This window comes from Pseudoxanthomonas sp. LH2527 (assembly GCF_022539275.1).
Classification (GTDB): domain Bacteria; phylum Pseudomonadota; class Gammaproteobacteria; order Xanthomonadales; family Xanthomonadaceae; genus Pseudoxanthomonas_A.
Genome location: NZ_JAKZBW010000018.1, coordinates 1 through 55783 on the forward strand (window position 1 = coordinate 1; position 55783 = coordinate 55783).

Annotated in this window: 52 protein-coding genes and 1 pseudogene (1 of these 53 cut by a window edge); 35 read left to right on the forward strand and 18 right to left on the reverse strand. The window is 68.6% G+C overall.

Annotated elements, in window-relative coordinates:
* A pseudogene (locus tag MMG85_RS10885) lies at positions 1-105 on the forward strand (IS110 family transposase); the annotation flags it as partial.
* A gap of 76 nt (positions 106-181) precedes the next feature.
* On the opposite strand, the gene MMG85_RS10890 reads toward MMG85_RS10885, so the two are convergent.
* The 3 genes from MMG85_RS10890 to MMG85_RS10900 are packed head-to-tail and all read right to left on the reverse strand — an operon-like array spanning position 182 to position 1636.
* Positions 182-412 (reverse strand): RNA-binding S4 domain-containing protein, encoded by a 231-nt coding sequence (locus MMG85_RS10890; protein ID WP_241046062.1) that lies wholly within the window; start codon positions 410-412, stop codon positions 182-184.
* A gap of 20 nt (positions 413-432) precedes the next feature.
* Positions 433-1104 carry a serine/threonine protein kinase gene (locus tag MMG85_RS10895; protein ID WP_241046063.1) on the reverse strand — a complete coding sequence of 224 codons (672 nt, stop codon included), beginning with the start codon at positions 1102-1104 and terminating at the stop codon, positions 433-435.
* A gap of 28 nt (positions 1105-1132) precedes the next feature.
* Entirely contained in the window at positions 1133-1636 is a 504-nt protein-coding gene (locus MMG85_RS10900) for a sigma-70 family RNA polymerase sigma factor (protein WP_241046064.1), read from the reverse strand.
* A 189-nt stretch (positions 1637-1825) separates the two neighbouring features.
* On the opposite strand from MMG85_RS10900, the gene MMG85_RS10905 reads away from it, so the two are divergent.
* The 6 genes from MMG85_RS10905 to MMG85_RS10930 all read left to right on the forward strand — a co-directional run bounded on the left by MMG85_RS10905 (position 1826) and on the right by MMG85_RS10930 (position 10509).
* Positions 1826-3733, forward strand: coding sequence for a DEAD/DEAH box helicase (locus MMG85_RS10905; protein WP_241046065.1), 1908 nt, complete (start codon positions 1826-1828; stop codon positions 3731-3733).
* A gap of 134 nt (positions 3734-3867) precedes the next feature.
* Positions 3868-5520 carry a GGDEF domain-containing protein gene (locus tag MMG85_RS10910; RefSeq protein WP_241046066.1) on the forward strand — a complete coding sequence of 551 codons (1653 nt, stop codon included), beginning with the start codon at positions 3868-3870 and terminating at the stop codon, positions 5518-5520.
* Between the two features lie 133 nt (positions 5521-5653).
* Positions 5654-8071 carry an EAL domain-containing protein gene (locus MMG85_RS10915; RefSeq protein ID WP_241046067.1) on the forward strand — a complete coding sequence of 806 codons (2418 nt, stop codon included), beginning with the start codon at positions 5654-5656 and terminating at the stop codon, positions 8069-8071.
* Positions 8072-8111: 40 nt separating this feature from the next.
* Complete coding sequence (locus MMG85_RS10920; RefSeq protein WP_241046068.1) at positions 8112-8831, forward strand: pseudouridine synthase; 720 nt, start codon at positions 8112-8114, stop codon at positions 8829-8831.
* A gap of 90 nt (positions 8832-8921) precedes the next feature.
* Complete coding sequence (locus MMG85_RS10925; RefSeq protein ID WP_241046069.1) at positions 8922-9992, forward strand: sensor domain-containing diguanylate cyclase; 1071 nt, start codon at positions 8922-8924, stop codon at positions 9990-9992.
* 94 nt (positions 9993-10086) lie between these two features.
* Positions 10087-10509, forward strand: a complete 423-nt coding sequence (locus MMG85_RS10930; RefSeq protein WP_241046070.1) for a universal stress protein — start codon at positions 10087-10089, stop codon at positions 10507-10509.
* A gap of 12 nt (positions 10510-10521) precedes the next feature.
* Here the strand turns inward: MMG85_RS10930 and MMG85_RS10935 are convergent, their stop codons facing one another.
* A complete protein-coding gene (locus MMG85_RS10935) occupies positions 10522-11571 on the reverse strand; it encodes a DUF1176 domain-containing protein (protein ID WP_241046071.1) in 1050 nt (349 codons plus the stop codon).
* Positions 11568-12515: a DMT family transporter gene (locus MMG85_RS10940; protein ID WP_241046072.1), complete on the reverse strand. Its 948-nt coding sequence runs from the start codon at positions 12513-12515 to the stop codon at positions 11568-11570. Before MMG85_RS10940 ends, MMG85_RS10935 begins: the two co-directional genes overlap by 4 nt.
* 105 nt (positions 12516-12620) lie before the next feature.
* Between MMG85_RS10940 and MMG85_RS10945 the strand changes: the two genes are divergently transcribed.
* A complete protein-coding gene (locus MMG85_RS10945) occupies positions 12621-13265 on the forward strand; it encodes a Pr6Pr family membrane protein (protein ID WP_241046073.1) in 645 nt (214 codons plus the stop codon).
* A gap of 206 nt (positions 13266-13471) precedes the next feature.
* Complete coding sequence (locus MMG85_RS10950) at positions 13472-14773, forward strand: MFS transporter (protein ID WP_241046074.1); 1302 nt, start codon at positions 13472-13474, stop codon at positions 14771-14773.
* A 133-nt stretch (positions 14774-14906) separates the two neighbouring features.
* Here MMG85_RS10950 and MMG85_RS10955 read toward each other — a convergent pair whose 3' ends face one another.
* Positions 14907-15725: a DUF72 domain-containing protein gene (locus tag MMG85_RS10955; protein ID WP_241046075.1), complete on the reverse strand. Its 819-nt coding sequence runs from the start codon at positions 15723-15725 to the stop codon at positions 14907-14909.
* Positions 15726-15797: 72 nt separating this feature from the next.
* Between MMG85_RS10955 and rraA the strand changes: the two genes are divergently transcribed.
* Complete coding sequence (gene rraA / locus MMG85_RS10960; protein WP_241046076.1) at positions 15798-16274, forward strand: ribonuclease E activity regulator RraA; 477 nt, start codon at positions 15798-15800, stop codon at positions 16272-16274.
* 363 nt (positions 16275-16637) lie between these two features.
* Here rraA and MMG85_RS10965 read toward each other — a convergent pair whose 3' ends face one another.
* Positions 16638-18449 (reverse strand): DUF885 domain-containing protein, encoded by a 1812-nt coding sequence (locus MMG85_RS10965; RefSeq protein ID WP_241046077.1) that lies wholly within the window; start codon positions 18447-18449, stop codon positions 16638-16640.
* A gap of 112 nt (positions 18450-18561) precedes the next feature.
* Here MMG85_RS10965 and MMG85_RS10970 point away from each other — a divergent pair, with 112 nt between their 5' ends.
* A complete protein-coding gene (locus tag MMG85_RS10970; protein WP_241046078.1) occupies positions 18562-18912 on the forward strand; it encodes a GFA family protein in 351 nt (116 codons plus the stop codon).
* A gap of 52 nt (positions 18913-18964) precedes the next feature.
* A complete protein-coding gene (locus tag MMG85_RS10975; protein WP_241046079.1) occupies positions 18965-19855 on the forward strand; it encodes a DUF2785 domain-containing protein in 891 nt (296 codons plus the stop codon).
* 16 nt (positions 19856-19871) lie between these two features.
* Here the strand turns inward: MMG85_RS10975 and MMG85_RS10980 are convergent, their stop codons facing one another.
* Positions 19872-20807, reverse strand: coding sequence for a LysR substrate-binding domain-containing protein (locus tag MMG85_RS10980; RefSeq protein ID WP_241046080.1), 936 nt, complete (start codon positions 20805-20807; stop codon positions 19872-19874).
* A 124-nt stretch (positions 20808-20931) separates the two neighbouring features.
* On the opposite strand from MMG85_RS10980, the gene MMG85_RS10985 reads away from it, so the two are divergent.
* Positions 20932-21807: a DMT family transporter gene (locus tag MMG85_RS10985; protein ID WP_241046130.1), complete on the forward strand. Its 876-nt coding sequence runs from the start codon at positions 20932-20934 to the stop codon at positions 21805-21807.
* 252 nt (positions 21808-22059) lie between these two features.
* On the opposite strand, the gene MMG85_RS10990 is transcribed toward MMG85_RS10985, so the two are convergent.
* Together MMG85_RS10990 and MMG85_RS10995 are read right to left on the reverse strand one after the other, a co-directional pair.
* Positions 22060-22971 (reverse strand): peptidylprolyl isomerase, encoded by a 912-nt coding sequence (locus MMG85_RS10990; protein ID WP_241046081.1) that lies wholly within the window; start codon positions 22969-22971, stop codon positions 22060-22062.
* 67 nt (positions 22972-23038) lie between these two features.
* Positions 23039-24349 (reverse strand): MFS transporter, encoded by a 1311-nt coding sequence (locus MMG85_RS10995; RefSeq protein WP_055941545.1) that lies wholly within the window; start codon positions 24347-24349, stop codon positions 23039-23041.
* Between the two features lie 144 nt (positions 24350-24493).
* Between MMG85_RS10995 and cyoA the strand changes: the two genes are divergently transcribed.
* The 11 genes from cyoA to MMG85_RS11050 all read left to right on the forward strand — a co-directional run bounded on the left by cyoA (position 24494) and on the right by MMG85_RS11050 (position 34225).
* Positions 24494-25570: a ubiquinol oxidase subunit II gene (gene cyoA / locus MMG85_RS11000; protein WP_241046082.1), complete on the forward strand. Its 1077-nt coding sequence runs from the start codon at positions 24494-24496 to the stop codon at positions 25568-25570.
* 42 nt (positions 25571-25612) lie between these two features.
* A complete protein-coding gene (gene cyoB, locus MMG85_RS11005; RefSeq protein WP_241046083.1) occupies positions 25613-27652 on the forward strand; it encodes a cytochrome o ubiquinol oxidase subunit I in 2040 nt (679 codons plus the stop codon).
* The gene (gene cyoC / locus MMG85_RS11010) at positions 27645-28277 is read left to right on the forward strand and encodes a cytochrome o ubiquinol oxidase subunit III (protein ID WP_055941547.1); all 633 of its coding nucleotides are present in this window, start codon (positions 27645-27647) and stop codon (positions 28275-28277) included. Before cyoB ends, cyoC begins: the two co-directional genes overlap by 8 nt.
* On the forward strand, positions 28277-28678 hold the full coding sequence (cyoD, locus tag MMG85_RS11015; RefSeq protein WP_241046084.1) for a cytochrome o ubiquinol oxidase subunit IV: 402 nt from the start codon (positions 28277-28279) through the stop codon (positions 28676-28678). Before cyoC ends, cyoD begins: the two co-directional genes overlap by 1 nt.
* Entirely contained in the window at positions 28675-29472 is a 798-nt protein-coding gene (locus MMG85_RS11020) for an SURF1 family protein (RefSeq protein WP_241046085.1), read from the forward strand. Before cyoD ends, MMG85_RS11020 begins: the two co-directional genes overlap by 4 nt.
* A complete protein-coding gene (locus tag MMG85_RS11025; RefSeq protein ID WP_241046086.1) occupies positions 29420-30799 on the forward strand; it encodes an ATP-binding protein in 1380 nt (459 codons plus the stop codon). Before MMG85_RS11020 ends, MMG85_RS11025 begins: the two co-directional genes overlap by 53 nt.
* Positions 30783-31325, forward strand: coding sequence for a response regulator transcription factor (locus MMG85_RS11030; protein WP_241046087.1), 543 nt, complete (start codon positions 30783-30785; stop codon positions 31323-31325). The genes MMG85_RS11025 and MMG85_RS11030 overlap by 17 nt, the downstream gene beginning before the upstream one ends.
* A 255-nt stretch (positions 31326-31580) precedes the next feature.
* The gene (locus tag MMG85_RS11035) at positions 31581-32174 is read left to right on the forward strand and encodes a hypothetical protein (protein ID WP_241046088.1); all 594 of its coding nucleotides are present in this window, start codon (positions 31581-31583) and stop codon (positions 32172-32174) included.
* Positions 32171-32812 (forward strand): DUF2878 domain-containing protein, encoded by a 642-nt coding sequence (locus MMG85_RS11040; protein ID WP_241046089.1) that lies wholly within the window; start codon positions 32171-32173, stop codon positions 32810-32812. Before MMG85_RS11035 ends, MMG85_RS11040 begins: the two co-directional genes overlap by 4 nt.
* Before the next feature lie 130 nt (positions 32813-32942).
* Entirely contained in the window at positions 32943-33308 is a 366-nt protein-coding gene (locus tag MMG85_RS11045) for a PadR family transcriptional regulator (RefSeq protein ID WP_055941558.1), read from the forward strand.
* Entirely contained in the window at positions 33305-34225 is a 921-nt protein-coding gene (locus MMG85_RS11050) for a sensor domain-containing protein (RefSeq protein ID WP_241046090.1), read from the forward strand. Before MMG85_RS11045 ends, MMG85_RS11050 begins: the two co-directional genes overlap by 4 nt.
* 134 nt (positions 34226-34359) lie before the next feature.
* Here the strand turns inward: MMG85_RS11050 and phaZ are convergent, their stop codons facing one another.
* Positions 34360-35607, reverse strand: coding sequence for a polyhydroxyalkanoate depolymerase (phaZ, locus tag MMG85_RS11055; protein ID WP_241046091.1), 1248 nt, complete (start codon positions 35605-35607; stop codon positions 34360-34362).
* 80 nt (positions 35608-35687) lie between these two features.
* Positions 35688-36296 (reverse strand): class I SAM-dependent methyltransferase, encoded by a 609-nt coding sequence (locus MMG85_RS11060; RefSeq protein ID WP_241046092.1) that lies wholly within the window; start codon positions 36294-36296, stop codon positions 35688-35690.
* Positions 36297-36536: 240 nt separating this feature from the next.
* On the opposite strand from MMG85_RS11060, the gene MMG85_RS11065 reads away from it, so the two are divergent.
* Entirely contained in the window at positions 36537-36968 is a 432-nt protein-coding gene (locus MMG85_RS11065) for a CopD family protein (RefSeq protein WP_345778848.1), read from the forward strand.
* Positions 36969-37137: 169 nt separating this feature from the next.
* Here MMG85_RS11065 and MMG85_RS11070 read toward each other — a convergent pair whose 3' ends face one another.
* A complete protein-coding gene (locus tag MMG85_RS11070; RefSeq protein ID WP_241046093.1) occupies positions 37138-38832 on the reverse strand; it encodes an alkaline phosphatase in 1695 nt (564 codons plus the stop codon).
* Positions 38833-38971: 139 nt separating this feature from the next.
* On the opposite strand from MMG85_RS11070, the gene MMG85_RS11075 reads away from it, so the two are divergent.
* Entirely contained in the window at positions 38972-40249 is a 1278-nt protein-coding gene (locus MMG85_RS11075) for a dicarboxylate/amino acid:cation symporter (protein WP_241046094.1), read from the forward strand.
* A 98-nt stretch (positions 40250-40347) separates the two neighbouring features.
* Here MMG85_RS11075 and MMG85_RS11080 read toward each other — a convergent pair whose 3' ends face one another.
* From MMG85_RS11080 to MMG85_RS11090, 3 genes are all read right to left on the reverse strand, one after another.
* Positions 40348-41199: a bile acid:sodium symporter family protein gene (locus tag MMG85_RS11080; protein WP_241046095.1), complete on the reverse strand. Its 852-nt coding sequence runs from the start codon at positions 41197-41199 to the stop codon at positions 40348-40350.
* Positions 41200-41384: 185 nt separating this feature from the next.
* Positions 41385-41993, reverse strand: a complete 609-nt coding sequence (locus MMG85_RS11085; protein WP_241046132.1) for a C40 family peptidase — start codon at positions 41991-41993, stop codon at positions 41385-41387.
* A gap of 290 nt (positions 41994-42283) precedes the next feature.
* On the reverse strand, positions 42284-42841 hold the full coding sequence (locus tag MMG85_RS11090) for a C40 family peptidase (RefSeq protein ID WP_241046096.1): 558 nt from the start codon (positions 42839-42841) through the stop codon (positions 42284-42286).
* Positions 42842-42924: 83 nt separating this feature from the next.
* Here MMG85_RS11090 and MMG85_RS11095 point away from each other — a divergent pair, with 83 nt between their 5' ends.
* The 6 genes from MMG85_RS11095 (at position 42925) to MMG85_RS11120 (ending at position 49197) form a co-directional block, all read left to right on the forward strand.
* Positions 42925-43404 (forward strand): peptidylprolyl isomerase, encoded by a 480-nt coding sequence (locus MMG85_RS11095; protein ID WP_142124432.1) that lies wholly within the window; start codon positions 42925-42927, stop codon positions 43402-43404.
* A gap of 113 nt (positions 43405-43517) precedes the next feature.
* On the forward strand, positions 43518-44765 hold the full coding sequence (locus tag MMG85_RS11100; RefSeq protein ID WP_241046097.1) for a DUF418 domain-containing protein: 1248 nt from the start codon (positions 43518-43520) through the stop codon (positions 44763-44765).
* Positions 44762-46039 (forward strand): FAD-dependent oxidoreductase, encoded by a 1278-nt coding sequence (locus MMG85_RS11105; protein WP_241046098.1) that lies wholly within the window; start codon positions 44762-44764, stop codon positions 46037-46039. The genes MMG85_RS11100 and MMG85_RS11105 overlap by 4 nt, the downstream gene beginning before the upstream one ends.
* Positions 46036-47391 carry a glutathione-disulfide reductase gene (gene gorA / locus MMG85_RS11110; protein WP_241046099.1) on the forward strand — a complete coding sequence of 452 codons (1356 nt, stop codon included), beginning with the start codon at positions 46036-46038 and terminating at the stop codon, positions 47389-47391. The genes MMG85_RS11105 and gorA overlap by 4 nt, the downstream gene beginning before the upstream one ends.
* Before the next feature lie 35 nt (positions 47392-47426).
* Positions 47427-48203: an N-formylglutamate deformylase gene (gene hutG, locus MMG85_RS11115; protein WP_241046100.1), complete on the forward strand. Its 777-nt coding sequence runs from the start codon at positions 47427-47429 to the stop codon at positions 48201-48203.
* Positions 48204-48276: 73 nt separating this feature from the next.
* Positions 48277-49197: a DMT family transporter gene (locus MMG85_RS11120; RefSeq protein ID WP_241046133.1), complete on the forward strand. Its 921-nt coding sequence runs from the start codon at positions 48277-48279 to the stop codon at positions 49195-49197.
* Between the two features lie 7 nt (positions 49198-49204).
* Here the strand turns inward: MMG85_RS11120 and MMG85_RS11125 are convergent, their stop codons facing one another.
* Entirely contained in the window at positions 49205-50341 is a 1137-nt protein-coding gene (locus MMG85_RS11125) for a carboxylate-amine ligase (RefSeq protein WP_241046101.1), read from the reverse strand.
* A 284-nt stretch (positions 50342-50625) separates the two neighbouring features.
* Positions 50626-52515, reverse strand: coding sequence for a DNA topoisomerase IV subunit B (gene parE, locus MMG85_RS11130; RefSeq protein ID WP_241046102.1), 1890 nt, complete (start codon positions 52513-52515; stop codon positions 50626-50628).
* Positions 52516-52792: 277 nt separating this feature from the next.
* Here parE and MMG85_RS11135 point away from each other — a divergent pair, with 277 nt between their 5' ends.
* From MMG85_RS11135 to kdsA, 3 genes are all read left to right on the forward strand, one after another.
* Complete coding sequence (locus tag MMG85_RS11135) at positions 52793-53047, forward strand: hypothetical protein (RefSeq protein WP_055941589.1); 255 nt, start codon at positions 52793-52795, stop codon at positions 53045-53047.
* 140 nt (positions 53048-53187) lie between these two features.
* The gene (locus MMG85_RS11140; RefSeq protein WP_241046103.1) at positions 53188-54849 is read left to right on the forward strand and encodes a CTP synthase; all 1662 of its coding nucleotides are present in this window, start codon (positions 53188-53190) and stop codon (positions 54847-54849) included.
* Between the two features lie 152 nt (positions 54850-55001).
* Positions 55002-55783 carry the 5' portion of a 3-deoxy-8-phosphooctulonate synthase gene (kdsA, locus tag MMG85_RS11145; RefSeq protein ID WP_241046104.1) on the forward strand. 52 nt of this gene lie beyond the right edge of the window, so only the first 782 of its 834 coding nucleotides appear in the window; its start codon is at positions 55002-55004; its stop codon lies off the right edge, out of view.

The following is a 55783-nucleotide window of genomic DNA, read 5'->3' on the forward strand; positions in this document are numbered from 1 at the left end:
CGAGGTAAACCCGCCAAGGTGGCCCTGGTGGCATCCATGCGCAAACTGCTGGTCATCCTCAACGCCCGCATGCGGGACCATCTCAACGCCTCCCAAACAGCCTGAATCAAGACAGTTGCTCTCCCCGTTGCACGGGGAGAAGGGGGCATGACATAGCGTGCTTTTCCCGATGCGTGGCGGCTCAGCCTCCGACAGCGCGTATCCGGATCTCGGCCTCGTCGATCCGCACCACTTGACCGGCGCGGATCTTGGCGGTCTTGCGCAGTTCCACCGCGCCATCCACCGTCACCGCGCCGCTGGCCACGATGGCCTTGCCCTGGCCGCCGCTGTCGGCGATGCCGACCAGCTTGAGCAGTTGGTTGAGTTCCACGTACTCGTGGCCGGCGTCCAGGTCGAAGTCGATGCGTTGCATGCGCGCAGTGTACTGCCCGCTCACTCGGCCTCGAAGCGCGCGACCTCGTCGATCCGCGCCTGCGCGCGGCGCAGGCTGCCGCCGGTGACGCTGTCCTCCATCGCCTTGGCCAGGCGCGGGCGGGCAGGGTTGCGCGACCAGCGGTGGAACCCGACCGTTGCCGCCAGGCCGACGGCGCCCACTCCCAGCCCGATCCAGGCGATGCCGGGTGCCCTGGCCAGCAGGTCGCCGCCGCCCAGGCCCGCCAGCACCACCAGTACCGGCACCCACATGAACCACCACGGCAGCCCGGTCAGCATGCCGTTGATGATGTAGGTGCGGCGCACGGTGGCGAGGCGCTTCTGGATCTCGACGATCGGTTGCGCGTAGTCGAGCTCGCGGATGCGGCGCAGGGTTTCCCCCGCCATCGCGACCGTCGCGATGCCGTACAGCTGCACCACCACGCCGGACACCAGCACCGTCCAGGGCAGGCCGTCGGCCGACTGGCCGCCGCGGATCCACAGCAGGCCGGCGAGCAGGATGAAGGGAATGCCGAACAGCACCTGCACCACCTGCCCCCACACCAGCGGGCGCAGGCTGGACAGGGCGCGCTGCTTGCGCTGTTCCAGCAGCACATGCGCCTGCAGCGCGTCGTGCCGTTCCAGGCGGCGCGACAGCGTCTGCCACGCGAGTTTCAGGTCATCGGGTTCCATGGTCGTCGTTCCTTGCGGGGTCATCGGGTCAGAGTTCGTTGCGCAGGCGCTGCTTAAGCCGGCTGATCTTGGTGGCGACGTTGGTCTCGCTCAGGCCCAGCACGTCGGCCATCTCGCGGTGACTGCGGTCGTCCAGATAGAGCAGCAGCAGGGCGCGGTCGAGCGGCGGCTGCGCGTGGATGAAGCGATACAGCAGGTCGACCTGCTGGCGGCCTTCGTGATCGTGCGCATGCGGGTCGGCAACGTCGTGGTGCTCTTCGTTCCACGCCTCCGACGACGGTCCGCGCGTGCGGCTGCGGACGTCCGAGATCGCCACGTTCAGCGCGATCCGGTACATCCACGTGGCGAAGGGGCGGGCGGGGTCGTAGTCCGGCCAGGCCTTCCACAGCTGTGTGGCGATGTCCTGCATCAGGTCGTCGCGGTCGTCGGGGTGCCAGGCGTAGGTGCCGGCGACCTTGGCGACGATGCCGCGATGTTGCTGCAGCAGCGTCTGGAAGCCGTCACGGCGGGCCGTGTCCGTCGGGGATGTCATGGCAAGGCTCGATTCCATTCCTGCACCGGGTCGATTGTGCGGTCTGCAAGGTGATTCGCCGGCGCGGGGAAAACATCACAGCGCCCTTGCATGTGAACGCCCGGGCGTGCTGCGACGCGACAGGAGGCCCCCGAAGGGGCACAATACGCGGCTCGGCGTGCGGCTCCGCGACGCCCCCGGAGTCTCCGCATGTCCACCGAATCCCCCTCGCCCGCCCCCCTCCTGTTCGCCGACCTCGGCCTGCCGGACACGGTCATGGCCGCCGTCACCGCGGTGGGCTACGAAACCCCGTCGCCGATCCAGGCGGCCACCATCCCCGCCATGCTGGCCGGCCGCGACGTGCTGGGCACGGCGCAGACCGGCACCGGCAAGACCGCCGCGTTCGCGCTGCCGGTGCTGGCCAACCTCAAGCCGGGTGCCGGCGGCCCGCAGGCGCTGGTGCTGGCGCCCACGCGCGAGCTGGCCATCCAGGTGGCCGAGGCGTTCCAGAAGTACGCCGGCAAGATCCCCGGTTTCCACGTGCTGCCGATCTATGGCGGCCAGAGCTACTACCCGCAGCTGCAGGCGCTGAAGCGCGGCGTGCATGTCGTCGTCGGTACGCCCGGCCGCGTCATCGACCATCTCGAGCGCGGTTCGCTGGACCTGTCCGGCCTGACCACGCTGGTACTGGACGAAGCCGACGAAATGCTGCGCATGGGTTTCATCGACGACGTCGAGACGGTGTTGAAGAAGACCCCGGAGACGCGCCAGGTGGCGCTGTTCTCGGCGACCATGCCGCCGGCCATCCGCCGCATCGCGCAGACCTACCTGAAGGAACCGGTGGAGGTGAACATCGCCTCCAAGACCACCACCTCGGCCAACATCCGCCAGCGCTACTGGTGGGTCAGCGGCATGCACAAGCTGGACGCGCTGACCCGCATTCTGGAAGTGGAACCGTTCGACGGCATGATCGTGTTCGCCCGCACCAAGGCGGCGACCGAGGAACTGGCCGACAAGCTGCAGGCCCGCGGCCTGGCCGCGGCGGCGATCAACGGCGACATGCAGCAGGCGGCGCGCGAGAAGACCATCCAGCAGCTCAAGGACGGCAAGCTCGACATCCTGGTGGCCACCGACGTGGCCGCGCGCGGCCTGGACGTGGAGCGCATCAGCCACGTGCTGAACTACGACATCCCGTACGACACCGAAAGCTACGTGCACCGCATCGGCCGCACCGGCCGCGCCGGCCGCACCGGCGACGCGATCCTGTTCGTCACCCCGCGCGAGAAGGGCATGCTGCGGTCGATCGAGCGGGCCACCCGCCAGCCGATCGAAGAAATGCAGCTGCCCACCGTGGAAGCGGTCAACGACCGCCGCGTGGAGAGGTTCCTGGCGCGCATCACCGACATGCTGGCCTCGGGCAAGGCGGGCGAGTTCCGCGCGCTGATCGAACGCTACGAGCGCGAGCAGAACGTGCCGGCGGTGGACATCGCGGCCGCGCTGGCGCAACTGGTGCAGGGCGACACGCCGCTGCTGCTGTCGCAGGAACGCACGCCGCGCGAGCAGCGCCCGGTGCGCAGCGAGACCTACGGCAACGCACCGCGTCGCGAGCGCGACGAGCGTCCGCGCCGCGAGGACGGCCCGGGCGAGCGCCCGGCGCGCACGTTCGACAAGCCGGAGCGCTCGAAGATCGAGCGCCCCGACACCGACCGCCCGCGCGCCGACAAGCCGCCGCGGACCGACAAGCCGGAGGTGGGCATGGAGACCTACCGCATCGAGGTGGGCCATGCCCATGGCGTGAAGCCGGCCAACATCGTCGGCGCCATCGCCAACGAGGCCGGGCTGGAAAGCCGCTACATCGGCCGGATCGACATCCAGCAGGAATACACCACGCTGGACCTGCCCGAAGGCATGCCGCGCGAGGTGCTGATGCACCTGAAGAAGGTCTGGGTGTCGGGCCAGCAGCTGCGCATCCACAAGCCGGGCGAGGGTGGCGGCGACGCACCGCCGCGCCGCTTCGGCGGGCCGGGTGCGGGCAAGGGCAAGCCGCGCGGCGACAAGCCGTTCGGCGCGGGCAAGCCCGCCGGCAAGCCGCACCGCAAGGGACCGCCGCGCGAGTGAGGCGCTCCGGCGTGCGGGCGCCGGACGTAATGCGGGTTCCGGCGCCAACGCGCCGGCCATGGCACGGAAGTTGCATTTCGTAGACGCAAGCCAGCACACCGGAGGTCGGGAAGCGGCGACGTACCGGAGTGTCTGTGAAGGGGAATGGGGGACGAATCGGCGGGATCGCGGGGTGGCTGCTGCTGCTCGCGGCCCTGTCGTGCCCGGCGCTGGCGACCCCGCAGGCGGGCCGTGACTATCTGGTCACCGGCGCCCCCACGTCGGAACAGGCCCCGCAGCGTCACTGCACGCCCGCCATGCAGGCCGGACTGACCCAGCGGGTCGAGATTCCCGCGCCGCCCGGCGGCTGGTCGGGCGCGCCGCAGGCCATCAACGTGTTCAACATCTTCGCCGGCGAAGTACGCGTGCATCACGGCGACCGTGAGATCTGCGGCCGCATGCACGACGCACGCACGCGCGATTCGCGCTTCCGCGCGGGCGTGGGCATGGTGGTGGTGCCGCCGGCCGGCAACCGCGAACCCATCCAGGTCGGCTGGGAAACGCCGCTGAAGCCGGGCTGGATCCCGACCGTGCGGATCGGCGCGCCGAGTCCCGTGCAGCAGTTCGACACCGCGCGCCTGCTGGTGCGCACGGCCTGCGTGGCCATCGCCATCGCGCTGGCCTTCATGGCGCTGATGGGATTCCTGAGCACGCGCGACCGCGCCTTCTTCGGCTACACCCTGCTGTGCGCGCTGAGCGTACTGGGACAGTCGGTGCTCAGCGGCCTGAGCGGCTATCCGGAGCCGTGGCTGCCGGTCGACGGCCAGGAATCGCGCTGGCTGGTGGCGTTCTCGTGCCTGGGCCTGCCGGTGCTGCTGTACGTGATGTGGCTGCTGGTCGGCGGCGCGCGTTTCTGGCCCACCACGCGGCGCTGGCTGCCGTGGCTGACCGCCGGCCTGTGCGCGCTGGGCCTGGCGACGGTCTGGCTGCCGCCTGCGGGCCTGTCCCGGCTGGCCATCGCGATGGATACCGGCTTCGTGGTCGGCTGCGTCCTGGTGTTCGCGCTGGGGCTGGCGCTGCTGCGCCGCCACCGCGCCGATGCGACCGCGGCGCTCGCCGCGGTGCTGCCGTTCCTGACCATGGCCGCGATGGACCTGGCCGACGCCTGCCTGCTGATCGAATACCGCGTGGAAGCGATCCAGCTGTCCATCACCTGGTTCCTGACCGTCAGCGCCTACGTGCTGAACCTGCGGCTGGGGCAGCTGCGCCGCCAGCGCGACGAGATGCGCGCACTGGCCGACACCGACGAACTGACCGGCCTGCCCAACCGTCGCGCCGGCCTGAAGCGGCTGGAACAGCACATGCGCGATGCGCGTGCCGGCGACGAGACGCTGGCGGTGGGCTTCCTGGACATCGACCTGTTCAAGCGCATCAACGACGTGCACGGGCACGAAGCCGGCGACCGCGTGCTGGTGGCGGTGGCGGCGACGCTGACCGCCGCCGTGCGCGACCCGGCGGACGTGATCCGCATGGGCGGCGAGGAATTCCTGGTGCTGCTGCCGGGCATCGGCGGTTCGACCGCGCGCGCGCGGCTGGAGGCGATGCGCAACCAGGTGAGCGCGGCCGGCAGCGGACTGGGCATCGAGGGCCTGGCGGTGACCGCCAGCATCGGCCTGGCCACGCTGGCGGAAGAAGACGCCGACGCGGCATCGCTGCTGCGCCGTGCCGACGAGGCCATGTACCGGGCCAAGCGCGCCGGCCGCGACCGCGTGGTCGATGCCGAAGCTGCGCCGGACGGCGACAACTGACGCAGCGCGGCCAGCAGACGGCGGATCGCGTCTACACCGGACCAGCGGCCTCAAGCCGCCGGCCGGCGGGCCGATGAAGCAGGGGGAAGTCCGGTGTCGGGCCGTCCTTCCCCGCGGATCGACAGGAGCAAGCGTGCACAACGGGGAAGCCAGCGTCCGGAACGGGTCCGGCCGCGACCAAGACGACCGTAGCCTGCGGCGGCTGCCGGCCCGGGTGCTGGCGCTGATCGTCCTGTTCGCACTGGGCGCCACGCTGACCGCCGCCGTGCTGGAGACGCAGGCGGGCGCCACCGCCTACATCATCGGCGAGAGCCACTGGTCGAAGGCGCACCAGCGCGCCGTGCTGGGCCTCTACCGGTATGCCGGCCATGGGCGCCAGGCCGACCTGGACATCGCGCGGGACGCCTTGCGCGTGCCGCTCGGCGACCGCGCCGGCCGCCTGGCGCTGGAGCAGCGTCCCGTGGATCTCGCCGCCGCCCGGGCGGGCTTCCTGCAGGGCGACAACGCGCCGGAGGACATCGGTCGGCTGATCTGGATGTACCGCGCACTGGCGCGGGCGCCGTACTTCCGCGATTCCGTGCGCCTGTGGCGCGAAGCCGAGATCGAGATCGACCAGCTGGTCGCGCTGGCCGACACGCTGGAGGCGGAGATCGCGCGAGGCCCGCTCGATACCGCCAGCGTGCTGGCCTACCGGCGGCAGTTGCTGGAGATCGATGCGCGCCTGCGGCCGAAGGAGCTGGCCTTCTCGCGTTCGCTGGCCGATGGCGCGCACTTTATGCGGCGCACGCTGCTCGCGCTCAGCGCGCTGGTCTTCCTGGTGCTGTGCGCGTACGCGCTGCACGTGATGCGCAGCACCTTGCACCGCGTGCGCGAGACCGAGAGCGAGTTCCGCATGGCGTTCCACCAGTCGGTGGTCGGCATGCTCAAGCTGGACCGCCATGGCCGCTTCACCCAGGCCAACGAAGCGCTGGCGCAGATCCTGTCGCTGCCGCTGCACGACCTGCGCGCATGCCGCCTTCACGACGTGATGCATGCCGATGACCTGCACCGCACGGAGGCCGGCGGCATCGACTGGCTGCGCATGCTGGAGCCGGGCGAACGTCGGCTGGTGCGCCTGGATGGCGACGTGCGGTGGGTACGCTGGACGGCCTCGATGGTGGCCGGCCGCACGCCGGCGGACGACCAGGTCTTCGTGCTGGCCGAGGATGTCTCCGAAGCGCACGAACTGGCCTGCGAGATCGCCCACCAGGCCAGCCACGACGAGCTGACCGGGCTGATCAACCGGCGCGAGATCGCGCGCCGCCTGGACTGCGCGCTCGGGCAGGCCAAGGGGCGGCACACGCTGTGCTACATCGACCTGGACCAGTTCAAGCTGGTCAACGACACCTGCGGCCACGAGGCTGGCGACCGCTTCCTGCGCCATTTCGCCACCACCGTGTCCGCACAGTTGCGCCGCGGCGACTGGCTGGGGCGCCTGGGCGGCGACGAGTTCGCCATCCTGCTGCACGACACCGTGCTGGAAGAAGCCGAGGTGGCGATGGCACGCATCCATGCCTCGCTCGCGCATGCCGGCTTCGTCTGGGGTGGCCGCACGTTCGGCTTGAATTGCAGCATCGGCGTGGCCGAGATCAACGACGACGCGGTGGACGTGGACTGGCTGCTGCGCGCGGCCGACGCGGCGTGCTACGTGGCCAAGGAAGAAGGGCGCAACCGCATCCGCTGCTATCGCGAATCCGATCCCAGCCTGTCGCGGCGGCGGCGCGAACTGGAGTGGGTGGCGCATACGCAACTGGCCATCGCCGAAGACCGCCTGCTGCTGTACGCGCAGCGGATCGTCGCACTGGATGGCAGCGACCACCTGCAGTACGAGGTGCTGGTGCGCCTGCGCGACCGCGACGGCCAGCTGCACGCGCCGGGTGTGTTCCTGCCGGCGATGGAGCGCTACGGGCAGGGCATGGCGGTAGACGGCTACGTGGTGGATGCGCTGTTCCGCCACTTCGCCGGACATCCCGCGCACCTGGCCACGCTGGAGCTCTGCCACGTCAACGTGTCGGCCCAGTCGATCGCCGAGCCGGCCTTCCTGGACCATGTCACCGCGCTGCTGGACCAGCACCCGGCGGTGGCGCGCAGCCTGTGCTTCGAGATCACGGAAACGGCGGTGATCGCCAACATGGACGATGCCTGTCGTTTCATCGGCGCGGTCCGCGCGCGCGGCTGCCGGATCGCGCTGGACGACTTCGGCAGCGGCCTGTCCTCGTTCGGCTACCTCAAGCGGCTGGCGGTGGACATCCTCAAGATCGACGGCGCCTTCATCCGCGACCTCTCGCAGGGCGATGCCGACCTGGCGCTGGTGCGGTCGATGAGTCAGATGGGCCAGGCGCTGGGCAAGGTGACCATCGCCGAATGGGTGGAGTGCGCATCGGTGATGGCGCCGCTGCGCGAGCTCGGCATCGGCTATGTGCAGGGCTATGCCGTGCACGTGCCGTGTCCGCTGTCGGAACTGACCGCCAGCTGGGGCCATGCCGGCACGGCCCTGGCCGAATCGGCCTGAGGACGGCGACGCCGCCGCGCCGATCCCGGATAATGGCGACATGACCACCCGCCTCAACAAGCACATCGCCGAAACCGGCTTCTGTTCCCGCCGCGAGGCCGACCGCCTGATCGCCGAGCGCCGCGTGACCGTCAACGGCATCGCCGCCGGCGTCGGCGCGGTGGTGGGCGAGGGCGACGAGGTGCGCGTGGACGGCCAGGCGATCAAGGCGCGCACGGTCAAGGCCGGCAAGCGCAGGCACGTCTACATCGTGCTCAACAAGCCGGTCGGCGTGACCTGCACCACCGAGTCGTCGGTGAAGGACAACATCGTCGACTTCATCGGCCACGAGCAACGCATCTTCCCGATCGGCCGCCTCGACAAGGATTCGGAAGGGCTGATCCTGCTGACCAGCAACGGCGACATCGTCAACCAGATCCTGCGCGCGGAAAACCGCCACGAGAAGGAGTACCTGGTGGCGGTGAACAAGCCGGTGACCGACGAGTTCCTGCGCGGCATGGCGCGCGGCGTGCGCGTGCACGGGCAGATGACGCTGCCGTGCAGGACCAGCCGGATCGCCAAGTTCGGCTTCCGCGTGACGCTCACGCAGGGGCTGAACCGGCAGATCCGCCTGATGGCGGCGGCGTTCGAGTACCGCGTCACCCAGCTGCGCCGCGTGCGCATCGACAACATCAAGCTGGGCGACCTGAAGGCCGGGCGCTGGCGCAATCTCACCGACCAGGAACTGCGTGGCCTGCTGCCGCAGCAGGAGAGCTGGTGAAGCGATAGCGTGACCGCGGTCGCGGTCGCGCGGCGTAGCTGCCGGAAGAACGCGGGCATACTGCCGCGGTCCCGACTGCCGAGCCATGGCATGAGCCGCCCGTCCAAGCCGGACAACGAAGAAGCCCGTCTGGCCGCCTTGCGCAGCTTCGACATCCTCGACAGCGAACCCGAGCGCGCATTCGACGACCTGGTCCGCATCGCCGCCGGCATCTGCGGCGTGCCGATGGCGGCGGTCACCCTGATCGACCGCGACCGCCAGTGGTTCAAGGCGCAGGTGGGCATGGAAAGCCCGGATCCGTCGCTCGATACCTCGTTCTGTGCGCACACGGTGCTGGATCCGGCCGCGGCGACCGTCGTGCCCGATGCGACCCGCGACCACCGCTTCGCCGACAACCCGCTGGTGGCGACCGCCAACGGCATCCGCTTCTATGCGGGCGCGCCGCTGGTGACGCAGGACGGCTTCGCGCTGGGAGCGTTGTGCGTGGTGGACGACCAGCCGCACGAACTGGCGCCGTTCCAGTTGCAGGCGCTGGATGCGCTGTCGCGGCAGATCGTGCAGCTGCTGGAACTGCGCCGCGTGAGCAAGCAGCTGCGCCACCAGTTGCACGAGCGCGCGTGGTACGAGCAGCAGATGCAGCGTTACCAGGACCAGCTGGAGCAGCAGAACGCCGATCTGTCCGAACAGACGAAGACCGATCCGCTGACCGGCCTGCCCAATCGCCGCGCCTTCGCCGCCGCGCTCGACGGCGCCATGAAGAAGGCTGCGCAAGGCGGTGATCCGCTCGCGGTCGCGGTGCTGGACGTGGACCACTTCAAGACCGTCAACGATATCCACGGGCACGACGAAGGCGATCGCGTACTGGTTGCGCTGGCCGACATGCTGAAGTCGCAGGCGGCCGGCCGCGGGCTGGCGGCGCGCCATGGCGGCGAGGAGTTCGTCATCCTGATGCCGGGCGCCACGCTGGAAGAGGCGCGCCTGCAGTGCGAGTTCATGCGCCAGGCCGTGGGCCTGCTGCCGATCGGCCTGCCGGTGTCGGTCAGCATCGGGCTGGCGGCGCGCGGACGCGACGATACGGCGGAGACCCTGTTCCGCCGCGCCGACCAGGCGCTGTACGAAGCCAAGCGCGGCGGCCGGGACCGCGTGGTCGCCGCCGCCTGACTTTGATCGCGATCAATGCGCACCGCGACCGGCGGGCGCATGCTGGGTTTGTCGGCGGCGCATCGTGTGTCCGCCCAGCACGCGGAGCACGACGATGAAGATCCTGTTGGCCGTGGATGGAAGCGAGATCGGGCTGGCCGCCGTGCGGCACCTGGTCGAGTTCGGCAAGTCGCTGGCGGAAACGCCCGCCGTCACCCTGCTGTATGTCGATCCGCCGCTGCTGCGCTCGGTCGCGCTCGAACTGGGCAGCGACGGCGTGGAGCGCTACCACGCGGAAAATGGCGCCTATGCCATGAAAAAGGCGCGCACGGCACTGAAGCGCGCGCAGCTGCCGTTCGCGGAGAAGATCGTGGTGGGCGAGCCCGCGGAAAGCATCGTCAAGCAGGCCAAGGCGACGAAGGCCGATCTGATCGTCGTCGGCACGCATGGCCGTGGCGCGCTGAAGCAGTTGTTCGTCGGCTCGGTGGCGCTGAAGGTCATCGCGTTGAGCCCGGTGCCGGTGCTGGTCGCGCGCTGAACCGGGTGCGGCTCAGTCGCCGCGGCTGCGCCACAGCGCCGGCCATTCGCCGGGCGCGCCACCGCGGCAGCGGTCGAGCAGGTGATAGCGCTGCAGTCGGAAGTCGCGGCCGTCGTAGGTCCACGACGCGCTCTCGCCGCAGTCGGCGATGCCGCGCCCCTTCGCCATGTGCGACAGGTGGCCGGCACTGAAGTCGACGTTGGTGAAGGCGTCCACCACCCGGCGCTCGCCTTCCACGTGCGCCGGCAACGGCAGGCGCAGGCGCATCGCCGTGCCGCTGCCGTCGCGGCGCGTGCGGAACAGCAGGCTGGACGACTGGTAGGCGCCGCGCCAGCACTCCAGCATCACCAGCGCCTCGTCCCCGTCGAGGGCGCCTGCGGCATCGAACGCCTCCGCCGGGTCGACGAAGCAGTCTTCGCGTACCACCTCAGGCGCCGCCTGCAGGCGGACGCGCGCGATCAGCGCCTGCGCCTCGTCCTCGCCCAGCGGGGGCGCGGGCACCGGCGGCACCGGTGCCGGCAACACGGGAGCCGCCGGCACGCGGGCGGCCGGCAGCGGACCGCGCCGGCGCAGCGCGGTGACCGTGTCCAGCCGACCCTGGGTTTCGTCGATCAGCAGCAGCGCCGCCGACAGACCGGTCAACGACGCGGTGGGCGCGTCCTCGCCCGTGCCGGCCTGCAGCTGCGCCCCGTTGCGGATGGCCTCGAGGAAGGCGCGAGCCTGCGCGCCATCGCGGCCGATCGTCTGCATGCCCTCACCGGGCTGCACCAGCGCGGCGGCTGCGAACCGCGCACCGTCCAGGCGCAGGCCGCGCGGATCCACCGGCGCGTCGGATTCCAGCGTCAGGGCGGGTTCGGCCGTCGGCCCGCCTTCCAGCACCAATCGGAGCACGAGCTGCGGATAGGCGTAGTGCATGCCGATCGCCTCGCACCGCGCACCGTTGTCGCAGGCCACCACCCAGTCGCCGAACGTGCGGTACACCGGCGTGGCCGCGGCGCACGCCAGTGGCAGCGCGAGCAGGAGGAGTGTGGCGGACGCGAACAGGGAGCGGCGTGGCTTCATTCGACGACGTTCTTGGCCTCGGAGGTGCCCAGGATCTCCGGGTGCTCGATGCGCTTCGGACGTTGCACCAGCGGATGCAGGAACACCGCGGCGAGGATGATGCCCACGCCCAGGTAGAACAGCGGCGTGAGTTCGCGCTGTTCGCCCAGCAGCACGATGGCCAGCACGATGGCGTAGACCGGCTCCAGGTTGGTCACCAGCTGCACGCCGTACGCGCTGAGATGCTTCAGCGCGACCAGCGACAGCGCGAACGGCAGCAGCGTGCAGGCCAGCGACAGCACCACCAGCAGCGCACCGTCTTTCAGGCCGGGCAGCACGAACAGGTCGCCGGCGAACGCCGGGAACAGCATCGGCATCACCGGTGCGAGCAGGGTCAGTAGGAGCGTGCCCGCACCCAGTTCCAGGCCGGTGATGGTCAGCGGCTCACCATGGTCGATCAGGCGCTTGTTGAGCGGGCCGAACACCGCCACCAGCAGCGCCGACAGCGCGCCCACCAGCACGCCCAGCCGCATGCCGTCGGGAATGCCGCCGACCACCAGCGCCACGCCCGGCAACACGGCGACGCCGAACAGCAGCTCGCGCCAGGAGAACGGCCGCCGCGTCAGCCACGGTTCGATCACCGAGGTGAAGGCCGGCGCCAGCGCGATGCAGGTCACCGCGACCGAGGCGTTGGACAGCTTGATGGCGCCGTAGAAGGTCAGCCAATGCAGCGCCACGATCACGCCGATGCCGCAGTAGGCGAGGATCAACGTGGCCGACATCGCGCGCAGGCCGCGCCAGACCCGCGGCAGGAAGGCCAGCGCCACCACCACGATCAGCATGCGCCACCACACCAGCGGCAGCGCCGACAGGCTGATCAGCTTGCCCAGGATCGGGGTGAAGCCCCACAGCAGCACGCACAGGTGGATCTGCAGCTGGGCCTTGGCGGTCGGGGTCATCGGCATGGCGCGCATTGTCGCCGAAGCCTCGCGTCGCCGCGATGGGACCACTCCCGACCGCCCGGCCGCCGTGGCAAGCTAGCGCCATCGCCGCGCGCCCAGGGATGCACGATGCCGTCCACACACCTGCCCAGCGGGCACCGGGCCATTGCCGTGCTGGTCGCCGCGTTGGCGCTGTCGGCCCTGGTGCTGCAATACGTGCTGATCCTGCGGCTGACCCGCGACAACGTCGGCATGGCGCTGGGCACGGTGCGGTTCTTCAGCTACTTCACCATCCTCAGCAACCTCGCGGTGGCGCTGGTCGCCTTCACCGCCGCTGCCGGGCGGACGGGGTTCCTTGCGCAGGCCCGCGTGCGCGGTGCGGTCGCGCTCTACATCGGCGTCACCGGCAGCATCTACTTCTTCATCCTGCGCCACCTGTGGCAGCCGCAGGGCGCGCAATGGTGGGCCGATACCGGCCTGCACTATGCGGTGCCGCTGGCGTACTGGGCGTGGTGGCTGGCGTTCACGCCGCACGGCAGCCTGCGCTGGCGCGAGGTTGCCGGCTGGTTGCTGTTCCCGCTGGCCTACGTGGCCTGGGTGTTCGTGCGGGGGGCGTGGCTGGGCGAATACCCGTATCCCTTCATCGATGTCGGCCAGCTGGGCTGGGCGCAGGTCGGGGTCAATGCGCTGGGCGTCATGGCGGTGTTCGTGGTGCTGGGGTTTGTCATCGTGGGCCTGGACCATCTACTTGGCCGGCGTCGGCGTCCTCTGTAGGAGCGACGTGAGTCGCGACCGGACACGGGCCTCGCCCGTGCACATCGGCGAACCGACGGACTGCGGATGATGCAGCTTCACCTGACCGGAAAACGCGCGGTCGCGACTCACGTCGCTCCTACAGCGGATCATGGTGGCGCTGGACGCATGCCGTGCTGCGTGCGATGTTCGCGCGCCATGACCGTGCCGACGTACAGGATCACCGCATGACATCCGGCAACACCTCGCCTTCGATCCACCGTCCCTTCGACCGTCGCGATGCGAGGACGCTGGGGCTGTCGGCGCTCGGGGGTGCGCTGGAATTCTACGACTTCGTCGTGTTCGTGTTCTTCGCCAAGGCGCTGGGCGCCTTGTTCTTCCCGCCAGGCACGGAGCCGTGGCTGGCGCAGCTGCAGGTGTACGGCATCTTCGCCGCCGGTTACGTGGCACGGCCACTGGGCGGCATCGTGATGGCGCATTTCGGTGACCGGCTGGGGCGCAAGCGGATGTTCACGCTCAGCGTTTTCATGATGTCGGTGCCCACCCTGCTGATCGGCCTGCTGCCCACCCATGCGCAGGTCGGTGCGCTGGCGCCGCTGCTGTTGCTGGCCATGCGGCTGGTGCAGGGCATCGCGGTGGGCGGCGAGGTGCCGGGTGCGTGGGTGTTCGTGGCCGAACACGTGCCGCGGCATCGCGTCGGTATCGCCTGCGCCACGCTGACGGCGGGGCTCACGGCGGGCATCCTGATCGGCTCGCTGCTGGCAGCGTGGATCAACGCGCATTACACGGCGGAGCAAGTACAGGCGGGGATCTGGCGCGTGCCGTTCCTGCTCGGCGGCGTATTCGGTTTCATCGCGGTGTGGCTGCGCCGCTGGCTGGAGGAAACGCCGGTGTTCGTCGAGATGCGCGAGCGCAAGCAGCTGGCGCGACAATTGCCGGTGAAGCAGGTCCTGGCCGCGCACCGCCCCGCGGTGGTGCTGTCTATGCTGGCCTCATGGCAGCTGACCGCGGCCATCGTGGTGATCGTGCTGCTGACGCCGACGCTGGTGCAGACGGGGTTCGGCATCGACGCCGCCACGGCCTTCCGTGGCAACAGCCTGGCAACGCTGGCGTTGGTGTTCGGCTGCCTGGCGGCGGGCTGGGCGGTGGACCGGATCGGCGTGGGTCTTGCGCTGCTGCTGGGCTCGCTGGGCTTGGGGATGGCGGCATACGCCCTGTATGGCGCGCTGGCGTCGGGGCATCACGATCATTTCGTCGCCTGGTACGCGCTGGCCGGCTTCTGCTGTGGCGTGACCGGCGTGACGCCGGCGCTGATGGTCGCGGCATTCCCGCCCGAAGTGCGCTTCTCCGGCCTGTCGTTCTCGTACAACGTCGCGTACGCGGTATTCGGCGGCATGACGCCGCCGCTGATCGCCTGGCTGTCGGCATCGTGGGGCCGGATGGCGCCGGCACACTATGTCGCCTTCACCTGTCTGGTCGGCGTTGGTGTGGCCACGTACGTGCTGGTGAAGCGGCCGCTGCGGTACTGATGGGGATTCCCGCCCTGTAGGAGCGCCCCATGGGCGCGATGCTCTTTGCCGGTCTGGCGTCGAGAGCAGAAGCATCGCGCCCATGGGGCGCTCCTACAAAGTTGGATTGGCCCATCCTGTGCGTGCGGCGCTGCTACAGCCGCCGCATCAGCTCCATCGCGGCGGCGGGATTGCGTTCCTTCGCGCTGCTGATGAAGTAGACGAACACATCCCGCCGCGGCAGCGCCGGTGCGGGCTCGCCCACATGCGGCAGCTCGGCGATGTCCTCCCCGTGCGACCACGCGCATGCGCGTTCGGCCCACAGTGCCAGTTCCTTTGGCGGGTAGCCGGTGTCGATGGGCTGCGAACGCATCAGTCGCGCGTAGACGAAGTCGGCGGTGAGGTCGGCGAAGGACGGATACTCGGTCGAGTCGGTGAACACCGTGGCGACCTGGTGGCGGCGTGCGAGGTCGACCAGGTCGGCATCCACCGCCGCCGGATCGCGTACCTCCAGCGCATGCCGCAACGGCCGTCCGTCGATCTCGCGCGGCAGCAGCGACAGGAAGGCGTCCAGTTCTTCCGCATCGACGCGGCGTCCCGACTCGAACTGCCAGACCAGCGGGCCCAACCGCGTGCCGAGTTCGGCGATGCCGCCGACGAAGTCCTCCACCTGCGCCTGCGTCGAGGCCAGCGAGCGCGACTGCATGATGCGCTTGGGCGCCTTGGCCGAGAACACGAAGCCGTCCGGCGTCTGCTCGCGCCAGCTCGCGTAGGTGGCCGGCTTCTGCGCGCCGTAATAGGTGCCGTTGATCTCGATGGCGGTCAGCTGGCGGCTGGCGAATTCCAGCTCGCGCCGTTGCACCAGGCCGGCCGGGTAGAAGTTGTTGCGCCACGGCGCGTAGGTCCAGCCGCCGATGCCGACGCGGATGCCGTCGGCGGACACGGGAGGCGCGGAAGCGAAAAGGTCGTCCATGCGCGAAGCATAGCCCGGCGTGCGTCGCGCTCGCGTTACCATGCGGTCAGCCCGCGCCCTCGGAGAAGCCGCATGTCCTGGACCACGCCCGATCTGTGCGACCAGTTCCCTGATGTGCAGGTGGCCGAGCCGGTGTTCCGCGGCTACGGCGGCAACATCGCGTTCGCCGGCCAGGCGGTGACGGTGAAGTGCGTGGATGACAACTCGCGCGTGCGCGAACTGGCCGCCACGCCGGGCGAAGGGCGGGTCATCGTGGTCGACGGCGGCGGCTCGCTGCGGCGCGCGCTGCTGGGCGACCAGATCGCGGCCAATGCGGTGAAGCACGGCTGGTCCGGTTTCCTGATCTTCGGCTGCGTGCGCGATGTCGAGGCGCTGGCCACCTTGCCGCTCGGCGTGCAGGCGCTGGCCTCGCATCCGATGAAGACCGAGAAGCGCGGACTTGGCGACGTGGAGGTGCCGGTGGCGTTCGCCGGGCTGTCGATCAGGCCCGGCGACTGGATCTATGCCGATGCCAACGGCGTGATCGTGGCGAAAAGCCGGCTTCTGTAGGAGCGCCCTCGGGCGCGATGCTTTTCAATCGATGAAGCAACAGCATCGCGGGCATGGCCCGCTCCTACAAACGCGGCATGCGGCAGCGGTTATCGGATCGGTTCGCCAACATCGTGGCACAGGCGCCGCTTCTGTAGGAGCGCCCTCGGGCGCGATGCTTTTCGATCGATGAGGCAACAGCATCGCGGGCATGGCCCGCTCCTACAAACGCGGCGTGCGGCAGCGGTTATCGGATCGGTTCGCCAACATCGTGGCACAGGCGCCGCTTCTGTAGGAGCGCCCTCGGGCGCGATGCTTTTCGATCAATGAAGCAACAGCATCGCGGGCATGGCCCGCTCCTACAAACGCGCGGTGCGGCAGGTCTTATCGGATCGGCTCGTCCAGCATCAGCTGACGGACGAAGCGCACCGGCGGTGCGCCGTAGGACAGCACCTGATCGTGGTAGGCCTTCAGGTTGAACTGCGCGCCCTGCTTGGCTTCGGCGGCCTTGCGCAGGTCGAAGTGCTCCTGCACGCCGACGAAGTAGGTGGGCAGCTGCGCCGAGGTCAGTTGCGCGCGCGTCCACTTGCCGGCGGCTTCGCGCTCCTGCTGGAAGGTCTGGCGCACCATCAGGTCCATCGCCTGCTCGCGCGTCCAGCCGTCCACCTGCACGCCCTGGTCGAGGATCGCGTTGGCGATCGTGCGCAGGTAGAACTTCATCTGCACCAGGTGGAACAGCGGATCATTGTCCAGGTAGCCGGCGTCGGACATCATCTTCTCGGTGTAGACCGCCCAGCCTTCGGCGAACATGCCCGAGCGCAGCACGGCGCGCAGCGTGGACGGGAACTTGGCCGAGTGCCAGCCTTCCAGGTAATGGCCCGGCGTGCCTTCGTGGATGCTCAGCAGGTGGATCATCCGGCTGTTGTATTCGCGCAGGAAGGAATCGACCTGCGTCTGGTCCCAGTCTTCCGGGATCGGCGAGACGGCGTAGAACGTCTTCAGGTGCTTGTCGAGCGGACCCGGCGAATCGCAGTAGGCCACCGCCACGCCGCGCTGGAACTCCGGCATCTCGATGATCTCGACCGGGGCGTCTGGCAGGGTCACCAGGTCGTGCTTGCGGACGAACTCGGTGGCCTGCGCCAATGCGGCTTCGGCATCCGGCACCACCTTGTCGCGCGCGGGGCGCTCGGCATAGGCCAGTTCCAGCGCGGCCTCGATGGCCTTCTGCTGTTCGTCGGCGGTGGGGGCTTCCGGCAGCGCCGGCGCGCCGGGCTTGTCCTTCAGCACGGTGCGGGCGATGCCGTACATCGCTTCGCGCACGCGCTTGAGTTCGCCCTCGGCGCGCTGCTTGATGTCGGCGCGCGACAGCGACGACAGCAGGGCGAACTGCAGCTTCTGGTCGTACAGCGTCTGGCCGATGCGGAAGTCGCCCTTCGCGTTGGGCACCAGCGTCTTGTCGAGCCAGGCCTGGTGTTCGGCGACGGCCTTCTTCAGGCCCTCGATGGCGGCCTGCGCCTGCGCGCGGTCGGTCTCGGGCAGGTCCTTGAGGTTGGGGGTGATGAAGGTATCGACGATGCTGAGGAGGCCGGCGTTCTGCCTGGCGACGGTCTCGGCATGCACCTTCGGGACGCGCGCGGGATCGAGGTTTTCGCGCGCCTGCGCCAGCAACGTGGGGATCTTCTGCATGCGCGCGGTCGCGGATTTCAGGCGCTCGGGCAGCGGCGCGAACTCGCGCGCCATCAGGCCATAGAGGGCGCCACCGGCGACGTTGTTGTAGACCTGCGGATCCCACGCCCAGCTCTGCAGTGTCTCGGCGGTCCAGATGTCGTACTGCAGCTGGTTGCGCAGGATGGCGGCGTCGACCTGGTTCTCGCGCGACAACGCGGCGATGTCCATCGCGTCGAGTTCGGCCAGGGTCTTCTTGCTGAAGGCCAGGCTCTTCTGGCGACCATCGGCGCTCAGGTCGTCGAGTTCACCGTCGTACATGTGTTCGCCGATCTGCGTGGCGCTGACCGGCGACAGCTGCAGCCAGCCTTCCAGCGCCCGCTTGGACAGCTCGGCGAACGCGGCATCGGCCTTGGCGGTATCCGCGGCGGTGGCGGTGGCATCCGTACCGGGGGCGACGGTGGGAGCTTCGCTCTTCTGGCAGGCGGTCATCGAAGCCAGCAGGGCGGCGGCGAGCAGGGTCTTGCGCATGGGAATCCTGTTGCGTTGCACGGGGTCGGAGCGGACAGGATAGGCCGGAGGTCATGCCCCTGCCCCTGCCATTCGATATACGCTGGCGCACCGGACGCCGGAGAACCGTGACATGAAGCACGAGGGAAGCTGCCATTGCGGCCGCATCGCATTCGAGGTCGAGGGCGACATCGCCGAGGTCATCGACTGCAACTGTTCGCTGTGCCGGCGCCGCGGTGGCCTGCTGTGGTTCGCGCCGCGCGAAGCGCTGGTGCTGAAGACACCGGAAGCCGACCTGTCCACCTACACGTTCAACAAGCACCACATCCAGCATCGCTTCTGCGCGACCTGCGGCATCGCCCCGTTCGGCGAGGCCGCGCATCCTGCGACCGGCGCGCAGATGGCGGCCATCAACGTGCGCTGCCTGCCCGGCGTGGATCTCGCCGCGGTGAAGATCATCGCCTTCGATGGCGCCGGCGCCTGATCGGGGCGGGCACGCGGCGGGGCGCAAGACGGGTGGCACAGGAGCCGGGGAGATGACGATGCGTTTGCGGGCGTGGCTGGTGTGGGCGGGAATGCTGCTGCCGTGGCCGGCGCAGGCGGTGTGTCCACCCGAGGGCACCGATCGGGGTTCGTTGCAGATGGCGCGGGAACAGAAATTCGCCGTGCCCGACGACGTGCGTGCCGCCCTGGTGGCGGCACTGCCGGCATGCCTGGCCGATCCCGATCCCGCCCTGCGCGATGGCGTGGCCTACGAGGCATTCAGCGCCTGGCTGCGCGCGGGCCAGCTGGACATCGAACAGCGTCGCGCGTTACGCGATCGCCTGTACGCGATGCTGGGCGAGCAGGACGCCGGCGGTTTCGGCCCGCCGTTCGCGGCGCTGGTGTTGTCGGAAGTCGCGCGCACCGATCGCGTTGCGCCGTGGATGTCGGTCGACGAGCGTGCCGACATGGTCGCGCGTGCCGCCGCCTATCTGGCGTCGGTGCGCGACTATCGCGGGTTCGATGCGGACGAGGGCTGGCGGCATGGCGTGGCCCATGGCGCGGACTGGCTGCTGCAACTCGTGCTCAACGCGCAGGTGGATCGCGCGCAGGTGGAGACGTTGTTGCAGGCGGTGGCCGAACAGGCGGTGCCGGAAAGCGCGCATGCCTATGTCTTCGGCGAGCCCGGACGGTTGGCGCGGCCGGTGCTGTACGCCGCCCGGCGCGGGCTGCTGGACGAGGCGGCGTGGACGCGCTGGTTCGGCGCGTTGCCCACCAGGCTTGGCATCCCGAAGCAGACCTACGCCGACCCGGTCTGGCTGGCGCGGCGGCATGACCTGATGGCCTTCCTGATGAGCGTCCATCTGGAAGCCGACCAGTCGGACGATCCCGGGATCCGCGCGCTGAAGCCGGCGGTGCTGCAGACGCTGAAAGCCGTGCCCTGACGATGGGCCATGGGCGTCAGCTGTCGCGACGGCCGAGGACATCGTCCGGCATCGGCGGCAGCGGCGTGCGTTCGTCGCGCGCCTCTTCCTTCAGCCAATCGATGAATGCCTGTGCGGCCGCGCTCGGCGGCTTGTGCGTCGGGTGCACCGCGTAATACGCGAAGCGGGCCTTCAGGGCCGGGCCGGGCAAGCGCACCAGTTCATAGCGTTGCAGATAGGGCTGGGCGACATGCCGGCGCGCCAGCGCCGCGCCCACGCCGTAAACGGCGGCGCGCATCGCATCGGTGCTGTCGTTGAAACTGTGCATCGGCGGCAGCCGCAGGCCGCGCACGCCGGCCGCGCGGAACCAGTCGCGCCAGCCCTGCAGGGCGAGGTCCGTCACCAGCGGCAGCTGCGCGATCTGGCGCGGCTCCCGGATGGCGTCGAGGCCGGGCAGGGCAGGCGAGGCGACCGGGAACAGTTCGTCGTCCATCAGGTGGTGCGATGTCAGCCCGGCCCAGTGGCCCGGCCCGTGGCGGATGCCGAGTTCCGGTCCTTCGTCGTCGAAGCGCGTCAGCGCGATGCCGGTGTCCACGTGCAGGCGGACATGCGGGTGACGCGCGCAGAAGCGTGGCAGGCGCGGCAGCAGCCAGCAGTACGCCAGCGAGTGCAGCGTGGTGATGCGCAGGGGGGCGGTCCTGCCGGCCAGGCGCAGATGCGAGGCGACCGCATCGATGTCGCCGAGCGCCGCATTGGCGGCGTCGGCCAGTTGCCGGCCCTCGGTGGTGAGCTGCACGCCGCGCGCATGGCGATGGAACAGCACCACGCCCAGCAGGCCTTCCAGTTTGCGTACGTGGTGGCTGACCGCGCTGGCGGTGAGGTGCAGTTCCTCGGCTGCATGGGCGAAGTTCTGGTGGCGCGCGGCGGCGGCGAACACGCCCAGGGCGGGCAGCAGGGCAGGGCGCAGGCTCATGGCGTCTCCAGGCACAAGCCAGATTTGTGGCTCGCACGCATCGTACGCGCTTGCGGCGGCGGGGGCTTGTTCCAGAATGGCGGCAGGCACGAACGAGGAGTCCACGATGGCGCAGGGAGACAGCATGGCCGTGACGCCGCCGGTGGTGGCGCGCGACTGGCGCACGCCGCTGGAACTGCTGGTACTGGGCGCGATCTGGGGCAGCTCGTTCCTGTTCATGCGCATCGCCGCCAACCCGTTCGGCCCTTTCGCGCTGGTCGAGGTGCGGCTGGCGCTGGGCGCGCTGGTGCTGCTGCCGTTCCTGTGGCGCGAGCGCGCGCAGTTCAGCGCCGGCATGTGGCCGCGGCTGGCGTTGATCGGCGCGATCAATTCGGCCATCCCGTTCCTGCTGTTCGCGTGGGCGGCGCAGCGTTCGCCTGCCGCCATCGGGGCGATCTGCAACGCGATGACCGTGCTGTTCGCGGCGATGGTCGGCTTCCTGTTCTTCGGCCAGAAGATCGGCCTGCGCCGCTCGCTGGCGCTGCTGGTCGGCTTCGTCGGCGTGGTGGTGCTGGCGACCAGCAAGGCCGGCGGGCTGAGCGTGGGCGGTGCGGTCATCGCCGGCGCGACCGCGGCGCTGCTGTACGGCGTGGGCGTGAACCTGGTGCGCCGGCATCTGGCCGGCATCCCGCCCGCCGCCGCGGCGGCCGCCACGCTCAGCTGCGCGGCGTTGCTGGTGCTGCCGTTCGCGGCGACGCACTGGCCCGGCCATGCCATCGGCGCCGGGCCGTGGAGCGCCGCCATCGCCATCGGCGTGGTCTGCACCGGCTACGCGTTCCTGCTTTACTACCGGCTGATCCAGCGCATCGGTCCCGCCCGCGCCGCGACGGTGACCTACCTGGTGCCGTTGTTCGGCGCCGGCTTCGCCTGGCTGTTCCTCAACGAACCGGTCACGCCCGCGATGCTCGCCGCCGGCGCGCTGATCCTGGGCAGTGTGGCGGTGAGCCAGCGGGCGGCGTGAGCGTCAGCATCGCTTGCCTGTGGGAGCGACGTCAGTCGCGACCGCGGATCAGACGCTTTTTTTCGACACGGATCAGAGCGAAAGAAGCGGATCTGAAAGAAAGACCAGCGTTTCATCGAGAGCGAATAACGTCGGACGAGCGATCGCCCGATTTCTACCAATCCGCTTTTTTCGCTCTGATCCGTGTCGAAAGACTGCTCCGGCCTCGCGGTCGCGACTGACGTCGCTCCCACAAGAGAAGCGGTCAGCGCCTCAGCGCTTCGCCTCGCGTACCGGCAGCGGCACGTTGCACAGGTCGATGTGGCCGGCGGGGCGCACGTACCAGCCGTCGCGGCGGTTGCGGCGGGCTTCGGTGGCGGCGGCGAAGGTCTTCGAGTCGGTGCGCAGCACCTGCAGCGGCATGCGCTCGTTCTCCGGCACGTCACTGGCCAGACGGACGGCGGTGATAGGTGTGCGCTGCTCGGGCTTCTCGTAGAAGCCCATCGGCTCGGGGCCGCGCGGGATCGCGCTGAGCAGTTCGATGCCCTTCACCACGCGGCCGACCAGGGTGATGTTGCGGTCGAGCTGGCGCGGCGACTGGCCGGTGACAACGTAGAGTTCGCTGCCATTGCTGCTGTCAGGCGGGCCGCCACGGCCGGCGCCGAGCGCGCCGTAGCAGTGCGCCAGCCAGGCTTCGCCTGCCTTGGGGTCGCGCGCGGCGGGGAAGCCGTCGACGAAGCCCACTTCCGGCGCCCAGCCGTCGGCATCGGGCAGGCGGGTGAAGTTCAATCCTGCGGCCTTGCGTGCGAACTCCGCCGGCAACGTGGTCTTCGCCGTACCCAGCGATTTCGCCTTCGACGCGTCTTCCGCATCGGCATCGCCGAATTGCACGACGAAGTTGTCGTGCGAGCGGTAGATGCCCAAACCGTTCCAGAAGCCTTCGCGCGCCAGCGTGCGGATATTGGCCACGTGCTCGGGCGCGAACGCCGGCGCCAGTTCGATCACCACCCGACCACCGGGCACGTCCATGTACAGCGTGTTGGCCGGATCCAGCGTGCGCCAGTCCGCGTCGGGCGACGCGTCGAGGATCTCTTTGGATGTCAGCGGCTTCGGCGGTTCGGCCGCGTGGGCGACGGGCAGGGCGAGCAGGCAGGCGACCAGCAACGGGAGACGGCGCATCGGCATTCCAGGAGACGGGATGCCCGGATTGTAGTGCGCCACGCGTGCAGGCGGTGGTCGCCGGCGCGGAGGCTCAGCTCTTGTAGTTCTTCGCGCGGTTGATGCCCAGCGCGACCAGCGTGCCCAGCGCGCCGGACAGCAGGTAGGCGCCCAGCCACGACAGGCCGAAGTTGGCGCACAGGCCCAGCGCCACCAGCGGGGCGAAGCCGGCGCCGATCAGCCACGCCAGGTCGGAAGTCAACGCGGCGCCGGTGTAGCGGTAGCGGCGCCCGAAATTCGCGGTCACCGCGCCCGCGGCCTGGCCGTACGACAGGCCGAGCAGGGCGAAGCCGATCAGGATGAAGGCGCCCTGGCCGACCGGGCCGCCTTCCATCAACGTGGGCGCGAAGCCGCTGAACATCGCGATGCCCACCGCCAGCCCGCCCAGCGTGCGCGCACGGCCCACGCGGTCGGCGATCAAGCCCGAGGCCACGATCGCGCCGGCGGCGATGAAGGCGCCCAGGATCTGCACCAGCAGGAAGCTGACGATGGACTGCTGCGAGTACAGCAGGATCCACGACAGCGGGAAGATCGTCACGATGTGGAACAGCGCATAGCTGGCCAGCGCGGCGAACGCGCCGATCACCACATGCCGGCCCTTGGCCTGGAACAGCTCGCGGATCGGCGTGGGTTCCAGTTCCAGTTCGCCCATCTTGTCCTGGTATTCGTCGGCCACCACGATGCGCAGGCGCGCGAACAGCGCCACCACGTTGATGGCGAAGGCGACGAAGAACGGATAGCGCCAGCCCCACGTCAGCAGGTCGGCCTCTTCCAGGTTGGCGTACAGGAACGCGAACACGCCGGCAGCGACGATGAAACCCACCGGCGCGCCCAGCTGGCCCAGCATGGCGTACCAGCCGCGGCGCTCCTTCGGCGCGTTGAGCGCGAGCAGCGACGGCAGGCCGTCCCACGAACCGCCCAGCGCCAGGCCCTGCAGCACGCGCAGCAGGGCGAGCAGGACGATCGAGGCGGCACCCAGCGAAGCGTAACCCGGCAGGAAGGCGATGCCGGCCGTGGCCGTACCCAGCAGGAACAGCGCGACCGTCAGCTTGAGGCCGCGGCCCCAGCGCGCCTGGATCTTCATCGACAGCATGGTGCCGAACGGCCGCGCGACGAACGCCAGCGCGAACAGCGCGAACGACCACAGCGTGCCTTCCAGGCGGTCCACGAACGGGAAGAACACCGCCGGGAAGATCAACGCCGAGGCGATGCCGAAGACGAAGAAGTCGAAGTATTCGGAGGCGCGCCCGATCACCACGCCCACGGCGATTTCGCCCGGGGCGACATCCGCGTGCGCCTTGGTGCCGTGGTCGTGGGTGGAAGTCGTGGGGCTGGTGGACGCCATGGGGACGGGGCTGCCGGATCGGACCAGGGGAAGGGTACGCCCATAGGGTCGCAGACTGGCCCCGCGGTCGCGATAGGACAAAACGTCCAATACTCCGCCCCGCGCGGGCGCACTACATTGATCCCGATCAATCCGTAAGCGCCCATGTCCATGTCCCTCATGCGCAGAGCCCTGCAAGCCGTCGTGGCGATATCCGCCGCCGCCGTGCTGTCGGGCTGCAACCTGCAGGTCCTCAATCCCGCCGGCGACATCGCCGCCCGCCAGGGCAACCTGATCCTGGTGGCGACGGCGCTGATGCTGATCGTGATCGTCCCGGTGATCGCGCTTACGTTCTGGTTCGCCTGGCGCTACCGCGCGTCGAACACGCAGGCCACCTACAAGCCCGACTGGGACCATTCCACGCAGCTGGAACTGGTCATCTGGGGCGTGCCGCTGCTGATCATCATCGCGCTGGGCGCGGTGACATGGATCGGTACGCACCTGCTGGATCCGTACCGTCCGCTGGGCCGCATCGCCGAAGGTCGGCCGGTGCCCGCCGAGGTCAAGCCGCTGGAAGTGCAGGTGGTGGCGCTGGACTGGAAGTGGCTGTTCGTCTATCCGGAATACGGCGTCGCCTCGGTCAACCAGATGGCCGCGCCGGTCGATCGCCCGATCACCTTCCGCCTGACCTCGTCGTCGACGATGAACGCGTTCTACGTGCCGGCGCTGGCGGGCATGATCTACACGATGCCGGCGATGGAGACCAAGCTCCACGCGGTGATGAACAAGGAAGGCGACTACGAGGGTTTTTCGTCGCACTACAGCGGCGAAGGTTTCTCGCACATGCGCTTCCGTTTCCATGCGCTGTCCGATCAGGGCTTCGACCGCTGGATCGCGGAAGCCCGCGCCGGCGGCAAGGCGCTGAGCCGCGCCGAGTACCTGCAACTGGAAGTGCCCAGTGCCCGTGAGCCGTCGCGCCTGTATGCCTCCGTCGATCCGGGCCTGTTCGATGCCGTGGTCAATCGCTGCGTCGATACCGACCGCCTGTGCATGGACCAGATGATGGCCTACGACGCGATGGGCGGACGCGGGCTGGACAGCGCCGATCCGCTGCAGCGCCCGCGTCGCGGCAACCTTGCCGCCGGCGCCTTCGTCCGTTCCGATATCTGCACCGTCGAGACCGCGCAGGCCGCGACCCTGACATCGCCTGTTCCCACCGCTGGCGGCCTGAAGGCGCCCTGACGCGCCCCGCCGCCGCACAACTGGATTCACCGGATTCGCCCGATGGCTTTCGACACCAGCACCGTCACGCACTCTCCGATCACCGGTCGCCTGGCCTGGGATGCCATTCCCATGCTGCACGACCCGATCATCGCCGCGACCTTCATCGGCACCTGCATCGGCGGACTCGCGCTGGTCGCGGTGATCACGAAGTACAAGCTGTGGGGCTGGCTGTGGCGCGAGTGGTTTACCAGCATCGACCACAAGAAGATCGGCATCATGTACATGGTGCTGGGCCTGGTGATGCTGCTGCGCGGCTTCGCCGACGCCATCATGATGCGCCTGCACCAGGCGATGGCCTTCGGCGACAACATGGGCTACCTGCCGCCGCACCACTACGACCAGATCTTCACCGCGCATGGCGTGATCATGATCTTCTTCGTGGCCATGCCGCTGGTCACCGGCCTGATGAACTACCTGGTGCCGCTGCAGATCGGCGCGCGCGACGTGGCGTTCCCGTTCCTCAACAACTTCAGCTTCTGGATGACCACCGCCGGCGCGGCGCTGGTGATGCTGTCGCTGTTCCTGGGCGAATTCTCGACGTCGGGCTGGCTGGCGCTGTCCAACCTGGGCAACCAGGATCCCGGCGTCGGACTGGACTACTACATCTGGGCGCTGCAGATCGCCGGCGTCGGTACGTTGTTGTCGGGCGTCAATCTGCTGGTGACCATCCTGAAGATGCGCGCGCCCGGCATGGGCATGATGAAGATGCCGGTGTTCACCTGGACGGCGCTGTGCACCAACGTGCTGATCGTGGTGTCGTTCCCGGTGCTGACGGCGGTGCTGGCGCTGATGACGCTGGACCGCTATGTGGGCACCAACTTCTTCACCACCGACCTTGGCGGCAACGCCATGCTGTACGTCAACCTGATCTGGATCTGGGGCCACCCGGAGGTCTACATCCTGATCCTGCCGCTGTTCGGCGTGTTCTCCGAGATCGTGTCCACGTACTCGGGCAAGCGCCTGTTCGGCTACTCGTCGATGGTGTACGCCACGGTCTGCATCACCGTGCTGTCCTACCTGGTGTGGCTGCACCACTTCTTCACCATGGGCTCGGGTGCCAGCGTCAACTCGTTCTTCGGCATCACCACGATGATCATCTCGATCCCGACCGGCGCGAAGATCTTCAACTGGCTGTTCACCATGTACCGCGGCCGCATCCGCTTCGAGGTGCCGATGCTGTGGACGATGGGCTTCATGGTGACCTTCGTGGTGGGCGGCATGACCGGCGTGCTGCTGGCGGTGCCGCCGGCGGACTTCGTGCTGCACAACTCGCTGTTCCTGGTCGCCCACTTCCACAACGTCATCATCGGCGGCGTGGTGTTCGGCCTGTTCGCGGCGATGACGCACTGGTTCCCCAAGGCGTTCGGCTTCAGGCTCGACGACTTCTGGGGCAAGGTCTCGTTCTGGTTCTGGCTGGCCGGCTACTGGTTCGCGTTCACCCCGCTGTACGTACTGGGCCTGATGGGCGTGACGCGGCGCATGAGCCACTTCGAGGATCCGTCGCTGCAGATCTGGTTCCAGATCGCCGCCTTCGGCGCGGTCCTGGTCGCCATCGGCATCGCCGCGTTCCTGTACTGCATCTACATCAGCTTCCGCCGCCGCGAGCAGCTGCGCGACCACACCGGCGATCCGTGGGGCGGCCGCACGCTGGAGTGGTCCACGTCCTCGCCGCCGCCGGACTACAACTTCGCCTTCACCCCGGTCGTGCACGACACCGATGCGTGGACGGACATGAAGCAGCGCGGTTTCCAGCGCCCGCGAGAGGGATTCAAGGCGATCCACATGCCGCGCAACACCGGCGCCGGCGTGATCCTGTCCGCGCTGAGCACCGCATGCGGTTTCGCGCTGATCTGGCATGTCTGGTGGCTGGCGGGCGTGTCGCTGCTGGCGACGATCGTCTACGCGATCTGGCACAGCTTCGACCGCGACCGCGACTACTACATCCCGGCCGACGAGGTCGCCCGCACCGAGCAGGCGCGCACCGGACAGCTGGAAAGCGCACTCCTGAACCAAGGCCTTGCGAAGCACGCCCATGTCTGAGTCCATCGCCCTGAACCGACCCGACGGCTCGCCGGTGTTCCTGGACACCGAGGGCAGGCACCATCCCGAGAACGGCACGCTGCTGGGCTTCTGGATCTACCTGCTCAGCGACCTGATGATCTTCGGCAGCCTGTTCGCCACCTTCGGGGTGTTCTCGGGCAGCTATGCCGCCGGTCCGTCCGGCCGCGACCTGTTCTTCCCCAACCTGCACCTGATCGCGATCAACACCGCGATCCTGCTGGTCTCGTCGATCACCTACGGCTTCGCCATGCTGGCGATGCTCAAGCGCAACGCCCGCGGCACGATCGGCTGGCTGCTGGTCACCGGCGCGCTGGGTCTGGCGTTCCTGTCGATCGAGGTCTACGAGTTCCACCACCTGATCCACATCGGCGCGGGCCCGCAGCGCAGCGCGTTCCTGTCGGCGTTCTTCACGCTGGTCGGCACGCACGGCCTGCACGTGCTGTTCGGCGTCATCTGGCTGGTCGTGCTGTGCGTACAGGTGCGCAAGTGGGGCCTGAACCGGACTACCACGCGCCGCATCGCCTGCCTGTCGATGTTCTGGCATTTCCTCGACGTCGTCTGGATCGGCGTCTTCACCTTCGTCTACCTGATGGGCGTGCAGTGATGGGTCATCCTTCTTCCCCCTCCGACCACGACGACTTCCTCGAGGACGGCATTCCGCACGTCAGCATGAAGGAGTACGTGACCGGCTTCGTGCTGTCGGTCGTGCTGACCGCCATCCCGTTCTGGCTGGTGATGGCCAAGGTGCTGCCGACGCCCGCGATCACCACGCTGGTGATCCTGGGCTTCGCGATGGTCCAGGTGGTCGTGCACATGGTCTATTTCCTGCACATGAATCCGAAGTCGGAAGGCGGCTGGAACCTGTTCGCGCTGATCTTCACCGCCGTGCTGCTGGTGATCGTGCTGATCGGCACGCTGTGGGTCATGCACAACATGAACACCAACATGATGCCGGGCACGCACGACATGCATGAGATGCAGGACGCGGTCCAGAGCCTGCCGTGACCGCGCCGGTGACCGCCGCACCGGTTCCGCCAGCCGCGCCGCGCAGGCGGTGGCGGTTCGCGTTCGCCGCGTTGCTGACGGTCGCCTTCTGCGGATTCATCGCCCTCGGGGTGTGGCAGTTGCAGCGGATGGCGTGGAAGCACGACCTGATCGCGCGCGTCGATGCCCGTATCCATGCGGCGGCCATGCCGGCGCCGGCGCGTACGCAATGGTCCGCCATCAATGAGGCGGACGACAGCTATCGACGCGTGTCGGTGACCGGCCGCTTCGTGCCCGACGGCGCGACGCGCACGCAGGCGGTCACCGAACTCGGCGGTGGCTTCTGGCTGCTGCAACCGCTGCGTACCGAGGCGGGCGACTACGTGCTGGTGAACCGCGGCTTCGTGCCGGCCGGCGGTACCGCGTCGCCCGCGCCGGAGGGCCGGGTGGTGGTGGAAGGGCTGCTGCGCATGAGCGAACCCGAAGGCGGTTTCCTGCGCCGCAATGCGCCGCAACAGGACCGCTGGTATTCGCGCGACGTGGCCGCGATCGCGCGCAGGCACGGGCTGCCCGCCGAACGCGTCGCGCCGTTCTTCGTCGATGCCGACCGCGACCCGGCCGTGCGCGAGTGGCCACGTGGCGGCATGACGGTGGTGAAGTTCCGCGATCCGCACCTGTCCTATGCGCTGACCTGGTTCGGCATGGCGTTGCTGACGCTGGTGGGTGGCGGGCTGCTGGTCGCGTCGGAGCGTCGATTGCGCCATGATCGGCGCCCCGGCCGCCCCTCGGACCCGCATGTACTTCCGCCAGGCTGATCCTGCCGACGACTCCGACCGCGCCGCCTTGCGCCTCGACGGCTCGCACGACCGCGCCGGCGTGCGCAACCTGCAGCAGCTGATCCAGCTGCGCTGGATCGCGGTGGTCGGGCAGGTGGCGACGATCCTGGTGGTGCAGTACGGCATCGGCATCGCCCTGCCGCTGGCGCCGATGTTCGCCGTGCTCGCCGCACTGGTGCTGTTCAACCTGGCCAGCCTGGCCTGGTGCCGGCGCCACGCGCAGGTCTCGCATGCCGCCTTGCTGGTCGGCCTGCTGGTGGACGTGGCCTCGCTGACCATCCAGCTGTACCTGTCCGGCGGCATCGGCAATCCGTTCGTGTTCCTGTTCCTGCTGCAGGTGGTGATCGGCACCGTGCTGCTGCGCTCGCCCGGCAGTTGGGTGATCGCGGCGGCGGCGGCGCTGTGCGTGGTCGGACTGGCCGCCGTGCCGGCGCCGCTCAAGCTGGCGGTGGAACCGGCGCGCGGACTGGCCGACCACTACGTGCAGGGACTGCTGGTGTGCTTCCTGCTGATCGCCGGCCTGCTGGTGGTGTTCATCACCCGCATCGGCGGCATCCTGCGCGAGCGCGACGCGCGCCTGGCCGAGCTGCGCCAGCGGGCGGTCGAGGAAGAGCACATCGTGCGCATGGGTCTGCTGGCGTCGGGCGCCGCGCATGAACTGGGCACGCCGCTGTCCACGCTGTCGGTGATCCTGGGCGACTGGCGGCATCTGCCCACCATGGCCTCCGATGGCGAACTGCACAACGACGTGCTGGAAATGCAGGCGCAGGTGGCGCGCTGCAAGTCCATCGTCACCAACATCCTGATGTCGGCGGGCGAAACGCGCGCCGAAGCGCCCACCGAGACCAGGCTGCACGCGCTGTTCGACGAACTGGCGCATGAATGGGAACACGCGCGCAATCCTCCGCGTTTCGACTACCGCAACCAGAGCGGCTTCGATCCCCGTATCGTCACCGATGCCGGTCTGCGGCAGATGGTGTTCAACGTGCTGGACAACGCGCTGGAAGCCTCGCCGGACTGGGTCGCCATGGACGTGCGCTGCGTCGACGACACGGTGGTGGTGGACGTCTCCGACGCCGGTCCCGGCTTCGAGCCTGGCATCCTGCAGCGGCTCGGCACGCCGTACAACAGCAGCAAGGGACGGCCGGGCGGTGGCCTGGGCCTGTTCCTGTCGGTCAATGTGGCGCGCACGCTGGGCGGGCGGTTGCAGGCGAGGAACCGGCCGCAGGGCGGCGCGGTGGTGACGCTGACGCTGCCGCTGGCGGCGATCGCGATCGAGGAGAACGGTGATGACGACCAAGAGTGAGCGCCGGTTGCTGATCGTCGAGGACGATGCGGCCTTCGCGCGCACGCTGGTGCGCTCGTTTGAACGGCGCGGCTACCAGGTGCACCATCTGGCCTGCGAGGAGGGCATGCCGGCACTGCTGGAGGCGTTCGCGCCGACCCATGCGGTGGTCGACCTGAAACTCGCCGGGGGCGCATCCGGCCTGTCCAGCGTGAAGCATCTGCACGCCTTCGATCCGGAGATGGTCATCATCGTGCTGACCGGTTACGCCAGCATCGCCACCGCAGTGGAGGCCATCAAGCTGGGCGCGCGCCATTACCTGGCCAAGCCGTCGAACACCGACGACATCGAAGCCGCCTTCCAGCGCGCCGCCGGCGATGCCGACGTGGAACTGACCGCGCGCACCACGTCGATCAAGACGCTGGAGTGGGAGCACATCCACGAAGCGCTGGCGGCCAGCGACTTCAACATCTCCGAGGCCGCGCGCCGTCTGGGACTGCACCGGCGCACGCTGGCGCGCAAGCTCGAAAAGCGGCGGGTCAAGTAGCCGCGCCCGTTCCGGCGTGGCCAGGTCTTCGCTGCTCCATCTCCCTCACGTCGCCTGCACACGCCTGTCTACGCGCGCCGCCGTCCATCGGGTCGGCGGCGTTGAAGCCGCGTGTCGCTGCATCCGGTATCGATCGCCCGGCGTAGGCCCTGTCGTCCCGTGCCGCACGCGCCGCGGGGCGAACGCACGGCAGGTCCCGCGCGTCCCGTGTTGAAGGTTCTTCCCCTGGGCACTTACCTCACAGGAACAGACACCATGAAAACGCTTCGACTCTCCGGCTTCCTCCTCGCCATCGGCCTGCTGCCGTTGGCCGCATCCGCCGCCCCCACGGTCAACACGCTCGGCGGCGATACGCGGGTGCAGCTGTCGCCCGACCTCACCGGCGCCCTCACGTCGCTGGGCGTGTCGGTGAAGGCTTCTTATCCGGCCCGCCTGCGCGGTGCCAGCGCGACGTTTCCCATTCCGGGCGGCGAACTTGACCTGGGCAGCCTGAAGGGCGAGGTCGATCATGCCGGTGGCCTGACGCTGCGCGCGGGCGCCACCGAGGTCAACCTCAGCAGTTACACCATCGACACCACCGGCACTGCACCGGTGCTCACCGGACTGGTGAAGCTCAACGACAGCGTGCTCGGGCGCCTGCCGCTGTTCGACATCACCCTGGTCGGCGCGCCGGTAGTGCGCGGCCGGCACGCACGCGTCGGGTCGGTGCAACTGGACAACGCGCAGCTCACGCTCAACGGCGACGCCGCCGAGGCGTTGAACGCGGTGTTCAACGTGTCGGCCTTTCAGGCCGGCCTGCCGGTCGGTACCGCGCGCGTGCACACCTACTTCTACGAGCCGGCGCCTTGAGCCGCAACGCCGAACCTGCGCACCGGAGGACCTCGTCCTCCGGTGCGTCGTCCTCGCAGGCGGTGCCGCCCGTCAGTGGTTGGCGAACGCTGGTCAACGTGCTGGGCAACCAGGCGGTCTGGTTCGTGGCCGTCATCGCGGCCGGGCAGGGGCGCGCTTTGCCCGGCGTGCTGGCGGCGGCGGTGTTCGTCCTGTCGCAACTGTGGCTGGTGTCGCGACGAACGGATGAAATCCGCCTGGTCGGACTGGCCATCCTGTGCGGCGTGGTGGTGGACGGCGTGGCTTCGGCGCAGGGTTGGGTGGTCTATCGCGCCGCTTCTTTCGGCGATCTGGTCGCGCCGCCCTGGATCCTGGCGCTGTGGGCCTCGCTGGCGGTCACGCTCAACAGCGCCATGCGTGCATTGCAGTCGCGCCTGTGGCTGGGGGCGCTGCTGGGTGGCGTCGGCGGGCCGCTGGCGTATCTCGCGGCCGCACGCGGCTGGGAGGCGGCGCAGTTCGCCGCGCCGGCGTGGCATGGCATGGCCTGGCTCGCGGTGGCGTGGGCCATCGCGCTGCCGGCGCTGCTATGGGTGGCGCGCACCTGGGCAAGGCGCGCGACATCGGCCGCGCCCGGCGACGGCCGCGTTACCGCGTCCTGAGGGCGCATTGCCGATCAACCTGCCGGCACGCTGCAGCGGCCGGGCAGGGATGACTACTGGCACATTCGCTATATCAAAGTTCGCAATAGCATCGTCTCCAACCTAGCGGGGGTCCCGCGGAGGGGGAACGATGAACGAACCTGACATCCATCTGAAGAAGTTCCAGAAAGAGCTCAGCGCCGGCACCGTGTCGCTGGCCTTGCTGGCAGTCTTGGCCCGTGCCGGTGAGCCACTGTACGGCTACCTGATCGCCAAGCAGCTCGAACGCGTCGGCGACGGCGTGCTCAGCGGCAAGCAGAGCGCGCTGTACCCGGTGCTGCGCAATCTCGAAGGCGGCGGCTTGCTGGACAGCTTCGTCGAGCCCTCGGTCGCCGGACCGCCGCGCCGCTACTACCGCATCACCGAGCCAGGGCGCCAGACCCTGCAGTCCTGGGCCGCCGCCTGGCGCGCCACCCGCGATTCCGTCGATTCCGTGCTTGAGGGGATTCCTGCATGAACACCACCACCGCTGCGGGCAGCCGCCTGCCCACCACCATTCCCGAATACCTCGACCAGTTGCGCGCCGCCCTGGCCGGTGCCGACAAGGCCATGGTGCAGGACGCCGTCTACGACGCCGAGGAATACCTGCGCTCTGAGCTGGCCGAGAACCCCGGCCGCTCGGAAGCCGAGGTGATCGCCTCGGTCGCCGGCAGCTACGGTGCGCCGGAAGAAGTCGCCGACATCTACCGCGAAACCGAGGTCACCGTCGCCAAGGCCCTGCGCCCGCCCGTTCCGCCCAAGCGCAAGTCGCTGCTCGGTCGGTTCTTCGGCGTGGCCGCCGATCCGCGCACCTACGGCGCGCTGTTCTACATGCTGCTGTCGCTGGCCACCGGCACGTTCTACTTCACCTGGGTCGTCACCGGCGCCAGCCTGTCGATCGGCCTGCTGATCCTGATCATCGGCATTCCGCTGCTGCTGTTGTTCCTGATGTCGGTGCGCCTGCTGTCGCTGGTGGAGGGGCGCGTGGTGGAAGTGCTGCTCGGCGAACGCATGCCGCGCCGGCCGCTGTACACGCAGCGCGACAAGCCCTGGCTGACGCGGTTGAAGGAACTGTTCACCGATGGACGCACCTGGACGGCGACGCTGTACCTGCTGCTGATGCACCCGCTGGGCATCCTGTACTTCTCGGTCGCCATCACGCTGCTGGCGCTGTCGCTGGGACTGATCGCCGCACCGGTGGCGTACTTCCTGCCGTTCGACTACGTGATGAACTTCGGCGACTGGAACTTGGTCAACGATGCGCCCTGGCTGCTGCCGGTGGCCTCGCTGGCGGGCGTGGTGCTGCTGTTCGCCACGCTGCACCTGGCCCGCTTCACCGGCCTGTTCCATGGCTGGTTGGCCAAGCACCTGCTGGTGCGCACCCCGGTAGTCTGAAGACGCGAGGTGGGAGCGACGTAAGTCGCGGAGCTTTTGCAGGAACGCCGCATCCATACCGGCACAAGAAAAGGCCGCCTCTCCGGGCGGCCTTTTCGTTCGCGACTGACGTCGCTCCCACAGGAGGCGATGCGTCAGCCGGCGTACTTGGCGATGAAGTCGCGTACCTGCGGGTAGACTTTCTCGCGCCAGCGGCGGCCGCTGAAGATGCCGTAGTGGCCCGCGCCTTCGACGGTGAGGTGCTGGTGGTGCGCCTTGGCGATGCCGGTGCACAGGTCGTGCGCGGCGGCGGTCTGGCCCTGGCCCGAGATGTCGTCGAGTTCGCCTTCGATGCTCATCAGCGCGGTCTTCCTGATCGCCGCCGGCTTGACCAGTTCGCCATTGACCTTCCACTGGCCACGCGGCAGCAGGAATTCCTGGAACACCGTGCGGATCGTGTCCAGGTAGTACTCGGCCGGCATGTCGAGCACGGCGTTGTACTCGTCGTAGAACTTGCGGTGCGATTCGGCATCCTGCAGGTCGCCCTTCACCAGGTCGGCGTAGAAATCCCAGTGCGACATGAAATGGCGGCTGGGATTCATGGCGATGAAGCCGGCATGCTGCAGGAAGCCCGGATACACGCGGCGGCCTTCGCCCGGGTAGGGCGAGGGCACGGTATGGATCACGTTGTTCTCGAACCACGACAGCGGATTGCGCGTGGCCAGGCTGTTGACTTCGGTGGGGCTGCTGCGCGCATCGATCGGCCCGCCCATCATCACCAGCGAACGCGGCGTGGCTTCGCCGCGCGCGGCCATCAGCGACACCGCCGCCAGTACCGGCACCGTCGGCTGGCAGACGCTGATCACGTGCAGCTTCTCGGCGCCGATGTGGCGGATGAAGTCCTCCACGTAGGCGACATAGTCGTCCAGGCCGAAGGCGCCTTCCGACGCGGGCACCATGCGTGCGTCCACCCAGTCGGTCACGTAGACCTTGTGGTCGCGCAGCAGCGTGCGCACGGTGTCGCGCAGCAGGGTGGCATGGTGGCCGGACAGCGGCGCCACCACCAGCACGACCGGATCGTCCTTCAACGTGGTGATCGTCTCGGCATCGTCGGTGTAGCGCTTGAAGCGCAGCAGCCGGCAGAATGGCTTCTTGACGATCTCCTGCTCCACGACCGGAACGGTGCGGCCTTCGACCTCGACTTCGTGGATCTCCCACGCCGGCTTCTCGTAGTCCTTGCCGATGCGGTGGATCAGTTCGTTGCCGGCGGCGATGCGCTCGGCGCCCGGCACGTTGGACAACCAACTGCTCGGTGCGGAGAACATGCGTGCGTTCGCTTCGGCCATGTAGGCCAGCGGCGCCATCCATGCGCGTCCGAGTTCATGCAGTTGGTACAGGGTCATGGCGGTTCGGAATCCCGGTTTTGGTGCACGGTGCTGCGCCGCAGCATACCGTAAAGCCGGTGCCGCCGCGCGCGGCCTGTTCAGGTTATCGGCCGATAATCCGCCGCCTCCAGTACCGCGACATCGCCGGCCAGGCGCGGCCCCAGCCAGCAATGGTTGCCGATGGACTGGAAGCCCTCGCGGTTGAAAGCCTGCCGGTACCAGGCCGCCCTGCGCGGCTGGAAACCGTCGTGGTCGCCCTCGAAGTCGTCCTCCTTGGCGAAGGTCTCCAGGAACGCCACGCCACCGCATAGCTCGGCCAGCCCGGGCAGGCCGCGTTTCAGCTCCCGCGTCGGCAGGTAGTGCAGCACGTCCGAACACACCAGAAGATCCACCGGCGCGCACGGGCGCAGGTACTGGAAATCCTCGAAGCGCGCGTGGTGCAGGTTGCGCGTGCGTCCGAACCGCCTGACCGCGTACTCGCTGCTGTCGAAGCCCAGGTACTGCAGCTTCGGCCGCAGCTTCAGCAGCGGCGCGCGCCAGGCGCCCTCGCCGCAGCCGATGTCCAGCACCGTGCGGATCGGCCGCTCCAGGTGGTACTCGGCCACCGCGACGGCCAGCGCCACCTTGCGCGCGAGGCGCGGTGCGCCGCCGATGTCGCCGTCGCGATACCAGCGCTGGAAGTAGTCGGCGTCGTAGTGTTTGGTCATAAGGCACACAAGAATCGGGGATAGGGGAGAGTGAGGCAGAAGGCTTTCGCTCGTCATCCCAGCGCCCGCTGGGATCCATTCTGCTGTTGCTCTTTCTGACCCGCATAGCGACAGCAGGATCAAGATGGGTTCCAGCTTACGCTGGAACGACGGTCCTTCTGCCCTCCGCTGTGTTGGACAGCCCTGACGGCGGTAGCGGAGAATCCCGCCTCATCCTTCCAAGCGACGGAGCCGGCCAGCGTGGACAAAGCCAGCCTCTACCTGTGGGTCAAGACCTTCCATCTCGTCTTCGTCATGGCCTGGATGGCGACGGTGTTCTACCTGCCGCGCATCCTGGTCAACCTGGCCGAGACCACGGGGCAGACCGACGTGCAGGCACGCCTGCAATTGATGGGGCGCCGGCTGTATGGCTTCGGTCACACGATGTTCGGCATCGCGGTGATCCTGGGCGGCGTGCTGTGGTTCCACTTCGGCATCAGCGGCGGCTGGCTGCACGCCAAGCTGACGCTGGTTGCGCTGATGCTGGCGCACTACATCGTCGCCGGCCGCTGGCTGAAGGGTGTGGCGAAAGGGAGATCGCTGCCTTCGCCGACCGCGCTGCGCTGGTTCAACGAGTTGCCGCTGTTCGCCTTGATCGCGGTGGTGTGGCTGGTATTGGCGAAGCCGTTCTGAGGCCATCCCGTTTGCGCGGGGCGGGGCGCGGTGCTGGCGAAGCCGTTCCGGGTCAGCCTGGCCGACAACCGCAGGAGGGCCCCAGGGGCGCGATGCGTTGGGTTGGGATCGTCGGAAAAGCATCGCGGGCATGGCCCGCTCCTACGGGGGTCTTCCTGACCCCGCGGGGTCACTTCTTCTCGAAGTCCACCGGCTTCGGCAGTTCCACCGGCACGCCATTCGCGTCGCACGTGCCTGCGGCGCACAAGCTTGCGCGCAGCTTGGGGGTGGCCTGCACAATGACGTGGTAGATGGCGTTCTGCTCCAGCGTGCCGCGGAAGGCGTCGCTGCCGGGGCCGATGGCCCAGATGCCGACGTCTTCGCCGCCGTGCGATTCGGACTTCAGCGGCACCAGGGCTTCCTGCAGGTAGTCCGGGTGTTCGGTATCGACCTGGCTCAGGTCGGGGCGGCCTTCCGACGGTTCGACGCTGCTGGGCGCATGCAGGAAATGTTTCGGGCCGGCCGGCTGGCGGTTGCTCGCGCCGGTGTACCCGGGGCCGTTGGCGTAGGTCAGCGTGGTGAAGGTCAGGCCGGTCTGGTCGCGGGCGAACTCGCCCGGCGAGTCGTCCTCGCTGCCCTGGCCGCGCACCTTGCCGAGGATCGGATTGCCGCGCACCGGGTAGCCGACGAAGTTCAGCGTGTGCGAATGGTCCGCCGTGACCAGGATCAGCGTGTCCTCGCGCGAGGTCGCCTCCACCGCGGCCTGCACGGCGTCCGACATCGCCACGGTCTCGTCCAGCGCGCGGTAGGCGTTGCCGTAGTGGTTGGCATGGTCGATGCGCGCGCCTTCCACCATCAGGACGAAGCCCTCCGGCTTGCGCGACAGCGTGCGGATCGCGGCGCGCGTGAGATCGGCGAGCGAGGGCTCGCCGAGTTCGTCCTTGCGGCGGTCGTGCTCAAACTGCATGTGGTCGTATTCGAACAGGCCCAGCAACTGCGGCGCGTCGGCAGACGCCTTCAGCTGCTGCGTGTTGGTGACGTAGGCGCCCTGCGGATGCGCCTGCTGCCACTCGGCAACGAGGTTGCGGCCGTCCAGGCGCTGGCCGACCTTGTCTTCTTCTTCCGGATCGCGCACGTCGACCGGCAGGAACTCGCCGCGTCCGCCCCCCAGCGCCACGGTGGGCCCGTGGCCGAAGCGCGCGGCGGCCAGCAGCTGCTGCGCGATGTCCTTGCAGCCGGCCTCGATGGCCTCCGGCGGCAGGTCGGTGTCGTTCTCCCAGTCGCGATGCGAGACATGCGCGTACATCGCCGCCGGCGTCGCGTGGGTGATGCGCGCGGTGGTGACGATGCCGGTGGCCAGGCCCGCGCTGTCGGCCAGCGCCAGCCAGCCGAGCAGGTCCTTGCTGCCGTCGGGCGTGCATTCGCCCTTGTGGCCGGCGGACACGCCGATGGCGCCCATGTGCGACTTCACGCCGCTGGCGATGGCGGTCATGGTGCCGGCGGAGTCGGGCGTCTGCGAATCGGTGTTGTAGGTCTTGCTGAAGGCGGTGTGCGGGAAGTGTTCCCAGCTCAGCAGGTTCTCTTCGCCCGGCGCGCCCTTGCGCTGGCCTTCGAAGATGCGCGCGGCGGCCACCGTGGTCAGGCTCATGCCATCACCGAGGAAGACGATGACGTTCTTCGCCTTGCCCTGCATCGCGCCGTTGGCGGCGGCCTTCGCCGCACCATTCCGATACCACCATTGCGGCGTTTCGCCCTGGGGATGCGCGACCGGCGCGACGTCGACATGGAACGTGGCGGCCGGCGAGGGCGACGTGCTGGCGCAGCCCGCCAATGCGGTGAGCAGGGTCATGCCGGCGAGCGGCGATACGAGTGAACGCAGGAGCATGGCGAACCGGGATATGACGGACGCGCCATTATGACGCCCGCGCAGTGTCCTGTTCATGACACCCGGCATTCCGCGTGGAGGGTCGCTGCATGCAAGGGCTTGGGCTAAGGTGGCGCGTCCACTCCTGTGAGTCGTCCGGATGAAGCTGGTCTCGGCCTGGTTGAAGATCCCGTTCTGGCAGCGCGTCGTCGCCGGCTTCGTGCTGGGTGCGCTGGCGGGCTGGCTGATGGGCCCGGCCGCGGGCGTCTGGCTCAAGCCGCTGGGCGACCTGTACGTCACGCTGATCAAGATGATCGCGGTGCCGCTGGTGTTCTTCGCGGTGATCAATGCGGTGTCGAGCCTGCACGGGCAGAAGTCGGTGGCGGCGCTTGGCGGGCGCACCTTCCTCTGGTTCGCCATCACCGCGGCGCTGGCGGTGTGCGTGGGCCTGGCGGTGGGCTGGATCGTGCAGCCCGGCAAGGGGCTCACCGGCCTGATGTCGGCGCCGGATTATCAGGTGCGCGAAGTCCCGACGCCGGTGCAGGTGCTGCTGGACATCGTGCCGGCCAATCCGTTCAAGGCGCTGACCGAAGGCAAGATCCTGCAGGTCATCTTCTTCGCCGGCCTGCTGGGTTTCGCGCTGGTCAAGCTGGGCGAGCGCAGCGCCGGCCTGCGCAAGCTGGCGGGCGAGGCCAGCGACACCATGGTGCAGGTCACCCGCTTCGTGCTGGAAATGACCCCGATCGGCACGTTCGGCCTGATCGGCAGCCTGGTCGGCACGTACGGATTCGAGAAGCTGCTGCCGCTGGGCAGCTACATCGGCGCGCTGTATGTCGCGTGCGCGCTGCATATCGTGGTGGTGTACGGCAGCCTGCTGCTGGCGCATGGCCTGAATCCGTGGAAGTTCTTCCGCGGCGCCGCGCCGGGCATGCAGGTGGCGTTCGCCAGTTCCTCCAGTTTCGCATCCATGCCGGTGGCCTTGCGCAGCGTCACCCACAACCTGGGCGTGGACAAGGACTATGCCGCGTTCGCGGTGCCGCTGGGCGCCAGCATCAAGATGGACGGCTGCGGCGCGATCTATCCGGCGCTCACCTCGATCTTCGTGGCGCAGTACTTCGGTCTGGACCTGTCGGTCAACCAGTACTTCCTCATCCTGCTGGCGTCGGTGCTGGGCAGCTTCGGCACCGCCGGCGTGCCGGGCACGGCGACGGTGATGGTCACGGTGGTGCTGAGCGCCGCCAACCTGCCGCTGGAGGGCATCGGCCTGCTGGTGGCGATCGACCGCATCCTCGACATGATGCGCACGATGACCAACGTCACCGGCCAGATGCTGGTACCGGTGCTGGTGGCGAAGGAGACCGGGCTGCTGGATCGGCAGGTCTACGAGGCCGCGTCGACCAACGTGGGGCTGGGCGAGAGCGAGCCGCGCGCGGGCTGAGGTTTCGGTGCCTGTGTGGGAGCGACGTCAGTCGCGAACGGACAGTCCGGCGCCTTCATCGCGACTGACGTCGCTCCCACCGGAGGCGGCGTCGCAGGCTAGGCGAGGGCGTCCTTGTCGCGCGACACCCACCACGCGAACACCGCCGCGGTGACGAACATCAGCAGGCTGTAGACCGCCGCCGGCACCGAGATGGTGGGGTTCTGCAGCACGTTGAGCGCGATGAAGATCGCCAGCGTGCCGTTGTGGATGCCGATCTCCATGGCGATGGCGATGGCCTGCTTCTTCGGCAACTGCAGGGCCAGCGGCGCCGCATAGCCGGCCCCCATGCTGGCCAGGTTGAACAGCAGGCAGGCCAGGCCGACGATGGCGAAGTAGGTGGTCAGGGTCTTCCATTCCTGCGCGACCGCCGCGACCACCAGCAACGCCAGCACCAGCACGGAGAGCAGGCGGATGGGCTTCTCCGCACGCGCGGCGAAGCCGGGCGCCTTCGCCCGCAGCAGCATGCCGATGGCCACCGGCAGCAGGATGATGGCGGCCACTTCGACCACTTTCTTGGTCGGCGGCGGGACGTACTGGCCGGCGCCGAGGAAGTACTCCAGCGACAGGTTGAGGATCACCGGCAGCGTCAGCAGGCACAGCAGGCTGTTGATCGCGGTGAGCGTGATGTTCAGCGCCACGTCGCCGCGGGCGAGATGGCTGTAGATGTTGGCGGTGGCGCCACCGGGCGAGGCCGCCAGCAGCATCAGGCCCACCGCCAGTTCGGCAGGCAGGCCAAAGAGCAGTGCCAGGCCGAACGCGACCCAGGGCAGCACCAGCGTCTGCAGCGCCAGGCCGATCAGCACCGCGCGTGGATAGCGCGCGACGCGACGGAAATCGTCGAGCGTCAGTCCCAGCCCCAGCCCCAGCATGATGATGCCCAGGGCCAACGGCAGCAGCAGATTGGTCAACAGTGAAGCCTGCATCGCGTACGACTCCCCTTCGGCGCAACGGACAGGTGGTGCGCGTTGAACAGCGCATCTGTTGGAGGATGGCGGCTAGGCGGTGTCCGGTGCAAGTTGCGGCGCACCGCGATGGCCGGAAAGCATGAAGGCCGCACTGGGCGGCCTTCTGCTCGTGTTCGACAGATGTGGCGTTACATCGCGACGCGGCGGCCGCTCAGGTAGCGGTTGGCCCAGTAGCCGGTGAGCAGGCTGTCCACGCGCACGTCCTTGCCGCGACTGGGCGAATGCAGGAAGCGACCTTCGCCCACGTAGATGCCCACGTGGTTCACCCGGCCCTTCAGGCCGAAGAACACCAGGTCGCCCTGGCGCAGCTCCTCGCGGGCGGCGACCAGCTCGGCATCGGCTTTGCTGGCCATGTCGCGGGAGACGCGCGGCAGTTCGATGCCCAGCGCGGTGCGGAACACGTAACCGACCAGTCCGCTGCAGTCGAAGCCGCTGTCGGGCGAGGTGCCGCCCCAGCGGTAAGGCGTGCCCATCAAGGCGAGCGCGCGCTGCAGCACCATGTTGACCTTACCCCCCTGCTGTTCCTGGGCGACCACGCCTTCCTTGCTCAGGTCGTAGGCGGCCAGCAGCTTGCTGATGTCGCCGGCGACCATGGCGGAGCGATCGACCAGCGGCAGCGTGTCGCTGGCGGCGAGCCGCGGCAGCAGCGCGGAGAGCGTGGCGGTGGCGGCTTCGGCCGCCTTTTCCTTGACGCTGGTGATGACGGGTTTGGCGGCCGCCGTGGCCGGGCTGGCCACATCCGGCGATGCCGGTGTTGACGCCGCGTCGACGTCGGCGGGGGCACTCTGTGCCTGCGCCACGGACGCCAGGGCGCACAGGCCGAAGCTCAAGAGAACGTGGGAAACCCGCCGCGGCAGGCGGAGGGTGGCGGCAGGCTGGCCTGTTGGCAGGTCGTCGTCGGTCGTCACGCGCGGGAAGGGTTTAACAAGTCAGGGGCGATAATGCCGGCTGATCGGCCTGATTTGGTTCATAAATCGTTATTTATTCGTTAAGCGTGAACGTTCCGCGTCACAGACTTGACCGATTCCTAACGAAGGACGCGTTTGGCGCCGCTGTAGTGGTCCCGCCAGTAGGGGCCGTCCAGGTGGTCGAGCCGCACCGTCCCCCCGGTGCTGGGTGCATGCACGAACCGCCCCTCGCCCACATAGATGCCCACATGGGTGACGTTGCCTTTCTTGCCGAAGAACACCAGGTCGGCGGGCGCCAGGCGGCGGGGCTCGATCTTCGGGCCCTGCACCTGCGCCAGTTCCCGCGAGGTGCGTGGCAGGCGCAGGTCCAGCATGTCCCGGTACACGTAGGTCACCAGGCCGCTGCAGTCGAAGCCGGATTCCGGCGTGTTGCCGCCATAGCGGTAAGGCGTGCCGACCAGACCGATGGCGCGCATCAGCACCGACGTGGCGGCGGCCGGATCGTCGGCCTGCACCATCGGCCACGCGTGCCGGTCGGGCGGCGGCGATGGCTTGCGGGCCTGGGGCTTGGAACCGCCACAGCCGGCCAGCACCAGCAGTCCCGCGCAGAGCAGGGCGGTGGCCCGCGGCCGAAGTGGCGCGGGCGTGGGCAAGCCGGGATAATGTCGGGCCTTCATCGCGGCGCATCTTCGCCGCATTCCCTTGCGGCCGACAAGCCGCTCCTGTCCTGCCCGCCGGCAGGCCCCGTCCAGAGTCCCGCATGAAAATCGCAAAAGACAGCGTCGTCCGTTTCCACTACACCGTGTCCGAAGCCGGCCAGGAGCCGATCGAAAGCTCGAAGGACCGTGAGCCGCTGGCGATCCTGATCGGCCACGGCAACATCATCCCGGGGCTGGAAAACGCCATGCAGGACCGCGAAGCCGGCGAGAGCTTCGGCGTGGACGTAGCGGCGGCCGATGCCTACGGCGAGCGTCGCGACGGCCTGAGCCAGCGTGTGCCCAAGAAGCACTTCGGCAACCAGCGCCTGGTGCCGGGCCAGCAGGTGGTGCTGCAGACCAACTTCGGCCCGCGCGCGGTGACCATCCAGAAGGTGGGCATGAGCGTGGTGGACGTGGACCTCAACCATCCGATGGCCGGCAAGGACCTGCACTTCGACGTGGAAATCGTGGAAGTGCGCGAAGCCAGCGCGGAAGAGCTCGAACACGGCCACGTGCACGGCGACGGTGGCCACCACCACTGAGTCGCGCGTCATCGCGTGATCCGGACGGCCCGCGCAAGCGGGCCGTTTCTTTTGGCAGGCAGGATGGGGTGCCGCGCATGGTCTAATCGCGGGGACCACATCAGGGGAAGGGAATGACGGCGACGAACACGGAGAGCCTGGCACCGATCGCGGCGGCCGAGCGCATCGAGGCGATGGACGTACTGCGCGGCTTCGCGCTGCTGGGCATCCTACTGATGAACCTGGAAGGGTTCGTGGGGCCGGTGATGGCGTCGGGCACCGGGCTGGACCCCCGGCTCACCGGCATCGACCGCACCGTCGACCTGCTGGTCTACGTGCTGGTGCAGGGCAAGTTCTACACCCTGTTCTCGCTGCTGTTCGGCATGGGCTTCGCGGTGATGTCGCAACGCGCCGAGCAGGCGAACCGGCCGTTCGCCGGCGTGTACTGGCGACGCGGGCTGCTGCTGCTGGCCTTCGGCGTGACCCATGCGCTCTTCATCTGGGCCGGCGACGTGCTGATGATGTATGCGCTGTGCTCGTTCCTGCTGCTCGCATTCCGGCCGCTGCCGACCCGCTGGTTCGTCTGGCTGGGGCTGGCCGCGTACGTCATGCCGATCGGCTTCATGCTGCTGATGGGCGCCATGGGCTCGCTGCTGGCCGGCACCGAAGGCTGGGACAAGGCCATGGCGCAGATCGGCGTGCAGATGCAGACGCTGATCGAGAGCGAGCGGACCGCCTACGGCAGCGGCAGCTACGCCGAAGCCACCTGGCAGCGGCTGAAGAGCACCGGCATGGCGCTCAGCAACATCACCATGTTCGGTTTCATCGTGTTCGGCATGTTCCTGATCGGCGCCTGGTTCGTGCGCAGCGGGGCGATTGCGCGGCCGCGCGAATTCCCGCGGCTGTACGCCGCCTTGCGCTGGGCCGCTCTGCCGCTCGGCCTGCTGGCGATGCTGGGCTCGGTGGCGCTGGCGCCGACGATGGATTTCGCCACCTTCAACCTGCGCGTGTCGTCGGCGTTCACCCTGCAGATGATCGCCAACCTGCTGATGTGCCTGGGCTACGTGGCGTGGGTGATGCGTGCGCTGGGTTCTCCGGCCTGGCAGCGGCCGCTGGGCTGGCTGGCGCCGGCCGGACGCATGGCGCTGACCAATTACCTGATGCAGTCGCTGGTCTGCACGTGGATCTTCTACGGCTACGGACTGGGCTATTTCGAACAGCTGCCGCGTGCCTGGCAGCCGCTGTTCGCGCTGGCGCTGTTCGGCCTGCAGGTGCTGCTGAGCCGCTGGTGGCTGTCGCGGTTCCGCTTCGGTCCGATGGAGTGGCTGTGGCGCTCGCTGACCTACCTGAAGCCGCAGCCGCTGCGGCTGCGGGCGGGATGACGCCGACTGGCGGGAATGGCGCGGTGAAATCCCCCCACGACGATGTCCTCATCCTCGGCGGCGGCGCCATCGGACTGGCGACCGCGCTGGCGTTGCTGGACGCCGGCCGCGGCGTGCGGGTGATGGACGCGGGGGCGGTCGGTGGTGGTGCCTCGCACGGCAACTGCGGCACCATCACGCCCAGCCACGCACCGCCGCTGGCAGCGCCGGGTGTGGTGGCGCAGGCGCTGCGCTGGATGTTCACGCCGGATGCGCCGCTGTACCTCAAGCCCCGCGTCGATCCCGCCCTGTGGCACTGGCTGCTGCGGTTCGCCGCGCGCTGCAATGCGCGCGACTGGCGAACAAGCACGCAGGCGCGGTCGGCGCTGCTCAACGATGCACGCCCACGGCTTGCGGACTGGGTGGGGCGATATGACCTGGCCTGCGAGTTCGAGGAGGAAGGTCTCGACTACGTGTTCCGCGATCCGCGCAAGTTCCAGCAGTACGTGGACGAGGCGGCGATGCTGGCGGAGTTCGGCATCGCCACCGAGGTGTTCGACGGCGCCGCGTACGAGCGCGACGAGCCGGCCATGCTGCCCGGCGTCACCGGCGCGATCCGCTTCCCCGGTGACGCGCGCCTGCGTCCGGATCGTTACGTGGCCGAACTGGCGCGCGTGGTGCGCGAGCGTGGTGGCCTGATCGAAGAGCAGTGCCGTGTGGACCGGCTGGACACCACGAAGACCGGCGTGCGGTTGACGACATCGCAGGGCACGCGCGAAGGGCGCGAGGCGGTGATCGCGCTGGGCGCGTGGACGCCTGCTTTCGTCCGCACGCTGGGGCTGAAGGCGCCGATCCAGCCGGGCAAGGGCTACTCGATCACCTATTCGCGTCCGGCCCTGGTGCCGCGCCGTCCGATGGTGCTGAAGGACCGCTCCGTGTGCGTGACGGTCTGGGACAGCGGCTTCCGGCTGGGCAGCACGATGGAGTTCTCCGGCCATGACGATACGCTCAACGAAACGCGGCTGTCGGCGCTCGAGCGCGGCGCGCGCGAGTTCCTGCGCGAACCCGTCGGAGCCGAGGTCCACGAGCGCTGGTGCGGCTGGCGGCCTATGACCTGGGACGACCTGCCGCTGCTCGGGCGCGCACCACGCCATGAGCATGTCTGGCTGGCGGCCGGCCACGGCATGCTGGGTATCAGCATGAGCAGTGCGACCGGCCAGTTGATGGCCGATTTGATGACGGGCCGCACGCCGGCCTTCGACCCTACGCCTTACCGACCGGAGCGATTCGCATGAAACCACACGCTTTCGACCTGATCGTGATCGGCGGCGGATCGGGCGGCCTGGCCGGCGCCTTCCGCGCGGCTTCGTACGGCGCCAGGGTCGCGTTGCTGGAACCGAAGGAACTCGGTGGCACCTGCGTCAACGTCGGCTGCGTGCCGAAGAAGGCGATGTGGCTGGCCGCCGATCTGTCGCAACGGATCGCGATGGCGTCCACGCTCGGCTTCGACACCTCGCCACCGACGCTGGACTGGAAGGAATTCATCGTCCATCGCCAGCGCTACATCGCCGGCATCCACGCCAGCTATATGAAACGGCTGGACGAGAGCGGCGTGGTGCTGATGCCCTGCCGTGGCCGTCTTCTGGATGCGAACACCGTGGTCAATGCCGATGGCGTGCAACTCGGCGCGAGGCACGTGCTGATCGCCACCGGTGGCCATCCGGTGCGCCCCGACATCCCGGGTGCCGAACTGGGCAAGGTCTCGGACGATTTCTTCAGCCTGTGCGCCGCGCCTGCGCGGGTGGCGATCATCGGCGGCGGCTACGTGGCCGTGGAACTGGCTGGCGTGCTGCAGGCGCTGGGCAGCCAGGTGGACGTGTTCGTCCGCGGGCAGCGCCTGCTGGACGGCTTTGACACGCAGATCACCGACGAACTGGCCGCGGACATGCGCCAGCATGGCGTGCGCCTGCATTTCGGGCACGCGGTGGCGGCGCTCGAGCGCGCCCCTGATGAGGGCGTGGTGGTGCTGGCCGAAGACGGCACGCGCACCGCGCGCTTCGACACGGTGATCTTCGCGACCGGTCGCCGTGCGTCGACACGCGACATGGGCCTGGAGGCGGCGGGCGTTGCCCTCGATGCGCGCGGCTTCGTGCAGGTGGACGCGCGCCAGGACACCAACATCGCCGGGATCCATGCGGTGGGCGACGTCACTGGCCAGGCGGCGCTGACGCCGGTCGCCATCGCGGCGGCGCGGCGGCTCATGGATCGGTTGTTCGGCGGCCAGCCCGACGCGCGGATGGACTATGCGCAGATCCCGACCGTGGTGTTCTCGCACCCGCCGGTGGGACAGGTGGGCCTGACCGAGGCCGAGGCGCGTGCACAGCATGGAGACGCGGTGACGGTGCTGACCACGCGCTTCCGGCCGATGCTGCACGCATTGGCCGACTCGCCGCAGCGCAGCCTGTTCAAGCTGGTCTGCGTGGGCGAGGACAAGCGCGTCGTCGGTCTGCACCTGCTGGGCGAGGGCGCGGACGAGATGCTGCAGGGTTTCGCGGTGGCGTTGAAGAAGGGCATCACCCTGGCCGACCTGCACGACACCGTCGCCCTCCATCCCACCAGCGCCGAGGAAGTCGTGCTGATGCGCTGAGCCGGACCTGCCGGAGGCGGCGATACAATGGCGGCATGGACACCTACACCCTGCATCGCGGTACCGCGCCGCTGTTCATCAGCCTGCCGCATAACGGCACGGCGCTTCCCGACGACATCGCCGCACGGCTGACGCCGGAAGCACGCCGGGTGCCGGATACCGACTGGCATGTGGCCGAACTCTATGCATTCGCGCGCACGCTGGGTGCATCGATCATCGTGCCGGCGTATTCGCGCTACGTCGTCGACCTCAACCGGCCGGACGATGACGTCTCGCTCTATCCCGGGCAGAACACCACCGGCCTGTGCCCCACCGTGCGCTTCACTGGCGATCCGGTGTACCTGCCGGACCAGCAGCCCACGCCGGACGAGATCGCCGGCCGGGTCGATACCTACTGGCGCCCCTACCACCAGGCGCTGCAGCAGGAACTGGCGCGCATCCACGCCGCACACGGCCGCGCCGTACTGTGGGAAGGCCACTCGATCCGCAGCGTGGTGCCGTTCCTGTTCGATGGCCGTCTGCCGGACTTCAATCTGGGCACGGCCGGCGGCGCGAGCTGCCTGCCCGCGCTGCAACAGGCGCTGGAAGCCGCGCTGGCCTCGCAGTCGGACTACAGCTACGTGGTCAACGGACGTTTCCGTGGCGGTTACATCACCCGCCACTACGCCGACGTGGCCCGCGGCATCCAGACCGTGCAGCTCGAGCTGGCGCAGCTCACCTACATGGACGAGGACAGTTTCGCCTACCTGCCCGAGCGTGCGGCGCGTACGCAGGCGCTGATCCGTCGCCTGCTGGCATGCACGCTGGCGTGAGCCGGTCGCCATGACCCGGCCGAGGGCGGAGGACGAACTGGCGCAGCCGCTGGACGTGGCGCCGGCCGAAGCGATGGACGCACCGCCTGCGCGTCCCGGCCTGCAGGCGGTCAGCCGCTCCGGTCTGGTACTGGCAGCGCTCGGCGCCATCGCCTTCTCGGGCAAGGCGATCATCGTCAAGCTGGGCTATCGCTACGGCGCCGATGCGGTGACGCTGCTGGCCTTGCGCATGCTGGTGGCGTTCCCGTTCTTCCTGCTGATGGGCGTGTGGGCGGCGCGCCGGAGTGCGCCGCTGTCGCGCGCCGACCGCCTGAGGATCGTGCTGCTGGGCTTCCTCGGCTACTACCTAGCCAGCTTCCTCGACTTCGCCGGGCTGGCCTACATCACCGCCACGCTGGAACGGCTGATCCTCTATCTCACCCCGACGCTGGTGGCGCTGATCGGCTGGCTCGCGCTGGGCAAACGCATCTCGCGGCGGCAGGTGTTGGCGCTGCTGGTCAGCTATGCGGGCGTAGCGCTGGCCTTCGGGCACGATCTGCAGGCCGGCGGTTCCAGCATCCTGCTGGGCGGCCTGCTGGTGTTCGGCAGCGCGCTCGCCTACGCGCTATACCTTGTCGGCAGTGGCGAACTGGTGGCGCGCGTCGGCGCGGTACGGCTGACGGCCTACGCCAGCAGCGTGGCCAGCGTGCTGTGCCTGCTGCAGTTCGTCGTGCTGCGGCCGATGCAGGCGATGGTGCTGCCGTGGGAGGTCTACGCGCTGTCGCTGGTCAACGGCACGCTGTGCACGGTGCTGCCCGTGCTGGCGGTGATGATGGCGGTGGCGCGCATCGGCTCCGCGCTGGCGGCGCAGGTCGGCATGATCGGGCCGGTGTCGACCATCGTGCTGAGCCTGCTGCTGCTCGGGGAACCGATGGGGCCGTGGCAGGTGGCCGGCACCGTGCTGGTGATGGCAGGCGTGTTCGTGGTGTCGCAGCAGAAGACGGTCGCGCGCTGAGCCCGCGTCAGTCCGGTACGCTCGCCGCCGCCAGCCATCGCACGACATGGACCAGCGCTTCGCCATGTGTGTCGCCGGCGAGCCTGCGTTGCTGGTAATGCCGCTGCTGCCCGTGCGCACTGGTGCCGCCGTCCAGGATGCGCCACGCATGGTCGATCTGGCGGGCGCAGTCCAGCGCCACCACGTCGGGCGCAATGATCTCCAGCGTGCTTTCCAGCATCTCGCGCACGGAGACCAGATCGCCACTGCCGATGTCGATCAGCCCGGCATCGAAGCCGTGCCGCTGTGCCCGCCACAGGTTCTCCTCGATCACCGCCTGCGCCCCCGCATCCAGCGCGGCATGCAGGCGCGGCGTGCGCTCGAGGTGCCGCACCAGGCAGCGGAACAGCTGCGCGATCGCAAGCGCGTCGCGTGGATCCGTGCAGGCGTCGGTCACGCGCAGTTCCAGCGTCGGGAAGGCGAGGGAAGGGCGCAATGCCCACCACAGGAAGCTGGCATCGCGGATGGCGCGCGCATCGATCATGCGCCGCACGTAGTCGTCGTATTCGTCCTGGCCGCGGAACAGCGGCGGAAGCCCGGTGCGGGGAATTTCCTGGTACGCCGTCTGCCGGTAGCCCATCAGGCCGGTCGCCTGTCCCATCCAGAACGGCGACGAGGTGCTCAGGGCCAGCAGCAGCGGCAGGAACGGCTGCATCCGTGCCATCAAGGGCACGCGCTGCGCCGGATCGGCCGGCTGCACATGCACGTGCAGGCCGCACAGGAGATTGCGGTGGCCGAGCATCTGCAGCTCGTCCATCACCTGGTCGTAATGCGGTTTGTCGGTGCTGCGCTGGCCCCGCCACGGCGCGGAGGGATGCGTGCCCGCCGACAGGATGTCCAGGCCATGCGCCCGGGCGATGCCGCCTATCGTGCGCCGCAAGTTGAGCAGGTCATGCTCGGCGGCGCGCGGGTCGTCGTGCACCGCGGTCTGTACTTCCACCTGGGTTTGCAGCATCTCGCTGCCGAAGCGTTCGCCCAGCGCGGCCCGGCACGCATCGAAGAAACGACGCGGCATGTGCCGCAGGCGCCGGCCGTTGCGCCGCACGAGGAAATATTCCTCTTCCAGACCGAAGGTATAGGGATGCGAGTCGGGTGCCGCTGCCATGCCGGGGTTATCGCACCGGGGCGGTGAACACGATGTTCAAGGGTCGGCCGTATCGGCGTCAGCGAGCGAAGGCGCGAGCGGAGCCCGATGGGTCCCAGTGGGCGCCGGGATCCGGTCTGCGGTTGGGCGGTGATCCTGCGCGCGTCGGTGCGATGCCGCGCAGGGGCGCGATCAGACTTCGAGCGACGCTAGATCGCCCTTGGTCTCCAGCCACGCCGCGCAGAACATCCGACGGAGATGGCAACGAGGCCGTCGCAACGGCCCCATCTAACGAATCGCCGCGGTCAGACTTCCAGGGACGCCAGATCGCCCTTGGTCTCCAGCCACGCCTTCCGGTCGCTCGCTCGCTTCTTCGCCAGCAGCATATCCATCAGGCCGTGCGTTTCCGGTGCGTCATCCACGGTCAGCTGCACCAGCCGGCGCGTGTCGGGGTGGATGGTGGATTCGCGCAACTGCGACGGATTCATTTCGCCCAGACCCTTGAAGCGGGTGACGTTGACCTGGCCCCGGATCTTCTCGCGCTCGATCTTCTCCAGCAGCAGGCGCTTCTCTTCCTCGTCCAGCGCGTAGAACACCTGCTTGCCCACGTCCACGCGGAACAGTGGCGGCATGGCCACGAACACGTGGCCTGCGTTCACCAGTGCGGGGAAGTGGCGCAGGAACAGCGCGGTCAGCAGCGTGGCGATATGCAGGCCGTCCGAGTCGGCGTCGGCTAGGATCACCACCTTACCGTAGCGCAACCCGCTGATGTCGTCCTTGCCGGGATCGCAACCGATGGCGATGGCCAGGTTGTGCACTTCGTCGGAGGCGAGCACCGAAGTGCTGGCGACTTCCCACGTATTGAGGATCTTGCCGCGCAGCGGCAGGATCGCCTGGAAATCCTTGTCGCGCGCCTGCTTGGCGCTGCCGCCGGCCGAGTCGCCTTCCACCAGGAACAGCTCGGTGCGCGAGAGGTCCTGGCTGATGCAGTCGGCCAGCTTGCCGGGCAGGGCGGGACCCTGCGTGACCTTCTTGCGGATGACCTGCTTCTCGGTCTTCAGGCGCGCGCTGGCGCGTTCGATGGCGATCTGCGCGATCTTCTCGCCCAGCTCCACGTGCTGGTTCAGCCACAGGCTGAAGGCGTCGTGCGCGGCGCCTTCGATGAAGCCGGCGGCCTGGCGCGAGGACAGGCGTTCCTTGGTCTGGCCGCTGAACTGCGGATCGGTCATCTTCAGCGACAGCACGAAGGTGACGCGGTCCCACACGTCTTCCGGCGCCAGCTTCACGCCGCGCGGCAGCAGGTTGCGGAAGTCGCAGAACTCGCGCAGCGCATCGGTCAGGCCGCTGCGCAGGCCGTTCACGTGCGTGCCGTGCTGGGCGGTGGGGATCAGGTTGACGTAGCTTTCCTGGACGATCTCGCCCTCCGGCACCCACGCGACCGCCCAGTCGACGACCTCGCTGTCCTTCTTCAGCTGACCGACGAACAGCTCCGGCGGCAGTAGCTCGCGGCCGGCCATCTCGCCGCGCAGGTAATCGCGCAGGCCGTCCTCGTAACGCCAGCTGTCGCGCTCGCCGCTGGCTTCGTCGAACAGGGTGACGTTCAGCCCGGGGCAGAGCACGGCCTTGGCGCGCAGCAGGTGCTTGAGCGCACGCACGTTGAACTTCGGCGTGTCGAAATATTTCGGATCGGCCCAGAAGCGCACGCGCGTGCCGGTGTTCTTCTTGCCCACGCTGCCCACCACTTCCAGCGGGGTGGCGCGGTCGCCGTTGCGGAAGGTGATGCGGTGTTCGCTGCCTTCGCGCTTGATGTGCACTTCCACCAGCGTGGACAGTGCATTGACCACGCTGACGCCCACGCCATGCAGGCCGCCGGAGAAGGTGTAGTTCTTGTTGCTGAACTTGCCGCCGGCATGCAGGCGGGTGAGGATCAGTTCCACGCCCGGGATCTTCTCCTCGGGATGGATGTCGACCGGCATGCCGCGTCCATCGTCGCTGACTTCGCAGCTGCCGTCCTTGTACAGGGTGACCTCGATGCTGCCGGCATGGCCGGCCAGGGCCTCGTCCACCGCGTTGTCGATGACTTCCTGCGCCAGGTGATTCGGGCGCGAGGTGTCGGTGTACATGCCGGGGCGGCGCTTGACCGGGTCAAGGCCGGAGAGGACTTCGATGTCGGCGGCGTTGTAGCGGCTGCTCATGGATGCTCGGTTTCTCGGTGCGACGGGCGACGCCAGGGCGCCGCGGTGAACAGGAACGGGTGGACAGTCCACCGCAGGGGCGTCGCAGGACGCGCGACGCGCTGCGTTCCCCGCCGGGACGGGCCCGGACCGGGCGGCAGTGTGCGGCCAGTCGGGCTTTTTTGCCATGTTCAGTCGAGGGCGGGGCGGCGGGCGCTAGGCTTGCCGCGTGGACAGGGACGCCCTTGGAACGCCGTCCGGCGCCCCCAGATTCCCGTTACCCATGAGGAGTACCGCCATGAAGTCCCGCAACCTGTTGCTGCTCTCCGCCGCCGTCGCCGGCGCGCTGTTCGCGGTCCAGGCGTTTGCTCAGTCGCGCACAGCCAACGATGCCGACAAGCCCAAGCAGGACCAGTCGCAGACCAGCGACCCTTCCGACCCCGAGGCCAAGGCCCGTCGCCGTGCCGCCAACGAGGCGGCCGCCAAGCAGCGCAAGGCCGCTGACGGCCAGCAGAAGAAGGCCGGCGAAGAGGAAGAAGAGCGCAAGCCCTGATCCGTGTCGATCCGCCGGGAGCCTTGCCGCGCAAGGCTTTCCGGTGATCGGACTGTGGCCAGACGCCCCGCTTCGGCGGGGCGTCGCGCTTCCGGGAGACACGTGTTGCCTGTAGACTATGGCTTTCCGGAGCCCCGCCCATGACTCCCCTGATTTTCGTTACCGGCGGCGTTGTGTCCTCGCTAGGCAAGGGCATCGCCGCCGCTTCGCTTGCGTCCATTCTTGAAGCACGTGGCCTGAAGGTCACGATGATGAAGCTGGACCCGTACATCAACGTCGACCCGGGCACCATGAGCCCGTTCCAGCACGGTGAGGTGTACGTCACCGACGACGGCGCCGAGACCGACCTGGACCTGGGCCATTACGAGCGCTTCGTGCGCACGCGCCTGAGCCGCAAGAATTCCGTCACCACCGGCCGGATTTACGAGAACGTGATCCGCAAGGAGCGCCGCGGCGACTACCTGGGCGCCACCGTGCAGGTGATCCCGCACATCACCGACGAGATCCGCCGCTGCATCGACGAGGCCACCGAGGGCTTCGACGTAGCGCTGGTGGAGATCGGCGGCACGGTCGGCGACATCGAGTCGCTGCCGTTCCTGGAAGCGATCCGCCAGATCCGCACCGAGCGTGGCCCCGAGAAGGCCCTCTTCATGCACCTGACGCTGGTGCCGTACGTGGCAGCCGCCGGCGAGCTGAAGACCAAGCCCACCCAGCACTCGGTGAAGGAACTGCGTTCGATCGGCATCCAGCCGGACGTGCTGTTGTGCCGCTCCGAGCAGCCGATCCCGGATTCCGAGCGCCGCAAGATCTCGCTGTTCACCAACGTGCCCGAACGCGCTGTCATCAGCGTGCCGGACGTGGACGTGCTGTACCGCATCCCGATGGGCCTGCATGGCCAGGGCCTGGACGAGATCGTCCTGCGCCAGTTCCGCATCGAGAACGCGAAGGCGGCGGACCTGTCCGAATGGGAAGCGGCGGTCGACGCCACGCTCAACCCGCTGGACGAGGTGACCATCGCGGTCGTCGGCAAGTACGTCGACCACCAGGACGCCTACAAGTCCGTCGGCGAGGCGCTCAAGCACGGCGGCCTCCGCCAGCGCACGCGCGTCAACCTCAAGTGGATCGAAGCGCAGGAACTGGAAGGCACCGACATGGCCCTGCTGCAGGGCGTGGACGGCGTGCTGGTGCCGGGCGGCTTCGGTGATCGCGGCTTCGAGGGCAAGGTGCTGACCTCGCGCTTCGCCCGGGAGCAGAAGCTGCCGTACTTCGGCATCTGCTACGGCATGCAGGCGGCGGTCGTTGATTACGCCCGCCATGTCGCCGGGCTGGAAAACGCCAACAGCACCGAGAACGACAAGCAGTCGCCGCACCCGGTGATCGGCCTGATCACCGAATGGCGCACCGCGACCGGCGATGTCGAGAAGCGCGACGAGCGCTCCGACCTGGGCGGCACCATGCGCCTGGGCCTGCAGGAGCAGCGCCTGAAGCCGGGCACGCTGGCGCGCGATCTGTACGGCAAGGACGTGGTGGCCGAGCGCCATCGCCATCGCTACGAGTTCAACAACCGCTACCGCACGCAACTGGAAGACGCCGGCCTGGTGATCGCCGCCAAGTCGATGGACGATCTGCTGGTGGAGATGGTGGAACTGCCGCGCACCGTGCACCCGTGGTTCCTGGCCTGCCAGGCGCATCCGGAATTCCTGTCCACGCCGCGCGACGGCCATCCGCTGTTCGTCGGCTTCATCCGCGCTGCGCGCGAGAAGAAGGCCGGTGGCAAGCTGTTGAAGGAAGCGCGGGCGTAAATGTTGTTTCCTTCTCCCGCCGGGAGAAGGTGCCCCGAAGGGGCGGATGAGGGTCTGGCGGAATCCAGTATGTTCCAGCCTCCCCGATTCCGCCGTACCCTCACCCCAACCCCTCTCGCGAGGGGAGAGGGGCTCAAACGAGAGGTGTTTGAATGAAGCTTTGTGGATTCGACGTCGGCCTTGACCAGCCCCTGTTCCTGATCGCCGGCCCGTGCGTGATCGAATCGATGCAGTTGCAGATCGATGTCGCCGGCCGCCTGAAGGAAATCACTGGCAAGCTGGGGATGAACTTCATCTTCAAGTCCAGCTTCGACAAGGCCAACCGCACCTCCGGCACCAGCTTCCGCGGTCCCGGCATGGAAGAAGGCCTGAAGGTGCTGGACGCGGTGAAGAAGCAGGTCGGCGTGCCGGTGCTGACCGACGTGCACGAATACACGCCGATGGACGAGGTCGCGGCCGTGGTCGACGTGCTGCAGACGCCCGCGTTCCTGGTGCGCCAGACCGACTTCATCAGGAAGGTCTGCGCCGCCGGCAAGCCGGTCAACATCAAGAAGGGCCAGTTCCTGTCGCCGTGGGACATGAAGCCGGTCGTCGAGAAGGCCAAGTCCACCGGCAATCAGGACATCATGGTCTGCGAGCGCGGTGCCTCGTTCGGCTACAACAACCTGGTCAGCGACATGCGCTCGCTGAGCGTGATGCGCGATACCGGTTGCCCGGTGGTGTTCGATGCGACGCACTCGGTGCAGTTGCCGGGCGGGCAGGGCACCAGCTCGGGCGGCCAGCGTGAGTTCGTGCCGGTGCTGGCGCGTGCGGCGGTCGCGGTCGGCGTGTCAGGCCTGTTCGCCGAAACCCACCCGGATCCGGCCAAGGCCCTGTCCGATGGCCCGAATGCCTGGCCGCTGGACAAGATGGAAGCGCTGCTGGAAACGCTGCT

What these genes read in the sequence shown, in the direction of transcription:
- MMG85_RS10945 (WP_241046073.1), top strand. Translation starts at nt 12,621, where the DNA reads ATGCCGTCCACACACCTGCCCAGCGGGCACCGGGCCATTGCCGTGCTG.
- MMG85_RS10995 (WP_055941545.1), bottom strand. Translation starts at nt 24,349, where the DNA reads ATGGCGTCCACCAGCCCCACGACTTCCACCCACGACCACGGCACCAAG.
- MMG85_RS11030 (WP_241046087.1), top strand. Translation starts at nt 30,783, where the DNA reads ATGACGACCAAGAGTGAGCGCCGGTTGCTGATCGTCGAGGACGATGCG.
- MMG85_RS10955 (WP_241046075.1), bottom strand. Translation starts at nt 15,725, where the DNA reads ATGGACGACCTTTTCGCTTCCGCGCCTCCCGTGTCCGCCGACGGCATC.
- MMG85_RS11090 (WP_241046096.1), bottom strand. Translation starts at nt 42,841, where the DNA reads ATGAAGGCCCGACATTATCCCGGCTTGCCCACGCCCGCGCCACTTCGG.
- parE (WP_241046102.1), bottom strand. Translation starts at nt 52,515, where the DNA reads ATGAGCAGCCGCTACAACGCCGCCGACATCGAAGTCCTCTCCGGCCTT.
- MMG85_RS11045 (WP_055941558.1), top strand. Translation starts at nt 32,943, where the DNA reads ATGAACGAACCTGACATCCATCTGAAGAAGTTCCAGAAAGAGCTCAGC.
- MMG85_RS11050 (WP_241046090.1), top strand. Translation starts at nt 33,305, where the DNA reads ATGAACACCACCACCGCTGCGGGCAGCCGCCTGCCCACCACCATTCCC.
- MMG85_RS10950 (WP_241046074.1), top strand. Translation starts at nt 13,472, where the DNA reads ATGACATCCGGCAACACCTCGCCTTCGATCCACCGTCCCTTCGACCGT.
- MMG85_RS11035 (WP_241046088.1), top strand. Translation starts at nt 31,581, where the DNA reads ATGAAAACGCTTCGACTCTCCGGCTTCCTCCTCGCCATCGGCCTGCTG.
- MMG85_RS10920 (WP_241046068.1), top strand. Translation starts at nt 8,112, where the DNA reads ATGACCACCCGCCTCAACAAGCACATCGCCGAAACCGGCTTCTGTTCC.
- MMG85_RS10985 (WP_241046130.1), top strand. Translation starts at nt 20,932, where the DNA reads ATGGCCGTGACGCCGCCGGTGGTGGCGCGCGACTGGCGCACGCCGCTG.
- MMG85_RS10970 (WP_241046078.1), top strand. Translation starts at nt 18,562, where the DNA reads ATGAAGCACGAGGGAAGCTGCCATTGCGGCCGCATCGCATTCGAGGTC.
- MMG85_RS10900 (WP_241046064.1), bottom strand. Translation starts at nt 1,636, where the DNA reads ATGACATCCCCGACGGACACGGCCCGCCGTGACGGCTTCCAGACGCTG.
- MMG85_RS11140 (WP_241046103.1), top strand. Translation starts at nt 53,188, where the DNA reads ATGACTCCCCTGATTTTCGTTACCGGCGGCGTTGTGTCCTCGCTAGGC.
- MMG85_RS11025 (WP_241046086.1), top strand. Translation starts at nt 29,420, where the DNA reads ATGATCGGCGCCCCGGCCGCCCCTCGGACCCGCATGTACTTCCGCCAG.
- MMG85_RS11095 (WP_142124432.1), top strand. Translation starts at nt 42,925, where the DNA reads ATGAAAATCGCAAAAGACAGCGTCGTCCGTTTCCACTACACCGTGTCC.
- MMG85_RS11075 (WP_241046094.1), top strand. Translation starts at nt 38,972, where the DNA reads ATGAAGCTGGTCTCGGCCTGGTTGAAGATCCCGTTCTGGCAGCGCGTC.
- MMG85_RS11070 (WP_241046093.1), bottom strand. Translation starts at nt 38,832, where the DNA reads ATGCTCCTGCGTTCACTCGTATCGCCGCTCGCCGGCATGACCCTGCTC.
- MMG85_RS10965 (WP_241046077.1), bottom strand. Translation starts at nt 18,449, where the DNA reads ATGCGCAAGACCCTGCTCGCCGCCGCCCTGCTGGCTTCGATGACCGCC.
- gorA (WP_241046099.1), top strand. Translation starts at nt 46,036, where the DNA reads ATGAAACCACACGCTTTCGACCTGATCGTGATCGGCGGCGGATCGGGC.
- MMG85_RS11125 (WP_241046101.1), bottom strand. Translation starts at nt 50,341, where the DNA reads ATGGCAGCGGCACCCGACTCGCATCCCTATACCTTCGGTCTGGAAGAG.
- MMG85_RS11100 (WP_241046097.1), top strand. Translation starts at nt 43,518, where the DNA reads ATGACGGCGACGAACACGGAGAGCCTGGCACCGATCGCGGCGGCCGAG.
- rraA (WP_241046076.1), top strand. Translation starts at nt 15,798, where the DNA reads ATGTCCTGGACCACGCCCGATCTGTGCGACCAGTTCCCTGATGTGCAG.
- MMG85_RS11120 (WP_241046133.1), top strand. Translation starts at nt 48,277, where the DNA reads ATGGACGCACCGCCTGCGCGTCCCGGCCTGCAGGCGGTCAGCCGCTCC.
- MMG85_RS10975 (WP_241046079.1), top strand. Translation starts at nt 18,965, where the DNA reads ATGACGATGCGTTTGCGGGCGTGGCTGGTGTGGGCGGGAATGCTGCTG.
- MMG85_RS10895 (WP_241046063.1), bottom strand. Translation starts at nt 1,104, where the DNA reads ATGGAACCCGATGACCTGAAACTCGCGTGGCAGACGCTGTCGCGCCGC.
- MMG85_RS10980 (WP_241046080.1), bottom strand. Translation starts at nt 20,807, where the DNA reads ATGAGCCTGCGCCCTGCCCTGCTGCCCGCCCTGGGCGTGTTCGCCGCC.
- phaZ (WP_241046091.1), bottom strand. Translation starts at nt 35,607, where the DNA reads ATGACCCTGTACCAACTGCATGAACTCGGACGCGCATGGATGGCGCCG.
- MMG85_RS11060 (WP_241046092.1), bottom strand. Translation starts at nt 36,296, where the DNA reads ATGACCAAACACTACGACGCCGACTACTTCCAGCGCTGGTATCGCGAC.
- MMG85_RS10940 (WP_241046072.1), bottom strand. Translation starts at nt 12,515, where the DNA reads ATGCCGATGACCCCGACCGCCAAGGCCCAGCTGCAGATCCACCTGTGC.
- MMG85_RS10935 (WP_241046071.1), bottom strand. Translation starts at nt 11,571, where the DNA reads ATGAAGCCACGCCGCTCCCTGTTCGCGTCCGCCACACTCCTCCTGCTC.
- cyoC (WP_055941547.1), top strand. Translation starts at nt 27,645, where the DNA reads ATGTCTGAGTCCATCGCCCTGAACCGACCCGACGGCTCGCCGGTGTTC.
- MMG85_RS11135 (WP_055941589.1), top strand. Translation starts at nt 52,793, where the DNA reads ATGAAGTCCCGCAACCTGTTGCTGCTCTCCGCCGCCGTCGCCGGCGCG.
- cyoD (WP_241046084.1), top strand. Translation starts at nt 28,277, where the DNA reads ATGGGTCATCCTTCTTCCCCCTCCGACCACGACGACTTCCTCGAGGAC.
- MMG85_RS10905 (WP_241046065.1), top strand. Translation starts at nt 1,826, where the DNA reads ATGTCCACCGAATCCCCCTCGCCCGCCCCCCTCCTGTTCGCCGACCTC.
- cyoB (WP_241046083.1), top strand. Translation starts at nt 25,613, where the DNA reads ATGGCTTTCGACACCAGCACCGTCACGCACTCTCCGATCACCGGTCGC.
- cyoA (WP_241046082.1), top strand. Translation starts at nt 24,494, where the DNA reads ATGTCCATGTCCCTCATGCGCAGAGCCCTGCAAGCCGTCGTGGCGATA.
- MMG85_RS10990 (WP_241046081.1), bottom strand. Translation starts at nt 22,971, where the DNA reads ATGCCGATGCGCCGTCTCCCGTTGCTGGTCGCCTGCCTGCTCGCCCTG.
- MMG85_RS10890 (WP_241046062.1), bottom strand. Translation starts at nt 412, where the DNA reads ATGCAACGCATCGACTTCGACCTGGACGCCGGCCACGAGTACGTGGAA.
- hutG (WP_241046100.1), top strand. Translation starts at nt 47,427, where the DNA reads ATGGACACCTACACCCTGCATCGCGGTACCGCGCCGCTGTTCATCAGC.
- MMG85_RS10925 (WP_241046069.1), top strand. Translation starts at nt 8,922, where the DNA reads ATGAGCCGCCCGTCCAAGCCGGACAACGAAGAAGCCCGTCTGGCCGCC.
- MMG85_RS11105 (WP_241046098.1), top strand. Translation starts at nt 44,762, where the DNA reads ATGACGCCGACTGGCGGGAATGGCGCGGTGAAATCCCCCCACGACGAT.
- MMG85_RS10930 (WP_241046070.1), top strand. Translation starts at nt 10,087, where the DNA reads ATGAAGATCCTGTTGGCCGTGGATGGAAGCGAGATCGGGCTGGCCGCC.